Origin of the sequence: Spirillospora sp. NPDC048824 (assembly GCF_043198455.1) — a bacterium.
GTDB lineage: Bacteria > Actinomycetota > Actinomycetes > Streptosporangiales > Streptosporangiaceae > Spirillospora.
This window is the reverse complement of sequence record NZ_JBICUS010000026.1, coordinates 1-57671: the sequence shown is the minus strand read 5'-3', so window position 1 is coordinate 57671 and position 57671 is coordinate 1. Positions and strand designations below refer to the sequence as shown.

Sequence of the window (57671 nt, the reverse complement as noted above, 5' to 3'; positions counted from 1 at the left end):
CACCCCGCCGTCGATGACGCGATCATCGAACCGGGCGAGGGCCTTGGCCAGCGCGAACACCGGCCGGGCGACGAGCAGCTCGGCGAGCCGTTCGAGGTAGAACCAGTGCAGGGCGGGGGCGGCCCATGCCGCGCCGACCCGACGACCATGGCGCATAAGGGTCCAGGTCACGGCAAGGACCACAAGCGCCAGAGCGCCGGAGGTCGCCAGTTCGGCCAGTCCCGGGCTCGGTTCCGGGCCGGTGGCGAGGAGGTCGTTCCAGGCCTCGTACACCGGCATCAGGGCGAAGACCCCGAGCGCCGCGGAGCCCAGGGCGAGTGCGGGCAACGGCAGCCGTTCCAGCAGGCTGATATGCCGTGTCCCGGTCTGCTCGGTGTCCACTCGCGTCGCCGCGTCCGCCGGACGGGTCACCGCGATGAGTGCTCGCGCCGCATAACCCGCGGACAGCAGAGCTGCCGCGAGCCCCACGGCGTACAACGCGGGGGACTCCTCTAGAGCGGCGCTGAGGACGTGGTCCTTGGTGGCCCAGAGCGAGAGCGGCGGCACCCCGGCAAGGGCGAGCATCCCTACGCCGAAGGTGACTCCGACCAGCCGGTACCTGCGGGCCGCACCGTGCAGTTCGGTGAGGTCCTTGGTTCCGAGGGCCGCCAGCCAGGCACCCGCTCCGAGGAACAGCAGGCTCTTCACCGCGGCGTGGGCGACGAGCTGTGCGGTCCCTCCGGCCACCGCGCCCGCTCCGGCGCCCAGCACCATGAACCCGATCTGCGCGCACGTCGACGCGGCCAGGAGCTGCTTCACGTCGCGCTGGGCCAGTGCGACGGCTCCCAGCAGCAGTGCGGTCAGCGCGCCGAGCCACGCCACCAGCACCGCCGCCCACCCCGTCGAGGCCAGCAGCGGTTCCAAGCGCAGCAGCAGGTACGCCCCCGCGGCCACCATGGTCGCCGAGTGCAGCAGGGCGGAGACCGGGCTCGGACCGTCCATCGCCCGGGACAGCCAGAACGAGAACGGCAACTGCGCCGACTTGCCCAGCGCGGCCAGGACGACACCGGCCGCGATGAGGTCCTTCCAGGGCCCCTCCGCGGCTGCCAGCCCGTCGAGGTCGAGCGAGCCCGTCCCGGCCAGGGCCGCACCGGCTGCGAAGTACAGCCCCAGGTCACCGGTGCGGGTGGTGATGAAGGAGACGTCCGCGGAGCCGATCCGCCTGGGGTCGCGCCACCAGAAGCCGATGAGCGCGTACGACATCGCGCCCATGACCTCCCAGCCCATCAGCAGGACGGCCAGGTCGGTCGCGGTGACCGTCACCAGCATCGCCCCGGTGAACACCAGCATCAGCCCGAAAAAGCGCGTCCGCGACTCGTCCGCTGCGAACTCTCCGGCGGAGAACACCAGGACGGCGAGGCTCACCGACGTGACCGTCAGGGCGAGCGCGGCCGACAGGCCGTCCACCGCCAAGCCGGCGGGCAGCCGATCGAAGAGCGGGAAGCTCACCGCCGGGCGAGCCGCAGCGGCCGCCATCGCGAGGCACAGCGCGGCGAACGCGGCCGCCACCGCTATGGCGGGCGCGGCCCGGTCCGCGCGGCGGCCGAGTGTGAAGCGTCCGGTGAGCAGCAGCACGCCGGTCGCGATCGGGACCGCAGGCAGAAGCCAGGCGAGGGCGCTCATCCTTTGAGATCTCCGGCGTCGTCGGTCAGATCCACGTCCCGTGTCCGGAACAGGGCTGTGATGACGGCGAATCCCACCGCCATTTCCAGAGCCATCACGGTCACGGCGACGAGCACCAGCACCTGCCCGTCCGGCATCCCGGGCGAGACGTAGAACCAGAACGCGGCGCCCGCGACGAGCAGCGCGTTGACCATGAGCTCAAGGCCCATCATCAGCATCACGATCGACTGCTGGGACAGCGCGCCGTACAGGCCCACCGAGAACAGCGCCGCGGCGAGAAGGAGGAACACCTCGAGGTTCACTTCGCACCGCCCTCGCGGTGGGACGGCCGGTCGTAGCGGCCCCGGTCGGTGGCCAGCACCACCGAGGCGATCATCGTGGCGAGGATGGCGATGCCGATCACCATCATCACCAGCATCTTCGGTCCCATGATCGCCTGGCCCACCGAGAAGGTGGGATCGGCCGGCACGGTCCCACGCCGCGGCGGCCATGGAGTGAGGAAGATCCCGGCCGTCAGCGCCGCGAAGACCCCGATGGAGATGGCCAGCGCACCCCGGTTGTTGTGCACCATCGTCATCGGCATCAGCCCGCCGGGATTCATCATGTACATGATCATGAAGACGGCCATGATGAGCATCTCCATGATCATCATCAGGATCACCAGGACGCCGAGGTAGTCGAGGTCGAGCAGCAGCAGCTCGACTCCGACGCACAGGAACGAGGCCAGCAGGGCGAACGTCGCCCGCGCCATCGAGTCCACGACGAACACGGCGACACCGAAACCCACGGCGGCCACTGCCAGGACCCAGAACGCGACGGTCTCCATCACACCTCCTCAGCTCACGACCACGATCCCGACGACCAGGGCCTGCAGCAGCGTGGCCGGGATCAGGACCATCCAGGCCACGTCCATGAAGCGATCCATCCTGATCACCGGAAACCGTCCCCGGACCCAGACCAGCAGGGCCAGCACCGCGTACGTCTTGACCAGCGACCACGCCCATCCCGGCAGCCACGGTCCCGCGCCGCCTCCGAGGAACAGCGGCACGGCGGCCGCCGCGGCCACGGTCAGCAGGGCGAACCGCCCGGCGAAGAACAGCAGCCGGTCCGGACCGGACAGTTCCGCCGCGACTCCGCCCGCGAGGTCGCCCGCCACCGGGTGCTCCAGCGGGCCCCAGAAGGTCATCCCCAGCGCCGACAGCAGGTAGACGGCGAACGCGACCGGCATCCAGACCACGAACCACAGCCCGTCCTGCGCGGCCGCCACCTCACCGAAGTCGAGGGAACCGGCCGCGAGACCCGCGGTGATGAGCGCGAACATGTGCGGCAACTCGTACGCCAGCCCCTGCGCCAGGAACCGGTAGCCGCCGGCCAGCGGGAAGGCCGAATTGACGCCCCAGCCCGTCAGCCAGAGCGAAGCCCAGGCCACGACCTCCATCGCGTTGAACCAGACCACGCCCACCGACAGATCCCACACCCCTCTGCCATCGAGGGGGATCACCATCGCCGCCAGCAGAGCCGCGGCGGGAAGGCTGATCACGCCGATCCGGACGAGCAGCAAATCGGGCGTATACGTCCGCCGCCGCTGCTGGACGATGAGCCGGGCGCACTTCCGGAGCGGAGCGACGAGACCGTCGCCGGTGCGGAACGCCGCGTCCATCGCCGCGGCGGAGTAGGTCAGCGCGGCCAGTACGAGGGGAAGCGCCACAACGGCCCAGACGGGCGTCGCCTCACTCACCGGCCACCCCCGCGGGCACGGCCAACTGCTCCAGATCCGGGTCCAGGCTGGCGACGGTCAGCCTCGCCTCCGACAGTTCCGCTCCCTCCAGGAGCTCAGGCAGGAGCGCTAGGACGGTCGCGCTCGGCCACCGGCCCATCGTTTCGCGCGGGCCGTCGGCTCCGTCGAGCGGCGCCGGATCGTCCACCCGTGCGAGGGCCCGGCCGATCTCGTCCAGCCAGCCCGTCAGGCGTGCGGAGGCGTCGCCGAGATCACGGGCCGCCGGTCCGCTCAGGCCATGTCGGTCCGCCATCGCCCGGTCGATGACGCCCACGCGGCCGAGCATCCAGCGCAGCGTTCTCGACCTTCCCGTCCGCCGAGCGAACCTGGCGAACCGGGGCGCCAGCTCGTCCTCGGCCACGCCGGCGAGGACCTGATCGCGCAGGGCACGCGCCTGGTCGGCGGCGCTCTCCCAGCCCGCGACGGCCAGCAACCGGCCCACGCTGTCGAGATGGCACGCCGCCCGGCGACGTTCCGCCTCCCCGGTCGATACCTGCTCGCCCGAGGCGGCCCGCAGCCACGGCTCATCCCAGAAGGACGATCCGCCCGCCGTTTCCTCCACCGCGGCGACGTCCGCGCCCTGGACGACATCGCCCTGCAGCGTCAGATGAATGACGAGACCAGCGGGCCAGTCTTGAAGAGCCGGGCCGAGCGGGACGTGCAGCACATCGAGCTTCAAGCCGTCCCGGTCCTCTCCCCGCTCGGCCATGGGCAGATCCATCGGGGCTCCCCTGTGGTGTTCATGGCCGCCGCCTCCATGGCCCGAATGCCCGCTGTGCTCGTCCTCGCCGTCAGGGGAGTCCTCACGGTGGTCGCCGTGATCAGCGTGGTCGGCATGCCCGTTGTCCTGCTCGTGGCCGTGGTGTCCTTCCTCTTCGGCGTCTTCATCCTGCTCGTCTCCGTGTTCGTGCAGCATCGAGCCGTGGTCGTCGCTGCCGTCCGATTCTGACGACGCGGTGTCATCGTCCTCATGACCGGCCGGGTGATCGCCGTGCCGCTCGGCCGCCTCAGCGTTCTCGTGACCGCCGGGAGCCCAAGGTCCGCTCTCCTGCCGGGCCGTTGCATCCGCCCGTTGCGCCGCCACATCGGCCAGTGCCCGATCCGCGTGCTCCAGCGCGGCCGCGACCTCGTCGCCTGACGCCGCCTCGCCGAGCCGGACGAGTGACCTGGGCCCCGGCATGTCGTCCCAGATCGTGTTCACGGCCGCCGCCAGTTCGGCACCGGGATGTCCGCAGACGATGAGGATCATCGCCACCGCGGGCGCCGTCGCCGGACGCCCGCCCCGGCGACGCAACTCGGCTTCAACAAGCAGCCGTGTCCGGGTCCCGCCTGGCGCCGTGATGACGAAGGGACGCGGACGCGCGGCGGCGAAACGAAAGAGCCGTGCTCTCAAGTCCATCGGAACGCCCCCTCCCGCCACGCATAGATGACGCCGACCATGAGGAGGGCCAAGAACGCGAACATTTCGACGACGGCCTTGGTCCCGATCGAGGCGACCACCACCGCCCACGGGTACATGAAGATCATTTCCATGTCGAAGGCCAGGAAGACCATCGTCACGACGTACCAGCGCACGTGGTAACGCGACAGGGCGTGCTCGGAAGGCCGCGAACCCGACAGGTACGGGCCGGTGCCGAGGGTGCCCGGTGGCGCGACTGCGAAGGAAAGGGCGTAGACGGCCGCGATCACCGCCGCCAGCAACCCCAGAAGAGCGAGTACCGCCACGTACGGCTGCATTCAAGTGTCCCCGGTCGAGTTCCTCCTACGCCTGGTAGGAGATCATGCCTCACCGTGGTGCTCATTGCTAACACCCACTTGCCCGGTGGCCGCATCCCCTGCTTACTATTGTGGGTAGTAGATGGCCCGACGTGTGGTACCGGCCTTCGGCCGGGAGCCAGGGGATCGCTGATGCGCCGATGGAGACCGCTCCAGATCACCGTGGGCAGGCAGGACGGTCACAGGGCGCTTGCCCCGTCTTCTTCGGGCTCGTCCCTGCGGCCGTCTACCTGGTCCTGCGGCGGCATCCGGGCGCAAGGGCATCGCGTCAACGCCACGGGTGAGCCGTCTCGCCGGGCTAGAACATGCAGCCCGGCGTCGACTGGCCGACGGCCTGCGCCGACCACACGCATGCGGCCACCAAGGCCGTCACCCATATGGCGGCTCCCGCGCGGGCCAGGCGGCCGGGACGTCGCAGCGACGGCTCGGTGCCGGTCTCAAGCTGGGTGATGCGCGCCGCGAGCAGTTCATCACTGGCCAACGCCGTGGCCGGGACCGCCTTGGTCCACGCGGGCCCCTCGGACACTTGGAGCAGTGAGCCGGCAAGGGCCGTGGTGCCGTGCAGAGCAGCGGCGCGCCGGTCCGCGGCCAGTTCGCGTCCCATGGTGAAGCGGCGCCGCAACCGAGCCACCCCCGGCAGGTAGAAATGCCGGGCCAGGATCACCCGGGTGCAGAGGTTCTTCAGCGGGTCGCGGCTTCGCAGGTGAGCGCGCTCATGCACGAGGACGGCGGCCAGTTCCTCCTCGTTGAGGACGTCCAGCAGCCCGGTGCTCACCAGGACATGTGGCCGGCGAGGCCCATACGTGAGGGCGAAAGGGCAGGACGTGGCGATCACGCGGATTCGTGCTCCGAGTCCCAGCCGATCGGCGAGCGCCCGTAGTGCCGGTGGGACAGGCCTGTGGTACCGCCGGACCGTGTACGCGAACGAACGGAGGTGCCAGAACGACTGTCCCAGTGCCCAGGTCCCTTTCAGTGTGCCCGCGCTGGTCAGGGCAAGAATCAACACGCCGGGGATCAGGTCTGGACGGGACGTCCACAACGCATTGGCACCGCCGTCCTCCATGACCCTCCAGGCCATCATCGCCAGGCAGCAAACTCCGTAGGCGAGCAGAATGCGTAGAGCTGCTGACGCCCCGACAAGCGTCCAAAACGCCCGATTACCGGTGTCCATGCGCGGGGCGTCACGAGTCCTTCTCGAGCAGTGCTTGCAGCCGCTCTCGAAGCGCCGGGTCGGTGGCCGCCTGATCGAGGAAGCGACTGACCGCCGCATCGCCGTAGGTACGCAAAACCCCCTGAACGGCCAGCGCCGCTTCGTCGGCGGCGGCCGGTGCGTAGGCATGGCCGCGTCCCCGGGTGGTCCGCGTCAAGGCGCCTTTCTCAGCCAGCCGGCTCATCACGGTGAGCACCGTCGTGTAGGCGAGCGGCGGAATACGGTCGACGTTGAGCCCCTCCAGCGTCTCCCGGACGGTCAGCGGTTCTCGCGCGGCCCAGAGGACGTCCATGATCTCGGACTCGAGACTGCCGAGCGCCATCGGACTCCCTTTTCAGACCTACTACGCACCTGTCGTATTCGACGATAACGCCGCAGCTCGGCAAGCTTCTACTACCTCCGGTAGTCTCCGCTGCCACGGCTGCACGGGTGCGTGTGATCATCACCGCGGAACGGTGTGGCCCTGGACCCACCCCTGCATCAGGGTGATGAGACGTGCCCAGGCATGGTGGCCGGGATCGGGCGTCGTAGTATCCCGAGCGGGAGACGCCCAGATGCCTTGCGACGAAACTCGGTCACGCCCAACGTGACCATGGCCGTTCCCACCCGCTCGGCTAGGACGTCGCGATCGTCGACGACCACCCAGGCATTCGTTCCGACCTGCCAGAGGTGCTCCTCGCCGATCACCTCATCCGCCGCCCGCCCGAAGAACACCCCGAACCACCCCAGCGCCTCGGCGCTGTCGCTCACCGGCATGGCGCTGTACAAGTCCACTCAGACCACTCCCTTCGTTCGCTTCAGACGTTCTGACCACACTCGCGCCCGGAACGCACCGGAAGCACGCCGCCCGGCCTTCTGAGGGGTAAGAGCCGGCTGTCACACAGGCCACGGATACACGCCCATGCCGCAGACCGGTCGGGCGCCCCATGAAGATCCTGTTTCGCCGTTCGGATATATCGGTCAGTGTTCCGTCCACGGTCGACGACGTGGTGCAACGGAACGGTTCTCCGTTTCGACCGCGCAAGCCTGCGCGCTTTCTCGACACCGCGCTTCTCGATGCGTTCCTAGCCGTAGCCCCATTTTTGGGGGGCGAAGCCAGATAGGTGCTCCTGGACCCGCGCTTCCCGCACCACCAGCACGAGTCCGGAGATCACCACCATCCCAAGCCCTGATGCCGTCCAGGGTCTCGGGCCGTCAGTGACTCTGCCAGTCGAATCTAGCCCGGTCGAAACGGTGTGCCTTGAGGTCTTCGTACCTGATCATCCAGTAGAGCAGGCCGCCGTCGCCCCACTCCATGCCCGCTTCCTTGTCGCCCGCGATCTGCGCCAGCAGGATCCAGCGGTCCGCCTCGCTCCACAACCGGTCCTCGCTGCGGGTCCTGAGGATGGTCTCGGCGATGCCCAGGGCGACGGGATGCTGGATGTGCTGGGGCTCGCCGCCCACCTGATGGCCCTTCTCCTCCGCCTCGAAGAGCACGTACTCGAAGTGCGCGATGCGGTCGAGGTCGTCCTCGGTCAGCCCCAGGGGCTCCCACACCTCCTCGTCCGTGATGCGGACCGAGTCCATCGCCGCCTCGGCGCGCAACGGCACCGGGCCGTACGGCGATAGCGGTTCCGGCGTGCGGCGCGGTTCAGCCTCCGTGCCGTCCGGAACGTACAGGACCCGCGCGCCCGCAAAGGTCTCCGGATCGCTCGCGTTCACGTACGAGGCGAAGTCGTCGGCCCGCCCGTCGAAATAGAAGAAGAGCAGCTTCCCGTCCTGGGGGAACCCGACACCGGGCAATGCGGCGCACTCCAGCGAAGCGATGAAGGAGAGCGGGCCATGCCCTTCCCAGTAGGGCCACTCGACACCGTCCGGCAGCGAAGGCTCACCGCCGAGCACACCGACGGCCACCTCGCCCGCGCTCGCCGCGAACAGGCGATACCCGTCAGGCTCGGCACGACCGATCCAGCGCTCGGCGACATTCTTCGGAAGCCCGGCACGAACGAGTTCGGCGAAACGCGCCATCGTCAACATGGCGGACATGCTGCCAGAACCCGGAGACAAACCCCGAACATCGACATGCGGCAGGAGGGCTGTCGGGCCTGGCGAAAGGGGGATACTCAGCCTCGATCCACCGATGGTGAATCGAGGTCGATCTCTCGGTCTTTTCGGGAGGACGGTCGAGTTGTCGGCCGCCCGGGGGCAGGGGGGATCGGCTGGTTTGCCCAGCTTTTCCACGTGTTCGGTTCCGGTCGGGCCCGCTCGGGCGGTGGATAACGGCAGGTCAGCGGCTGTCGGGTGGGGCGTGGACGGTGTCGAACAGGTGCGTCCACGCCTGGGACCAAGGCCAGTCGCGGGGCAGATGAAGGATTAGGCGGCGGGCCGAGCGCGCCAGCCGGGCCGGGACGTTGACCAGGTGGGCGCGGATGGTGGCGGTGGTCGCACGGGCGTGGAAGGCCAAGGCCAGCGCGCCGGCATGAGGAGCATCGCGATCCGCATGTGGTGGCGGGCTTCCGGAGCGCGCCGGAGTTGGAACCGGGTGTGCGGGCGGATGGGAGCCGGGATTTTCGGCGTTTGGACGCGCTGCTCACGCAGCCGTTGGCGCTGCTGGGGGAGCGGAACTATCGGCAGCCGGTGTGGCATCTTCCGTTGCGGGCGGCGCCCGAGGACCCGGTCATGCCCGATCAGCAGGGCGAACGTTGCCTGATGCGGAACTAGGAAGGCAGCACGCGCGATCAACAACGACGCCGCAGCCTCAAGTCACGGATGCGAACCCGTAGGCCGTCCGGACATCCTCTTCTGCCGCAGGTCGAGTTGCACTTGATTTCGACTCTGCCTGTTGCGGTTGGGGCGCGAGCCCGCCGCCGGTCCGTCCGATGGGTCGTAGGCGATACAGCTACGCTGCGGCCATGTCGACAAGCGAGGAGCAGGTGTTCGATGCGGTGGTCCGGCGGATCGCTGCAGGCGGCTATATCGACGAGGTACCGGCTGACCAGTTGGCGCCGCTGCGACCGGCGCTGCCCGTGGCCGTCGCGGAGGCTGAGGAACTGGCCGGCCGGTCACTGCCAGCGCTTCTGCGCCGGTTCTACCTGGAGGTCGGCAACGGCGGTTTCGGTCCAGGTTACGGTCTCCTCGGTCTCAGGGACGGGCACCGAGCCGGCGGACTGGACGCGCTGACGGGGCTTAAGGGCGGTGTCCTCACCCTGTGCGACTGGGGTTGCGGAATCAGCAGCACGCTCGACCTCACCGACAACCAGGTATGGGGCTGCGACCCGAACCCGGCGCCGGACAGCGTGTCCTGCACGTTCCCGCAGCATATGACCATCGTTGACTGGTTCTCCAAGTGGGTGGAGGGCACGCTCTATCAGCCGTGGCTGGTCCAGGACCCGACGACCGGCGAGTGGCGCGGCGCGACCGACGCCGAGCACGCAGAGGCGTTCGAGGAAGCGTTCGGTCCCAGCGGTTCTCCGGACTGACATCCGCTGAGCCTGAGAGCTGCGGGTGGCGGCGTTCCGCCATTTTCCTGGCTCCGCGAATCCGTCGGCCGGTTGCCCCAATGCACCCGCACATGCTCCGTCACACCTTCGTGACCATCATGCTCGACGCCGGTGTCGATCTCTGCGATGTGCAGATCGCTGCACGCCATGCAGAACGCGGACCACCCTGCGCTACGACCGAGCCTGCAACGATCTCGCCCGCTACGTTACGCCTCGTCACTTCACCATCGCCGGCCGCGGAGCCCATTCCAACCTGAGTGTGCAGGTCACGGGTTCGTCGCGGGCGACGGATGTGGGCTGTGTATGAGTGAACGTGCTCCAGCGCGACCGGGGCAGCAGCCGCGACAACGCGGCCAGCAGGACCCGATCGGCCGGTTGGAGAGCGGGACGGTTCACCTGCCGCCGCAGCACCGCAAGCTGGTGACGTAACACCAGGATCTCGATGTCCTTGGGCGTATCCCCGCGGAGCCGAAGCAGCATCACGCCCAGCGAGTTGCGCGTCAGGTCGTACAACAGCGACCACGCCATGGCGACCCAGCCTGCCCGGCCACAGCATGATCCCGCTCGGGAAACCAGCAGGTCAGGCCCCGAACCGGGATAATGAAGCCCCACAGGCGGAACACGGCTTCGACTTCTGAGACAGTACCTCGGTGCTGAACGCGTCAGAGAGCGCTTGGGCGAGGGCCGCGACGAGTGACCATCCGGTACTTCGACCTCCGCCGACCAGTCGGTGCTCGCGGACCTCACCGCGTTCACGACGTGGGCCGAGGCGGGCTCAGGGCCAGGTGCCGCGCGGGCCTTGAAATGGCCATGCCCAATCGTCGGGGTCGCCGAGTCCGCTGTGGGTTAGGCCCAGACCGTTACCGGTGAGTTCTCCCACCAGGAGTTCGGTAAGGGCCGGGGAGGTTCCCTTGTCGCCGACGACCGGCCAGCGGTCGGGGTCGGGGCTGCGGGTGTCCCAGCAGAGGGTGGCCCGGCCTTCGGTATCGCCGCAGAACACCAGGCCGCCGGGCTCAGGGTGGACCGTGTACACGTGCTCCGGATCGGTGCCGTCAGGCGTGTCCCAATCCTCCGACCAGTCCGGAAGGTACTCGGCGAAGGTCTGGTGCATCGAGGTGAGCTCGTGCGGGCCCGCGACGAATATGCCGTTGAGCGCCACCTTCGAGCCGTACTCCTCATGCAGGCGCTTGTAGTCGGAGGGAAGTCCCGGCACACCCAGTTCTTCGGCGATCGCGTCCCAGTCGAATTCCTGCGGTCCGGTGCCCGAACCGATGAGCGTCCGTAGTTGAGCTAATGAGTCGCGGGGCGCGGTCGGCAGGTCGAGGGCCGGGACGGGAGTGCCTGCCGGCGTCAGCGTCCGCTCCAGTGGGACCGGTGGCAGCGACAACACGGGGAGATCGAGCCGTCCGTCCAGCCATGCGTCCAGGAACTCGGTCGTCGTGATGTTGAGCTGCTGCACCCCGTTTCCGCAGAGCACGACGAACCACTCGGCGGGATCATCGGCCAAGGGCAGCCACCAGCAGGTCTCTCCGCTGGAAAACACCCCCCATAGCAGAGGGTCCGGGAGGTCCTCTTCCTCCAGCGACTTCGGGTCCGGGACGTCGTGGCGCTTCTGCTCGTCCTTTATGTCGAAGCCGTCGCCGCCCTTGGGCGCAAGCAACCGGAGCGTGCCCGCGAGCGTCCCGGGGCCGACGCGCGCGATCAGAGCCGCCCAGTCCCCGGGGCAGGGCCCGTCGGGAAGTCGCGCCTCCCACCGCACGTCGCCACCGACCATGGGGAGGGACGCCGCGAAGTCCTCGCCCGCTCGTTGTAGGTCGGACGGCCGAGAGCCGAAACCGGTCACGTTCACACCTTCCCGCCCAGACTCCGAGCCGGGTCCTCCACGCCAGCCTGGCACTGAGGGCTCACCATATAACGGCGTAGTACGGCAGTCCGAGATCGTGATCTGAGCCGGTAGCGGCCGGTTCGTAACGCAGGACAGCCGCCCGATGATCTTCGAGTTGTGACGCAAGAAGAATCGTGGGCGGCTGCCGCTGTCATGGGTAGAGGCCGAGGCCGTCCGCGGCCATCTCGACGAGTTGATGAGCTTGATGGCCGGATGTTTCCGCAGGTGGGAGCCTCGCCTTCAGGTCGGCAAGTACGTGCGCGCGTTGATGAGCGACCTGCCGCGCAAGAACTGCTGGAGCATCGCCGAGCATGCCCGGTGATGCCACGCCCGGCAGGATGCAGCACCTGCTGAACGCGGCCAAGTGGGACATCATGGGCGCAATGACCGCCGTCCGGACGCTGGTGTGTGAGCGGCTGGACGACGGCGACGCGGTCGCGATCCTGGACGAGTCCGGGCAGGAGGAGAAGGGCACCTGCACCGTCGGCGTCAAACGCCAGTACGTCGGCTGCGCCGACCGGGTCTCCAACGCCATCAACGTCGTGTACTGCAGTTTCGCCACTGCCGCCGGACACGCCTTGGTCGGCGCCCGCCCCTATCTGCCCCGCGAGCAGGCCGCCGACCCCGACCGCCGCGAACGCGACCGGGTGCCCGAACACGTGGTGTTCGCGACCCCCTGGATTTTCTGGGCGCCGAACTGGCGTTGGCCCGGGGGCTCGTCCAGGATGATGTTCAGTGTTTTTAGGCGTCTGTTCGCCGCATCAACGTTTTCGATTGTCAGGACGGGGCGGAGCGCCAGCAGGCCTATTACTTGCTCCGCCACGGCGGAGCAAGTAATAGGCAACGTTCATTTGTGGGGCTGGACCGGGCGTGGTCCAGCCACGGGCAGAGGGGATCGGGCGCGATCCCGGAGGGGGTGAGGCATACGGTCGAGAGCGGCGGGTCGGTGTCGGGTTCGGGGGTGCCGCGGAGGCGGCGTTCGGTTCGGTCGCAGCAGCGGAGTCGGTCGGTGAGGATCGCGCTGTCAGCTGCGCCACCTTCAGGGACGTCACGCCCAGGCCGACGCCGCTCGAACGGCCGCCGCCCATACGCGACAAGCACGACCAGCAGGCCATGCCCCCGCACCCCCGCCGCCCGGCCCGAACGCACAAGCGCGCCTGGCCATGGCCGCCTTCCCGAATGCGTGGGCTCCGCTGCCGCAGGATGCACTGAGCAGAACAGCGCCGTCGGCGCCTACGGGCCCAGTCCGCCCCGGTCGACGACGGCCGTGATCGAACGGGTCTACATCGCGACGCCTGCCAGCCTCACCTCAGGGAGGGGATGCTTCTCGCCGGTCGCTCATCCGGGCTCTCGGAGCTGGAGGATGGCGCGCTCGCAGGCTTCTGGGTCGGCGGTGTGGAGCAGGTCCAGAAATCCGTCCAGGTCGGACGCCGAGATCAGGATGCGCCCCGTCGCCCTCCAGATCCCTTCTCGATCCAGCGTGATCGACCATTCCGGGATGAGGTACTGCAGTAGCAGCAACGTGACTCGCATCGTCTCCTCACCGGAGCGTGGTCCCAGCGCTTTGTGCCTTCTATCTCGCATGGTCAGGGCAGCTTGGCCCAGACGACCTTGCGGCCTCCGGCGAGATGTTTGACTCCCCACTCGTGCACGAGCTCCGCCATGAGCTGCAGGCCACGGCCGGAGGTGGCGGCGTCGTTCTGGGGCTGGACGGTGGGATGGCCCGTGCCGGTGTCCGATACCTCGATCACTGGTTGCTCATCGTTCGGGTCGAGGAAGAGCCGGACGACGATCGGGCCTGCGCCGTGTTTGTAGGCGTTCGTGGTCAGCTCGCAGACCACGAGGCGGCCTGTGTAGTCGTCGGTGATGCCCCAGCCGGCGAACTGTTCGGCGAGGAACCGGCGCGCGAGGCGTGGTGCCTGATCGGTGGAATCGAGGACGAGCGTCGGGACTTCAGGAGTTTGCGGTGCTGCGGACATCGGCACGACCTTCGCTGCCAGGACGGTTTTCGGTAACTCACCGCACAGACTGAACTCCGCCGCGTAGCGTTACCACCGAAGCGCCCCAGCACACACGTGGCGCTGACGATCGCTGGTAGGTGGGTTCCCCTCGCTCACGTGGAGGCGAAGCAGTGGCCGCACGCAAACCGACATCGAAGACCGTCTCCTTCGGCGCAGAGGTCACGCGCCTCCGAGAAGAAGCAGGGCTCAATCGGACGGAACTCGCAGCACGGGCAGCAGTCACCCGGAGCTACATCTCGCAGGTCGAGTCCGGGCGCACCAAGTGCCGCAAGGACTTCGCCGAACGACTGGACAAGGCGCTGGACTCGGGCACCGCCCTGGTCGATGCATGGGACGAAGTCCTGCGTTCCAGCAGCTACCCGAAGTTCTTTGCAGAATTCCCCGAGCCGAGGCGTCCGCTGACTCGCTGCGCGCGTTCGAGACCAGGATTGTCTACGGGCTCCTCCAGACCGAGCCGTACGCGAGAGTGATCCTCGGCAACGATGAAGCCGTCCTCGACCGGCTGCGGCGTCAAAGCATCCTCACCAAGCCGAATGCCCCCACCGTGTTCGTCGTGCTGGATGAGTCCGTCCTTCTCCGCGAGGTCGGGTCGCCAGAGATCATGCGCGAGCAGTTGGAGCATCTGATCGAGATGTCGGAGCGTGAGAACGTCACGATTCAGATCGCTCCGATTGGCTACCAGCGGGATGCCCGGGCCGCCTTCACCATCGCCACGCAACCCGACCGCAGCGAGGTGGCGTACATCGAGAGCAGTATCGGCGGCGAGACGACTGTGGAGCCGAAAGACCTCACGATCGTCAGCGAGATCTTCAGTGCCCAAAAAGCATTCATCTCGCCTCCTTCGTGATCAGTCGAATCCATGAGAACATGCAGGTCAGAGGCCTAAAGTGCGTGACGTGCAGTCATCCTGGATCCCGGCCCGTGGGGCAGAGTCCACTAACGAGCGACTAACAAACGATCATTCGGGGGAGTGACGTTGGGGTACGCGTTCAAGCGGCTCGACCGCCACGGCAAGCCGCGCTACACCGCCTGCTACGAAGACCTCAAAGGCAAGATCACATCGGCGGGGACGTTCTCCTCCAAGAAGGAGGCCGACAGGGCCTGGCAGCGCGCCGAGGCCGAGGTCGGCAAGGGCAGGGACCTCAACCTCAAGCGGGGACGGCAGACCTTCAAGAAGTACGTCGAGGAGACCTGGCTGCCCAACCACGAGGTCGAGCCGACCACCATGCAGAGCTACCACTACTCGATCTACAAGCACGTCATGCCCGAGTTCGGCGCGATGCGGATGATGGACATCCTGCCCGAGCACGTCCGCGCCTGGATCAGGCAGATGAAGAAGAACGGCGTCTCTGCCGCCACCATCCGCTACAACAAGGTCGTCCTCAGCGCCATCTTCACCACCGCCCTGAACGACCAGGTCACCTACATCCACCCCTGCAAAGGAGTCCGCACCCCCACCGTCCCCGAGAAACCGCTGGAAATCATCAGCCCCGAGCAGTTCGACGACCTCTACCACGCCCTCCCGGACGCCGACTCAAAACTCCTGGTCGAAACCGCCATCGAAACCGGCCTCCGCTGGGGCGAACTCACCGAACTCCGCGGCCGCGACCTGAAAACCCGCTCCCGCCTCCTGACGGTCAGCCGCGTCGTAGTGGAGCTCAACCCGAAGTTCCACCCCGAGGGCAGACGCTTCCTGGTCAAGGACTACCCCAAAGACAAAGAGTGGCGACGCTTCAAGCTCAGCGACCAGATCGTCGCCAAACTCGAAGACCACATCATCGAAGAGAAACTCGGCACCGACGGCCTCTTGTTCGTCTACCAGCCGGAAACCACGGCCGAGGAACGACTCGCCCCTCTCGACCCCGAGACACTCGGCTGGACCGAAGAGAACGCCAAAGGACGCCGCTACCGCCACGGCACGCTGAGCGCCTACAACGCCGCCAAATGCCGCTGCGACCACTGCAGACGAGCCTTCGCCGAATACCGGGCCCGCCGCCGCGCCGACGGCAAGGACACCCCCCGCGAACCCCGCCGCCGCGAGACCGACGGCCACGTCCCCGCCAACTGGTTCCGCAACCAGATCTGGAAGCCCGCCCTCAAGAAGGCCGACCTGGACCTCAAGGTCCGCATCCACGACCTCCGCCACGCCCACGCATCCTGGCTCCTGGCCGGCGGCGCCGACCTCCAAGTCGTCAAGGAACGCCTCGGGCATGGATCGATCTCCACCACCGAGCGCTACCTGCACACCCTCGACGACGCCGACGACACCGCCCTCGCCGCCTTCGACAAGATCCGCAGCCGCCGCCGCACCGAGTGACCAACTGGCTCTGCTATCCGAAGTGGGCCGGACAGAACTCGACGGAGGCATCTTCAGGCCCGTTCGGGTACGTCCGGCACCTCTGGGGGCGATGGTTCACCGGGGCGCCGGACAGCCGGTGCCTGGGCCGGTCTGACACCGGTTGCGCGCGGCCTGGCTGGATCTCGTCCAGTAACGGGCCTGCCGCCGTGCCCGTCCTGACCGTCCAGCTGGCCGGGCCTACGAACCCGACAGTCAGCACCTCACCGACGGCCGGCCCTCTACCCGGCGCTCGGCGAGGCGGTGAACGGGCGTGGCGTCTATTTCGGTGCCGGGTGTTCATGGTGTGAGGCCGAGTTGGTGGGCGTGGTGGGTGAGTTTGCGGAGTCCGCGGTGGGCGGCGGTGCGGATGGCGCCGGGTTGTTTGCCGAGTATGTGGGCGGCTTCGGTGGCGGTGTATCCCATGACGCTGCGCAGCAGGACGGCTTCGGCTTCGCTCCTCGGGAGGCTTGTGATGAGCAGGAGTGCGGTTTGCCAGGCGAGGCGGCTGAGGACGTCGGTTTCGGTGTCGTTGCGGTTGGAGCGTTCCTGTAGTTGTTCGAGTGGGATGTGGGTGTGGGGGCGTCGTTGTTGGTGGCGGATGTGGTCGAGGGCGCGGTTGCGGGCGATGGTGATGGCCCAGGAGCGCCATTTGTGCCAGGAGCCGTGGAAGGTGGGCAGGTCGCGTCCGATTTGCAGCCAGGTTTCGGAGGCGACGTCTTCGGCGTCGGTTCGGACGAGTGCGCGCAGGTAGTGCAGGAGCCGGGGGTGCAGGTCGTTGTAGAGCACTGTGAAGGCGTGCTGGTCTCCTTGCCGGGCGGATGCGAGCGCCCAGGTGAGATCCGGTCGGTCTGGTGACTCGTCTGCTTCGTCCTGGGCGGTGTGGTCGTCCATGGCGTATGGGTGGGCGGTGGTGCGTGTCGTTGCTGAGAAGCCGGGGCTGAGGTAGGGCGGATTGTGGCTGTCAACAGGCATGGGGAGCTGTGGCCTTGCTGCGGGGGGAGGGGCGGGCGCTCGGATCTCGTGATGGAGCGGTGCGTGGTTCAGGGGGCGAGTGTTCGACCGGCGTGGGATGTGGTGCCGAGGCCGAGGGCGCTGCCGAGGTAGGCGGTGCCTGCCGTGGCGGGTGGCATGGCGGAGGCGCCGAGAAGGTGGCTGAAGCCGCCGTCTGCGGCGTTTTCTCCTTCGACGCCGGTGGCGGGGTCGGCGTGGCCGTCGTTGTTGGTGTCGGTGAGCGCGACGGCGGACCCGAACTGGTCGCCGGTTTCGGCGGCTCCGGGAACCTGTCCGAGGTCTTGGTGGATTAGTACGGAGCCGACCCCGGTCAGTCCGCCCGCCTCGCCGTAGAACAGGACGGTGGTTCCGGCGTCGGTTTGGGCGGCGGTGTTGGTGATGTCCTTGTGCGGGATTCCGGTGTAGACGTCGTCGTATCCGTCGCCGTTGACGTCTGCGGAGGCGACGTCCGCGCCCATGTCGTCTCCGCTGGCGCCGGTGCCGGGGACGTTGGGGGTGTCCTGGGTGATGGTGGTGCGGCGGCTGGTGGTGGTGATGCCGGACGGGCCGCCGTAGTAGGCGGTGATGGCGCCGCCGACGATGCCGGTGGCGTTGTCGGAGGCGACGGGTTGGCCGGCGATGATGTCGGTGTAGCCGTCGTTGTCGAGGTCCCCGGCGGTCAGGGCGCGGCCTCCGCCGGGGATGGCGGTGAGTGCGCCGTAGTCGAGTCCTGCGGTGGATCCGGGGATGGTGACCAGGTGGGTGCGGCCGCTTGTGTCGAGATAGGTGATGGCCAGGTCGGTGTAACCGTCGCCGTTGATGTCGGCGGCGGCCGAGCGGGTGACGGCGCCGCTGGTAGAGCGGGCTGTCGGTGATGGTGGGGAGGGCGTGCGGTAGCGGCCCCGGGTGCCTGGGGCCAGCGTTGTGCCGCTTCGGGTGCGGGCTGCGGAGGTGACGGTGGTGTCGCCGTCGTAGTAGGGCTGGACGATGCCGCTGGCGGTAAGGGCGGCCAGGTCGTTGGTGCCGTTGCCGTTGAAGTCGCCGATGGACATCGCTTCGCTGAACCGGTCTCCGGGGCCGCGTACGTCGGCGGGTAGGCCGAGCCAGGCGGTGGTGGTGAAGCCGGTGGCGTCGCCGTAGAACAGGATGGCGGCGCCTGCGTCGGGGGTGGTGTCGAGGTCTTCGCCGGGTTCGCCGATCACCAGGTCGTCGTGGCCGTCGCCGTTGAGGTCACCGGTGGTCATGGCGGCGCCGAAGGCGTCGCCGGGTTCGGAGGCCCCGGCCACGTTCGGGCTTTCCTGGTTCAGGACGAGGGCGCCGGTGGTGGTGATGCCGCCTGCGGCGCCGCGGACGACGGTGACCGCACCGGCTTCGGCCTGCCCGCCTGCGGTGCCGGCCGGGGCGCCGATGACGAGGTCTTGGTAGCCGTCGTTGTCGAAGTCGCTGGTGGGTGCGGGGGCCGCCTGGGCGTGTGCGGCTGGAGCGGTAATCGCCGCGGTGATGGTCAGTGTGGCTGTGAATGCGGCGGTCATGGCCGCGATCAGCGGACGAGCCCTCACCTTTTCTCCTTCTCGAGAAAACGGGTAACGGGCTGTCGCTGGATGTTGCACTTTCTGTGTATCGAAAGTGTTGGCCGTTTTCTGCCCGTTAGAATCTCGTTTTAACACGGAGTCCATCGGATGGTCATGTGCAGATTGGAACGATTGTCCGACCGGATTTCCCCTCAAAAGATGGACCAAGTGATACGGGTCACATTACGTTTGCGGGCTGGTGTCGACGGCTGACTCTGTTTGGCCACGTCAGGGCGATCTTCAAAAAAATTCGCGGGTTCGATGTGACGTTCGCGTACGAGGTGGCGCTTACCTGTGTTGACGACCGCACGATCGTGGTGGCCGATGTCGGCAGCTGCTGGTGGCAGGGGTTGACGGAGATCATCTGGTCGTGCACTGTCCAAGTCGGAACGGCGCCTCCCTCTGCGGGGGGCGTTGTTGCGGCGCCATTTCGATGTGCCCGGGGGAGCGCATCTCGCGTTGCTTGATTGGAGGTTCGATGCGTCCCCCGGCGGTCACTGAGCCTGGTTAGCCACAGCCCGCTGTCCTCTGCTCGTAAACGCGCTGTTGTCCGCGCAGCGGCGTCACCGTGTCTGACTCAAGGTCTTTGCGTGCGTATTTGTGCTGCCCGGAGATCTGCCTTGGTGTGCGTTTATCCGTGTGCCGGCCGTCGAACATATTGGGTTTGGGTGGCCGGGCGAGAAGGGACCTCGTGGTGAGCAGGTTTCGCAGGCTCCTGGCAGGAATGCTGGTCGTGGTTCTGGCGCTGGCGCTCGCGCCGCCGGCCAGGGCGCAGCAGCCCCGCGCCGGCGCGGAGGCGTCCGATCCTGGTGACGGGTGGAAGCCGGAGAGCAAACGCAACGCCTGGGACCGTTTCAAGGGCCTGTTCGGTGATGACGACCCCGAGCCGCGCAAGCTCGCGGCGGGCGGGGTGCCGCGCAACGACCCCAAGCCGCGAGGGAAGAAAGCGGCCCCGGCCAAGCGCGTGAAGGAGCTGGCGGGCCGCCGGTCGGCGAACGCCAAGGTGTACCAGTTGGCGGACGGGCGGCTGCAGAAGGAACTGTCGGCCGTTCCGCTGCACTACCGCGGCAAGGACGGCGACTGGCACGACATCGACCCGCGCATCAAGCCGACCGACCGTAAGGGTTTCGCCTACGGCAACCAGACCAACGCCTTTGAGAGCTTCTTCGGCACCCGCCCCGGTGAGCTGGTCACCTTCAAGGCCGATGGGGCGAGCCTGACACTCGGGGTTCCGCAGGCCAAGCCCGGCAAGCCGAAGACCGAGGGCAACGCCGTCACCTACCACAACCTGCTCGGCGACGGCGCGGATGTCTCCTATGAGGTCGCCCGGGACGCGCTGAAGGAGAAGATCGTCCTGGATGCGCCGCCCAAGGACGGCGTCTGGCGTTTCACGGTGAAGGCCGACGGGGTGCGGGCCTGGCAGCGCCCCGACGGATCGATCGCGTTCTACAGGGGCGACTTCGACGGCCGCCCGGTGTTCGTGATGCCCAAGCCGTTCATGTACGACTCCAAAACCGACGCCTCGTCCCCGTTCGGAAAGGCATGGTCGCCGAAGGTCACCCAGTCGATGCGCTGGGACGCCAAGGCCGGGCTGCTGCACATCACCGTCCAGGCCGACAAGACCTGGCTGAACGACGCCGAGCGCGCCTACCCGGTGGTGATCGACCCGACCATCAAGATCGCGCCGACGCCGACCCAGTCGCAGGACACCATGATCTCCTCCGACGGCCCGGCGACCAACTACGACGACAGCTGGCGGCTGTCGGTCGGCACCACCAACTCCGGCAAGTCTCGCGCGCTGCTGAAGTTCCCCTTGGACGAGATCCCGTCCGGGACCCGGATCGACTCGGCGCAGCTGCAGCTGTTCTACGACCAGAACCACACCAGCAGCGCCAACCCGGTCACCCTGGAAGCCCGCCGCGCCACCGCGGAGTGGGACGAGACCACCGCAACGTGGAACAACGCCTCGGGCATCGCGGGTGAGCTGTCCGGCAACACCGAACAGGTCGACGACGGCGACCCCGGCAAGACCTCCGTCAACGGCACTTGGTCCCGGCTGCACACCTTCGACGGCAGCGCCGTCGGCAACGACCTGTACACCTCCAAGAACACCACCACCGGGGACTCCTACACCTGGGTACCGCGCGTCACCGAGTCCGGCACCTACCAGGTGCAGGCGCACTACAAGCAGTACGACGACGCCGCCGCCGACGCCCCCTACACCGTCACGTACAACGGCGGGTCCAAGGTCTACTCCGTCGACCAGTCCGCCGGCACCGCGCACGCGGGCGTGTGGAAGACCCTCGGCTCACACCCCTTCGCCGCCGGGACGCAAGGCTCGGTGAAGCTCGGCGACGTCTCCGACTCCTCCAAGCGCGTCGTCGCCGACGCCGTCCGGCTGTTCAAGCCGGGCACCGCTGTGCGCCCGGCCGGTGACGGCGCGTCCCGGTGGCATTCGTTCTCGGTCCGCGACACCGTGCAGCACTGGCTGGATGGCTCCCACCCCAACCACGGGTTCGTGGTCAAGGCGGCTGACGAGAATACCCTCGGCCAGGGCGGGCCACGGTATGAGGGCAGCCTGTTCTTCTACAACGGCGAGACCGCGACCTACCCCAAACTGACGGTCACCTACGGCCGCCCCGGCGTCCAGGTCGACCCGCCGACCACCATCCACGCCACCGGCGCCGAGGTGACCTGGCCCGCCTACACCGACCCGTCCGGCTCGGACGACGACGACATCGTCGAGTACCAGGTGCACCGGTCGGTGTGGCAGTCCTTCACCCCGTCTGCGGCCACCCTGATCGCGCCTGTCGCCAAGGACGTCCGCTCCTATACCGACACCACCGCTCAGCCGACCCCGGCCGACAGCACCGACCCGTTCGGCAACTCCTACTACTACATGGTCGCCGTCAAAACCCGCGACGGAACCGTCACGCCCGGGCCGACCCAGCTCGCCCGCCTCCCCAAGGCCGGACGCGTCACCCGGATCTACCAGACCGGCGTCACCGACACCACCCTCACCGCCTCCCGCCCGGACGAGAACCAGGACGTACTGGCCGGAGAACCGTGGCTGATGGCCGGCAACAACAGCGGCACCTACGGCACCTCCCGCGCAGCGCTGCGCTTCCCCGACCTGACCGACATTCCCGCCTCGGCACGCGTGCTGGACGCCCAGGTCAAACTCTGGACCGCTGGCGTCGATCCCGGCGGCGCCGGCACCTACGAGCTACGCGGCCTGACCCGCGACTTCGACGAAACGACCGCGACCTGGAACAACGCCACCACCGGCACGGCCTGGACCACACCGGGCGGCGACATGACCGCCACCGCCTCCGGCACCGGCGGGAACTGGAGCAACGACCCGCAGCAACGCAACCTCACCGCGACGTCCCTGGTCCAGCAGTGGGTCGCCGACCCCGCCGCCAACCACGGCGCCATCGTCAAACTCGCCGACGAGACCACCCCCACCGAGCGCGCCATCTTCGTCTCCAGCGAAGGCCGCGAGCCCCAGCTGCGGCCCCAACTGGTCGTCACCTACCTGGAGACCACGCCGGAGAACACCTACTACGTCCCGGCCACCCCCGCCAGCGTCACCTCCGACTCCACCCAGACCCTGGACGTCACCCTCACCAACACCACCACCTCGACCTGGATGAAGGCCGACTACGTCCTGTCCTACCGGTGGAGCCGCCCCGACGGCACCCCCGTCACCGTCCAGCAACTGCACACCGCGCTGCCCCGCGACCTGGTCCCCGGCGACACCGTAACCGTCCAAGCCCAAGTCAAAGCCCCACCGCCCTCCACCGAAGGCAACAAACGCGTCGACCACGCCCTCGAGTGGGACATGTGGAACACCACCACCAGCACCTGGCTGTCCCAGGAACCCGCAGGCGTCCGCGCCACCGCGGTCAACCGCGTCGGCGCGCTGAAGCAGAGCCTGGCCGTGGAGGAGTCCACCTCCGACCAGGTCGGCCTGGAGAAGTTCTACGCCTACGCCGGCAAGAACACCGGCGCCGGCTCGACGGTGATGAACAACCTGCACGCCGGCAACGCGGCCTGGCAGTACAACGCCTTCACCAACCCCTCCCGCGGATTGGCCACCTTCCTGCGGCTGGCCTACAACTCCAAGGACACCTCCGACACCGTCGCCGGCTACGGCTGGTCCATCCAGGCGTCCTCCCTGATGCGGCTCGGCACCCCCATCGACCCCCACCCCAACACTCACGGGCGTACCGTCTCCCTCACCGACGGCGACGGCACCACCCACACCTTCACCCTCGACGACAAAGACACCCAAGACCCCGCCGACGACGAATACACCGCACCCGCTGGCGTGCACTACTACCTGCAGCGCCTGGCCGAATGCCGGCCCAAGGACGAGATAGCGCGCGCCTGGCAGATGACCCGCCCTGACCGTACGCAGTTCTTCTTCGACTGCGACGGCTACCTGTCGGCCATCGAGGACAACAACGGCAACCGGATGGACTTCACCTACGAAGTCCGCAAATCCCAGAACAAGCCGACCAAGTTCCTGCGCTACATCACCGACCCCGCCGGGCGGCAGACCCTCACCATCGACTACTGGGCCAAGGGTGACGACTACTCCTACATCGATGACGACACCTGGGAGAAGGAGACCGGCACCGGCCTGACCAACCCGCACATCATCGACCACATCAAGTCGATCAGCGACATCTCCGGCCGGACGCTGACCTTCACCTACTCGGCCAAGGGCCTGCTCGGAGAACTCGTCGACGGCGCCGGGTCGTCCCAGCCCAAGACGTTCGCCTTCCAGTACGACGCCACCCAGGGCAACAAGAACGTCAAACTCGTCAAGGTCACCGACCCCCGCGGCCACGCCACAGACCTGGCCTACTACGACACCCCCCAAGACGACCCCAAATTCAAGTGGTCGCTCAAGACCATCACCGACCGCCTCGGCCACCCCACCACCTTCGCCTACACCGACCCCGACGGCACGGCCGGCCAGCAGATCCGGACCGTCGTCACCGACGCCGAGAACCACGCCACGACCTACTTGATGGACGGCAAGGGCCGCCCCATCGAGACGACCAACGCCAAACAGCAGACCACCAAGCTCGGCTGGGACGACGACAACAACGTCACCCGCCTCGAAGAACCACCCGCCACCACCGGTGCCACCCCGGCCATCTCCACCTGGGCTTACGACCCCAAAACCGGCTACCCCACCGAGATCAAGGACGCCGAAGCGGTCAAGAACGGCTGGGACGGCACCCGTCTGACCTACCAGACCGGCCTGAACGGCCACATCGCCGACCTGATCTCCAAACAGAGCCCCGAAGGCCGCACCCACACCTTCACCTATACGCCCGAGGGCGACCTGTCCTCGGTCACCGACCCCCTCGGCACCGCCACGTCTACCGAGGGCGACTACACCACCCGCTACACCTATGACACGTGGGGCCAGCTCAAGACCGCCACTGACGCCAACGGCAACACCACGACCAACAGCGAATTCGGGCCACACGGCTACCCGAAAACCATCACCGACCCGCTGCAGAAGTCGACCACATTCGTCTATGACGAACGCGGCCAGGTCACCAAGGTCACCAACGCCCTCAGCCACGACACCACCCAGGCCTACGACACCTACGGCCGCCCTCTGGAAAGCAGCGTCCCCAAGGACCAGTCCGCCGGCGACATCATCACAACGCCTGCGCCCGAGTACGACGCGAACGACAACGCTGTGAAGGTGTACGCCCCGAACGGGGCGGTCGCCACCGCCGTCTACGACGATGCCGATCAGATCGTCGCCTCGTATGCGCCCCGGGACGAGCCGGGCGACCCCGAGCGCAAGACGACTTTCACCTATGACAAGGTCGGCAACCTCACCTCGCAGACCGACCCCAAGGGAAATCTGACGGCCACCGCGGGTGACTTCACGGTGACCAGTGTCTTTGACGAGCTCAATCGGGTAACCGAGGTCGTCAATTCCAGAGGCGAGAAGATCACCAGCACCTACGACAACGTGGGAAACCTGGTCAAGGTCGTCGATCCGCGCAAGAACGCCACCGCCGACACCGGTGACTACACCACCAAGTACACCTACGACCTGAACCATAGGCCCAAGTCGGTCATCGACGCGACCGGCGAGTCCACCTCGACGAACTACGACCGGGACGGTCTGCCGATCGAGACGATCGACCAGGAGAACAACAAGACCATCGTCTCCTTCGACGCCCGCGGCAAGCCCTACCAGGTGAAAGTGCCGCACAAGGACGACGGCGGAATCGTCCACAACACCACCCGGTACGAGTACGACCAGGTCGGCAACCAGACCAAGACGATCACCCCCCGCGGGGTGGCGACGGCCGCGGCCGACGACTTCACTTACCAGACCGTCTATGACGAGCTGAACCGGGTCAAGGAGCAGCTGACCGCCTACGACCCGGCCGATGCCCGCTACAACCAACCCGATCGCACGCTGTTCGATTACGACCCGGTGGGTCGGATGTCCAAGGTGTCGGCGCCTCCGTCGCAGGGGCAGATGGTCCGCAATGAGACTCGCTACACTTACTTCGACAACGGCTGGACCCGCACCTCCAGCGACCCTTGGGACATCTCGACCGAGTACGACTACAACCTGCTCGGTCAGCAGACCTCCAGCACCCTCACCTCCGCCGGCGGGTCGTCGTCGCGGACGCTGGGATGGGAGTTCTACCCCTCGGGCAACCTCAAGGCCCGCACCGACAGCGGCATCCCGGTCGGCAGCCAGGTCGTGCTGGTCGACAACTCCGACTACAACAACACCGCCGAGAACCCGTCCGGCGCCTGGACGGCCGGCACCGCCGACCGGCAGCACGGCTACAACGTCCACACCCGCCCAGCCGGCGACGGCACCGGCCTGTTCGTGTGGCAGCTCACCGTCCCCCAGGACGGCACCTACGAGGTCTTCGCCCGTCACTCCGACACCACCGGGGCGGCTCCCGACGCCCGGATGACCGTCACCCACGCCGCCGGTGAAACGACCAAGACCGTCGACCAGACCAGCGGGGCGGGCGAGTGGCAGAGTCTCGGATCCTACGGGTTCACCGAGAACAGCCCACACAAGATCACCCTGACGGACCAGGCCACCGCCGGCACCACCGTGGTCGCCGACGCGGTGATGCTGGTGCGCGACAATTCCGGCGACACCGACAACGAGAACAAGGCCTTCACCTACCGCTACGACCCCAACGGCAACCTGATCGAGGTCGGCGACAACTCACCCGGCGCGGCAATCGACGCCTACGCCACCACCTACGACGACCTCAACCGCGTCGCCAAGGTGGAGGAGAAGACCGGCACCGGCGTCGTCAACACCACCGCCTACACCTACGACGCCAACGGCAACCCCCTCACCCGCGCCCACGACTCGACCTGGTCGAAGTTCGACTACAACACCCGCGACCTGATCGAGAAGATCACCAACGCCCCAACCGCGACCTCCACCGACAAGCGGGTCTCCACCTTCACCTACACCCCCCGCGGGCAGTTGGACACCCAGACCAAACCCAACGGCAACACCGTCACCTTCACCTACACCCTCGACGGCCTCATCACTCACCAGGCCGAGAAGAAGTCCGGCGGTGGCCTGGTCGCCGAACACAACCTCGACTACACGCCCAACGGCCACATCGCCACCGACGCCGCCCGGCTGATGAACGCCGACAACCCCGGCGCCCTGCTGGACACCACCTACGCCTTCACCTACGACCCCCAAGACCGGATCGCCAAGGTCACCAAGACCGGGAACGCCGCCGGCACCGAAACCTACGCCTACGACGGCAACAACAACGTCGTCACCCAAACCGTCGCCGGCACCACCACCACACACAACTACGACCGCAACCGGCTGCTGACCTCCACGGCCAACGGAATCACCTCCACCTACAACTACGACCCCCTCGGCCGCCTCGACACCGTCTCCACCGGCGGACAGATCAACCAGAAGTACCGCTACGACGGCTTCGACCGCATCGCCTCCCAAACCGCCGGCACCGGCTCTGCGGCGAAGACCACCACCTATACCTACGACCCCTTCGACCGCACCACCTCCAAAACCGAGGGCTCCAAGCGCACCGACTTCACCTACCTCGCAACGGGCAGCGAAGTCCTCACCGAAGAGGTCGCGGGCAAGGTCACCAAGTCCTATGAGTACTCGGCCTGGGGAAGCAAGCTCACCCAGCTCAAACACACCGACCCCGGTCAGGAGATCTCCCAGTACATCTACCATCCCCGGGGTGACGTGGAGGCGATCACCAAGCCCAACGGCGACACCCGCGCCACCTACGGGTACACCGCCTACGGCGAAAACGACGCCCCCTCCTTCACTGGCGTCGACAAGCCCGACCCCCAAAACCCCGGCGCCGAGCCCTACAACGCCTACCGCTTCAACGCCCACCGCTGGGACCAGGGCTCAGGCACCTACGACATGGGGTTCCGCAACTACGACCCAGGACTGAACCGCTTCCTCACCCGCGACATGTACGGCGGTGCCCTGTCCGACATGGCCCTGGCCACCGACCCGTTCACCATGAACCGCTACGCCTTCGGCGGCGGCAACCCCATCAGCAACATCGAGTACAACGGCCACTTCGGCTGGAAAGACCTCGGAAACGGCCTCGCCGGCGCCGCCACCTCCGCAATCGGCACCCTCGCCCTCGCCAACCCCTTCACCGCGCCGATCGAAATGGCCGGCTGGGCAGGAATCGGCCCCGGCGTCTCCGGCGACTTCCAAAACCACCTAGAACAGGCCGGCGTCGACCCCGGCTCCGGCTCATTCAAAACCGGGTTCTGGGCCACCGAGATCGCCTCGATCGCCCTCGACGGCGCCGGCGCCTACAAAACCGGAGGAAAGGCCGCTGTCCGCGGCGGCGCACGCCTCATCCGTCACCTACTGGCGCAGGGCGGAGACAAAGCGGCCACCGCCATCAGCCGTCTCGGTGGCGACGCAGCCGCAGCCGCCAAGGCCTCATCCTCCGCCGCCGACTCCATCCCCGCCAAGGGCGGAACCACCGCCAAAGCAGCACGCCCCAGAACCGGTCCGGCCCCTGCCGCCCAAGCACCCAAGTGCAGCTTCCTGGCAGGAACCAGCATCCTGATGGCCGACGGGTCGCAGAAGAACATCGAACAGATCCAGGCCGGTGACCAGGTCACCGCCACCGACCCCGAAACCAGTGAGACCCGCCCCCGCGCGGTGGTCGAGCCCTTGACAGAGAAGGGCAAGAAGACCCTCGTCACCATCACCATCGACCTCGACGGAAATCAGGGCTCCCAGACTGCCGAAATCGCCGCGACCGACAACCATCCCTTCTGGCTTCCCGACTACGGCCGCTGGGCCAACGCCGGTGATCTCAAAGCTGGAATGTGGCTGCGCACCAGCGCCGGCACTTGGGTCCAGATCAAGGCCATCGCGCGGGAGAGCGTCCGCGACCAGCGGGTCCATAACCTCCTCGTAGCCGGAACGCATTCCTACTACGTGCTGGTGGACGGCACTCCAGTATTGGTCCACAACTGCGGCGGAAAGATCAAATATGGAACCGGCATCAGTCGGCTTGCAGTCGACGCCAGGAAAGCGAACAATTGGCTTACGGGCGGCCGAAATGTAGCGGCGATCGTATTCAGTGACCGGAGTGGCGGCACGCGCACCGCTGTCGCGCGCAGCTGGGGCAGGCATGCGGAGAAACGGGCCTGGGACAAGGCTCAGAAAATGGGTGCGACCGTTGACGACGTCGACCACATCTACACTGAACTCGCTCCCTGCGATTACGCAGGTTGTGACGTGTGGCTCGCCACCACCTTCAGGGAGGCGAACGTGTGGTGGAGCTTCAACTACACCCACGGTCGGGGCCTTGCGGGCTACTACGGTCGGCGGGCTGGCATGAATGCTCTTAAGAAGGCGATAGCAGGCATCCGCCGGGGAGATTTTGGGTGATGAGTTGAGGAGAGTAATAGTGGCTGATAGTATCCCCGAAGTCACCTGATGCCGGGAGAAGTCAACATGTCCTACACGCCGAAATGGCTCTCAATAGAATCATGGCAAGAGGTCGGAAAGGTGGACCTTTCGCCCGCGGCGATCGAATCCGCAGGCGTGCCGACCGACGCGGCTCTCGCCCTCAAGGAATTCGGGCTCCCCCGGGAGATCGAGGGTATGTTCTATCCGTGCGAGAATCACCATCCGTTGGAGCCGCTCAACCTGCCCGATGGAAGGCAGGCCTTCGTGCTCGGGCAGAATGAAACCGGTGTTCCGGGTCTGTACTGCGTAGATGTCGCAGGGACGGTCGTGCATTGCCTCGAGGGGGACGTTCGAATCGTCAATACCTCGCTGCCGGCATTTCTCGATGCGTTGGCGGCGTGGAAGGCCTTCCTCGAAGCATTCCCGGAAGAAGACGAAGGTGAGGACGAAGACTACGAGAAGAGCAGGACCTCGTACGGTAAGAAGTTGGCCAAAAGCGTAAAAAAGGCTGACAGCGAAGCTTATCGTCAGCGTGGCTCTTGGTGGTCGAGAGTCTACGAAGACGTCAAGCGAGGCATTCTCTAAGCCTCGATCCACCGATGGTGCATCGAGGTCGATCTCTCGTCCTTTCGGGAGGACGGCTGAGTTATGGGCCGCCCGCGGGTAGGGGTGATCGGCTGGTTTACCCAGCTTCTCCACGTCTTGGGGTTCCGGTCGGGCCCGGTCGGGCGGTGGATAACGGCAGGTCAGATGCTGTCGGGTGGGGCATGGACAGTGTCGAACAACTGCTGCCAGGCGCCGGCCCAGGGCCAGTTGCGGGGCAGGTGCAGGATCAGCCGGTGTGCTGAGCGGGCCAGCCGAGCTGGGACGCCGATCAGGTGAGCGCGGAATGGTGGCGGTGGTCGCGCGGGCGTGGAAGGCGCGCGGGAGTGTCAAGTTAACGGTGTAACTCGATCTTGTGGGTTCTAGTGGTGGTTGGCTGACAGGCGGCCTTCGAAGGCGATGTCGAAGGCGTTGAGTGCGGGCTTCCAGCGGCTGATCCAGCGTTTCTGGCCTTTGCCGGTGGGGTCCAGGCTCATGACGGCGAGGTAGACGCACTTGAGGGCGGCGTGCTCGTTGGGGAAGTGCCCGCGGGCTTTGACCGCGCGGCGGATCCGGGCGTTGACGCTCTCGATGGCGTTGGTGGACCGACACCATCACCAGCCAAGGCGACAAGCACCTGGTGACCCTCACCATCGACATCGACGGCAACCATGGTGCCAAGACCGCCAAGATCGTCGCCACCGACGAGCACCCGTTCTGGCTCCCCGACTACGGCCGCTGGGCCAAGGCCGAAGACCTCAAGCCCGGCATGTGGCTACGAGCCAGTACCGGCACTTGGACCCAGATCACCGCCATCACACACAGGACGATCCAGAATCAACGCGTCCACAACCTCACCGTCCTCGGCGACCACACCTACTATGCTGCTGCGGGCGGAACGCCGATTCTGGTTCACAACTGTGGAAATGCGTTTGACGGTGTCGCAGACGACCTTGCTGGCCAGAAACTAACAACGGGCCAGGTTGTTGATGGCGCTGGCAGAAGGATCGGCAATCCCGTGTCGAGCGGTGAGCACGGATCCTTCCCTGCCGTTAGCGACGCCATAAAGGCGTCTGGCCTTCCTCACGATCCAACCGGCAAATTTGATGCTGCCAGTCACGTGGAGACCAAGATTGCTCTAGCAATGCGCAACAAGGGTGTTACGAGTGCGACGGCGATTATAAACAACCCGAAGGGAGTCTGCGCTGGTCCCTATTCTTGCTCGACGGCAGTGCCGTCAATTCTTCCTAGCGGGTCTAACCTGACCATCTGGTGGAGAAACAGTGATGGATGGAATGGGTTGACCCTTCTCGGAAGAGGTTGATCGTTAGATCGCTTCGACCGGCCTCTCGCTGGGGTAGTATCTCTGGCGGGAGGCCAGTCCGTCTGTTCGGCGAGTTGAAAGGGAGTATCATGCTGGTACTGCACGCATTCTTTCGGGGGCAAGTACTGTATTCCTTGACAGGCACCAGACTGGACCGCCTGATAGGCGATATACTCGGCACGGCTAGCCGAAGCGACTTTCTTTCAGGTGTTGAAAGTGATATTTTCGCAACTTTTGTTCTTGCCGCTCCACATCGAAACCCGGCCAAGGTCGACCGGGAGTTCGATAGCTATCTCCAGGTCATGGTAAATCGTCATAAAACGCATGGAGCGCTAAAGTGGCTTCTTCCTGTTGGTTCTGTAGTTTCCGTGGAAGAATATTTGGCAAATAACATTTGGCTTTCCGACAACCCAGAGCCGCCCAGTGCTGATCCTCTAATTGTTGCGGATATGGATAACGGTCGGACTCTGGATCCTCGTTGTGCCTTGCCAATATCCACGGTGCGTATAGTTGTGGAAGAATTTTGTAGGCTGAGGACGGGAAAGCGTCCTGAATCTATTAGCTGGGTTCCAGGTGAATTTAGCGGGCGCCGACTCGACGGCGAGCAAGCCATAACTGGCCCAAGGTACTGTGAAGATCCTTGGTGTCAAGTTTCTGACTTGCCGCATATTTTCCATTAGTGATCTGACTGGCGGGGGGGGGACGTGTGGCCCCCGCCCGCCCTGTTGAAGCCCCAGAAATAGGGCAGGGCAGCAGCCACTCGGGGTAGTACGACCCCGACCGCAGCCTGGGCACCGCGAGTCGATCGTCCCGGCCTGAGTGTCCCTGGACCGCCCCGGCGATGTTGGAGGCTCAGATCGTTGGTTCTCAGCCGGCCTGGGTCGCTGAGCCGCGTGACCGGTGGAACGCTTCCTCGTACTCGCGCGGGGGAATGTTCCCGCAGTAGGAATGTATCCTTTCGGTGTTGTACCATGCCACCCATTCCATCGTGGCAGGCGTCACGTCCATGACATTCTCCCAGCCGCCATGGAAGTCGATGAGTTCCTTCTTGTAGAGGCTGTTGAGCGACTCGGCGGCGGCGTTGTCGAAGGAGTCGCCCTTGCTGCCGACCGAACGGGCCGCGCCGATCTGGTCCAGCCGTTCGGCGTACCGGATCGCCGTATATTGCACGCCCCTGTCGCTGTGATGGACCAGGCCGTCGTCGATGCCGCCACGTGACCAGATCGCCATTTCCAGCGCGTCCAAGGCCAGTTCGGCGCCCAGGTGATCGGCGACCTGCCACTCCACGATGGCCCGGGAGAACAGGTCCTGCACGAACGCGGCGTACACCCACCCGGCGGCGGTGTCGACATAGGTGATGTCCGCTACCCACCGCCTGTTGGGGGCATCCGCGGTGAAGTCGCGTTCCAGCAGGTCACCCGGCCGCTCCACGCCCGCCATCGTGGTGCGGGGCCGCTCGCGGGACGCGCACACTCCGGCGATGCCCACCTCGCGCATCAGCCGCTCCACCGTGCACCGGGCGACCTTGATACCTTCACGATTCAGGTGCGTCCACACCTTCCGCGCCCCGTACACCCGCCGGCCCGGACCTTCCCACACCCGCACGATCTCCTTCTTCAACTGTTCGTCACGCACCGCACGAGCCGACGGTTCGGCCTCGCGTTTCTTCGCCGCCCAATACGTCGACGGCGCACACTCCAGCACAGCGCAGATCGGGTCAACTCCGAACTGCTCCCGGTGGGAATCGATGAACTCGACTAGCGCGGCAGTTTCGGGTCGAGTTCCCGGGCGAAATACGCGGACGCGGCCTTCAGGATCTCGTTCGCCCGCCGCAGCTCCCGGTTCTCGCGCTCCAGCTCGGCGATCCTTTGCGCGTCGCTGGTCGTGGTCCCCCGACGCTGCCCGCCATCGACCTCGGCCTGCCGGATCCAGGTCCGCAACGCCTCCCGATGCACCCCGAGCTGGTCGGCGACCCGGGCGATCGTCCCGGTCCTCTCACCTGTCTGCTCACGTAGTTCAAAGACCATCCGGACCGCGCGTTCACGCAGCTCAGCGGAGTACTTCCTCGGGGGTGCCATAGCCCCTCACCCTTCCAGGTATCAGGGCCTCCACCCAACTCGGGGCGCTCCAGTAAGCGACACCATGTCGTCCGGATCATCACCGTCATCCCGCTCACGCTGCGATTGTCCCTGCCGCTGAGGCCACCTGTGTGGCGAGTTCATCGCGTTCCTCGCCGTGGTCGTGGTGGTGGCCGTGCAGTTCGAGCGGCGCGCTGGGTGTCGGGTCGGCGGCCAGGAACGCCAGATAGGCGTGGACGACCACGGCCAGGGTGATGTGCCAGTACCAGGCTATGTGCCCGCGGACCTGGTAATGGTCCAGCCCGAACTCGTTCTTGGTTGCCTGGAACACCTCCTCGACGCTCCAGCGGGACCCGGCCACCCGCACCAGTTCGGGCACCCCCGACCGGGCGGGTCGCCCAGCAGCGGTAGTAGGCCACCTTGGACGGGGCGCAGATCGAGCGGCGGGCCAGCAGCCATTCACCGTCCAGGCCGATCTATGCCCAGTCGTAGTACCGCCCGCTCTTGGCGCCGGGCCCGGCCGAGTACCTGCCACGCCCCGGCGTCCAGCGCGGCGAACGCGTGATCGACCCGAGTCCTGGTCACGCTCAGCACCAACGGATGGTCGCAGGACACGGCGAACACGTGGTTCAGGCCCCGGGCCCGGCAGCGGGCGCGCAGGGCGATGTCGTCACCGTAGGCCTGTCGCCGGTGACCCACCCGAACACCATCGGCGGGTCGTCGGTGGCGCGTTCGATCATCCGCCACGCCAGTTCGGGCTTGGTGGCGAACACCGTGGCGTCTGAGACGCCGGCGGCCAGCCGCTCCGGGTCGGTGAACCAGGAGCCAGGCACATACAGCTCACGGTCGATCGGCACCCGCGCACGGTCGGGGTTCACATAGGAGCAGAACACCCCATCGGGGGACCCCGCAGGGTTCTGCGGTCTCGCCTGTGCTGGCCAACCTGTTCACGAGTTTGGACAGAACGTCAGCTCCGATGCAAGCGTGAGAGCTGATTCCGCGGTCGATCAGCACAACAATTCGGTCGCGCGAAAATGGACCAGTGATCATCCGAGCCGATTCAACCGTCCGGATCCGCGGGCTTATCTGCGAGCAGTCGGCTTCGGGTTGCTCGGCAGAGGCGAACTGCAGGTCACCGAGTGACCGTGAAAGAAGGGGGCGTCGATGGTTGTCAGACCTGACTGCGGACGTGGTGATGTGTGGCATGATGGCCGAGGTCGCGGGCACGTTTCGAACGGTCGAGAGGAAGTCCCGTGAATCGTTTGATGGTGAGTGTGGTGGTGGGGGTTGCCGTCGTCCTGGCCGTACCGATTGCCGCAGTGATCGGGTTTTCCTCCTGGGAGGAGGGCAAGTGCAAGGAGGGGGTGAGGGAGTTGAGACGCATTCGGGGAGCGGTCGCGGCCGAACTGGCGGTGCTGAACAGCCCCCCTCTTAGGACTGTGGCCGTTTGTGATTCGGGTGATTCTCCTTACCTGGCCACTCGGCTCGATCCCTCGATCCCGCCCCAGCAAGTGACGCGACATCTGGAAAGTAGAGGATGGCGTATCGCCGATACGTATCGTCGGCCAGATGGCGAAATCTGGTCCTGGGAGATGCAGAAAATGTATCAGACCAAGTCCGCGCATCTTTCGATTATTCACCAGAGCGTTACCGGTCCGGTGAGCATCAGCGTCTCTCTCCTCTAAAGGTCGAGGCGGCGCCCAGGGGTGAACGCTTTTCGTGCGCCCAGCAGAACGGGAGGTGATGCCGCATGAGCGGCTGATCTTGTTCGTAAGCTCGTCGTCGCTTGCCGGTGTAAGTGGTCCGGTAGCTGCCAGGAGGCCCCGTAGCAGGCTGGCGGTTTCGTCTGGAAACGGGCGGGGTCGAAGCCCAGCGTCGAAGGCCCTGAGAGGGGGAGCGACGATGCGGTGCGCGATCTGCTGCGGTAACCGCTTAGCCTCGATCCACCGATGGTGGTTCGAGGTTGCTCTCTCGGTCGTTTCGGTGAGGTTTGTCGAGTTGGCGGCGGATTGCGGGCAGGGCTGATCGGCTGGTCTGCCTTGTTTTTTTTACGTGTTGGGGTTCCGGTCGGGCCCGTCGGGCGGTGGATAATGGCAGGTCAGACGCTCTCGGGTGGGGCGTGGACGGTGCTGAACAGGTGCATCCACGCCGGTGAAGGCGGTGTAGGCGGGTATCTCGGCGACCTGGGCGTCATAGATCAGTTCGCCGGTGTCGGGATCGAGTACACCGGTCGGGGAGCGGATCTGCGTCCACGCGTCCTCGCCGATGGCGGAGATGGCCCGCTTGATGGACGGGTTCATGCCGCAGGTGATCGAAAAGCGGGCGTCGGCGCGGCGGCAGGCGGCCACCACATCGGCGTTGTAGAACTGCGAATCGGCACGCAGTACGCGGATGCCGGTGGCTCCGACCTGCGGTGCGGTGGCCAGCGCCTCGGTGACCAGGCGCATCGCTCCCCGGCTGTCGGCCGAGCGGCCTTGGCGCAGCCGCGCCGCGGCCACGATCGGGCCGGCGGTCGGGGTGCTGATCGTGGCCAGCAGTGGATGCAGGGTGCGTACGCCTTTGATCCGTCCGATCTGCGCGCCCTGCTTGGCGCGGCCGAACACCCGCTTATGGGTGGAGTCGACGTCGATGAAGGCGACCTGGTCGGCGCCGGGCAGCAGCGGCGCCGGCCTGACCAGCTCGCCCAGGAACCGGCGGTGCACCGCGTGCAGATGCAGGGCATGCCCGTGGGTGAACGACCGCAGGAGCGTGCCCAGTGTGGAGAGCGCCCGAACCCCGGTGAAGGCCACCGCACCGCGCCGTGCCGCAGCCGGTCGGCGTCATCGATGCTGTCGGCGCCGGCGCACATCGCCGCCACCAGCGACATCACCTTCGCCGCCGGGTTCGCACCACCGTCGTTACCCGAACCGTTGATTCGTACCGCGGTTTCGACCATCCCGGCCAGACCGGCCCGCTCCGCAAGCCGGACCACCGGCACCAGGCCCGCATCGGCGATCAGGTTGTCCTCGTCGAACACCGAAGAGACCGCCTCGGCGGCATAAGAGGATTGCACTTACGGGATGCCTCGCTGATCCTGCGTGATGAAGCCTTCGACAAGCCCATCATCCCAGGCCACGGGGCATCCCTTTTGCCGTTCCCGACACCTGGACGATCATTCACCGGTGGATCGGGCTAAGCTCTACCTATGGCCTACATGCTCGAATTGGACGTAGATGAGTACGGGATGCTTGATGGGGGAGAAGAAATCTTCCCTGTCAAGGTAAGTGATCACGATCGGCGGAGGGCTTACCCACCACTAGGCCAACCCGTAGAATTCACATGGGAACAGGGCGACTCGGAGGTTCGTCCAAATGTATTCTATTATCCATACATAGATAATTTCGTGTGCGATGTGTCGGCCTATGAGATATTGTCGACGTCGCCTGGATGCATCCACACCATAGCCACGGGTGAGCTGGAAAGGAAGAATCTATTTCTGGTTCAGGTGACCACAATTATCGACTGCATCGTTGATTTGCAAGGGTCCGTGATCCAAAGCTATCCCAGCTACGAAATTCTTGCTTTCCCTGCGTTTCGTGCCAGCAAGAGGCATGCTATGGCACGGCGCATTTTTAGGGTTCCTGAGAACTTGTCGCTGATCTTCGTGGGCGTAGAGTTGAAGCGGAGTTTGGATGAAGCGGGGATCCGCGGTTTCCGATACCTTCCGGTCGATTGGGTGAATTGACGGCCAGCCCATGTCAAGGTTCTGGCCACAGAGGACCGATCTCTCCTATGCACCGGCTTGCTCAGAGTCGAAGACATTCCTCTCCTGAGCGGAACAGGTTCCAGGCTTGGATTCCCGACCTACCCGGTCGGTCGACCTTCCTGCTGTCCAGGCATCGACTGGTTTGCCGGAGACGACGTCATTATGCGGGTCACCCGTCACCCAGGCACAAGCGAGGCCAGTGGCTGGGCCACCCTGGAGGTTCGTGGCCGGACGGCCGAGGCGGCCGAAGCGGCGGCGACCGGGCTGCCGTCGAAGCGGTCCACTCCGTAGTGAGGCGATCTCAGCGACATCCGGCAGGGGAAGCCGTGGATGTGTATCGCTGAGGCTCGTGACGCTCTGGTCTTGTGCTCGCACTCGTCGGCGGCGATCTGGAGACCTCCCTTGGCCAGGTGCGCCACGCCGAGCGCCATGCTGGCGTTGGCTCGGGGGCTCGTCCAGGATGACGTTCAGTGTTTTTAGGCGTCTGTTCGCCGCATCAACGTTTTTGATTGTCGGGACGGGTCGGGGCGTCGGCAGGTATCGGGGGGCTTCACTGGCGCGGAGCAAGTAATAGGCAACGTTCATTTGTGTGGCTGGGCCGGGCGCGGTCCAGCCAGGGCAGAGGGATCGGGCGCGATCCCCGAGGGGGTGAGGCATACGTTCGAGATCGGCGAGTCGGTGTCGGGGTCCGGGGTGCCGCGGAGGCGTCGTTCGGTTCGGGCGCAGCAGCGGAGTCGGTCGGTGAGGATCGCGCTGTCGGAGCAGGAGTATGCGGTTTTGGCGGCTGCGGCGGCGAACGAGGGGTTGGCGCTGGGGGCGTTCGCCGCGCAGGCGAGTCTGGCGGCGGCGCAGGGACGAGTGGTTGCGGAGTACGCCGTGCTGCGAGAGGCGTTGGCGGCGGTGTTGTTCGCCGCCGGGCAGGTGCAGCGGGTCGGCGTGAATCTCAATCAGGCCGTTGCGGCGTTGAACTCCGGGGAACTGGTCGAGCAGCTTCGCTGGTACGCGCAGGCGGCGGCGCGCAGCATTGACCGACTCGATGAGCTGGCTCAGGAGTTGCGGCATCGGCTCCCGTGACCGGTCGGCCGGGGGCCGTGGTTGATCGGGAAGATCCGTCGTGGAGAGCGTGTCCAGGGGCTGCTGCGCTACCTGTACGGTCCTGGCCGGCATGAGGAGCATCGCGATCCGCATGTGGTGGCGGGTTTCCGGAGCGCGCCGGAGTTGGAGCCTGGGGTGGGGGCGGATGGGAGCCGGGATTTTCGGCGTTTGGACGCGCTGCTCACGCAGCCGTTGGCGCTGCTGGGGGAGCGGAACTATCGGCAGCCGGTGTGGCATCTTCCGTTGCGGGCGGCGCCCGAGGACCCGGTCATGTCCGATCGGCAATGGGAGCGGATCGCTCATGAGGTGATGGACCGGGTCGGGCTCGCTCCGGACGGGGACTTCGGCGCAGTCCGGTGGGTGGCCGTCCGGCATGCCGCCGACCATGTCCACATCGTGGCGACCTTGGCGCGCCAGGACGGCGGTCGGCCCGATGTGTGGAACGACGGCTACCGCGTCCGGGACGCTTGCCGCGCGGTCGAGCAGCGGTACGGGTTGCGGCGGACGGCTCCGGCGGACCGGACGGCGGCGCGGCGCCCGAGCCGGGGCGAGATCGAGAAAGCCGCCCGCCACGGTCGGCCGCTACCGTCCCGCACGCTTCTGCGACGCACAGTCCAGACGGCGGCGGCCGGAGCGAGCAGCGAAGCGGAGTTCTTCCGGCGGCTGCGTGACGAGGGGGTCCTGATCCGCCGGCGTTTCAGCGAGCGGGCGGCCGACGAGGTGACCGGCTACACCGTCGCCCTCCCCGACGATCTGAACGGCGATGGACGTCCCGTTTGGTACGGCGGCGGGAAGCTCGCTGCCGATCTCACTCTGCCCAAGCTTCGCCGCCGGTGGACGGGCGCGGACGGGTCCGTCCGCGCGTCGTCCCCGTTCCGCCCGCTGGACGGACGACATCTGTCCGAGCGGACAAGACGGGCCGTGCTGCGGACGGCCGTCCGCCGCGCGGCAGACGAGTCGGCGACGACCAGCGAGTTCCTCGACCGGCTCCGGGGCGAGGAACTTCTGGTCAAGCTGCGCTACAGCCAGATCGTTCACGGGCAGATCACCGGCTACGCCATCGCTTTCGCCCCTGACCACGATGGCGAAGAGCCCACGTGGTATCCCGGCAGCCGTCTCGCCGATGACCTATCACTATTCCGTCTCCGCCAGCGCTGGGCCACGCCTGCCGCGCACCGCGAGCCGGCCGCCGACCACGATGAGCTGACGCCGGAGGAGCGCCAGGCGTTCTACGACGACGCATCCCGCGCCGCCGCCTTCGCCACCGCCGAGATCCGACGGCACCTTGTCACCAACCCGCATGCCGCACAGGACGCCTGCTGGGCGGCCTCTGACGCCCTCCACGTCGCAGCCCGAGCCACCGGCAACCGTCACCTCCACCGCGCCGCCGATGCCTACGACCGCGCGGCCCGCGCCCCCCACGGCCGCATTCCCATGCCGACTCCGGCGGGCAACGCGCTGCGCACCACAGCCCGCCTGCTCGCGCTCACCGGCACAGCGAAGGACCGAACGGTGGTGTCGATGATGCTGCTCATCGCCAACTTCATCACCCTGCTCGACACCATCGCTCAGCTGCGACACCTTCAGGGGCGTCACGCCCAGGCCGACGCCGCTCGAAGGGCCGCCGCGCACACGCGACAAGCACGACCAGCAGGCCATGCCCCCGCACCCCCGCCGGCCGGCCCGAACGCACAAGCGCGCCTGGCCATGGCCGCCTTCCCGAATGCGTGGGCTCCGCTGCCGCAGAATGCACAGAGCAGAACAACGCCGTCGGCGCCCACGGGCCTAGTCCGCCCCAGTCGACGACGGCCGTGATCGAACGGCTCTCCATCGCGACGCTCGCCAGCCTCACCTCAAGGAGGGGCTGCTTCTCGCCGGTCGCTCATCCGGCCTCTCGGAGCTGGAGGATTGCGCGCTCGCAGGCTTCCGGGTCGGCGGTGTGGAGCAGGTCCAGAAATCCGTCCAGGTCGGACGCAGAGATCAGGACGCGCCCCGTCGCCCTCCACATCCCGTCTCGATCCAGCGTGATCGACCATTCCGGGAAGAGGTACTGCAGTAGCAGCAACGTGACTCGCATCGTCTCCTCACCGGAGCGTGGTCCCAGCGCTCTTTGCCTTCCATCTCGCATGGTCAGGGCAGCTTGGCCCAGACGACCTTGCGGCCACCGGCGAGGCGTTTGACTCCCCACTCGTGCACGAGCTCCGCCATGAGCTGCAGGCCACGGCCGGAGGTGGCGGCGTAGTTCTGGGGCTGGACGGTGGGATGTCCCGTGCCGGTATCCGATACCTCGATCACCGGTTGCCCATCGTCCGGGTCGAGGAAGAGCCGGATGACGATCGGGCCTTCGCCGTGCTTGCAGGCGTTCGTGGTCAGCTCGCAGACCACGAGGCGGCCTGTGTAGTCGTCGGTGATGCTCCAGCCGGCGAACTGTTCGGCGAGGAACCGGCGCGCGAGGCGCGGTGCCTGATCGGTGGAATCGAGGACGAGCGTCGGGACTTCAGGAGCTTGCGGTGCTGCGGACATCGGCACGACCTTCGCTGCCAGAACGGTTTTTGGTAACTCACCGCACAGACTGAACTCCTCCGCGTAGCGTTACCACCGAAGCGCCCCAGCACACACGTGGCGCTGACGATCGCTGGTAGGTGGGTTCCCCTCACTCACGTGGAGGCGAAGCAGTGGCCGCACGCAAACCGACATCGAAGACCGTCTCCTTCGGCGCAGAGGTCACGCGCCTCCGAGAAGAAGCAGGGCTCAACCGGACGGAACTCGCAGCACGGGCGGCAGTCACCCGCAGCTACATCTCGCAGGTCGAGTCCGGGCGCACCAAGTGCCGCAAAGACTTCGCCGAACGACTGGACAAGGTGCTGGACTCGGGTCCCGCACTGGTCGATGCATGGGACGAACTCCTGCGTTCCAGCAGCTACCCGAGGTTCTTTGCAGACTTCCCCCGGGCCGAGGCGTCCGCTGATGCGCTGCGTGCGTTCGAGATCAGGTTGGTCTATGGGCTTCTGCAGACTGAGGCGTACGCACGTGTGCTCCTGTGCGACGACGAAGCCGTCCGCGAGCGGATGCAGCGACAGAAGATCCTCACCAAACCGAACGCTCCGACCGTGTTCGTTGTGCTGGACGAGTCCGTCCTCCTCCGTGAAGTCGGCTCCCGGGAGATCATGCGCGAACAGTTGGAGCATCTGATCGAGATGTCGGAGCGTGACAACATCACGATCCAGATCGCCCCGATCGGCTACTACCGCGACGCCCGAGCACCGTTCGTGATCGCGACTCAACCCGATCGCAGCGAGATCGTGTACCTGGAGCACAACATCGGGGGCGAGACGAGCGCTGAGCCGAAGGACCTCGCGCTCGTCAGCGAGGCTTTCAGTAGGCTCCAGGCGGCGGCGCTTTCACCCAAGGCGTCGGTCGAACTGATGCGGAAGGTTGTGGAAGAGCGATGGACGTGACCTGGCGCAAGTCGTCGCGTAGCAGCGAGGCCGGAGACAACTGCGTCGAACTGGCCGACCTCGGCGAGGCCGTGGGTATCCGCGATAGCAAAGACCCGGCCGGCGCCAAGTTCACCCTGCGCCGCGACGAGTTCGCGAGCCTCCTGGCGATTCTGAAGCGCTAAACGCCCGGACATGACACCGAAGAAGCCCCGGCCCGCGAGGGACCGGGGCTTCTGTTGTCGCCTCTGTCGGTACACGCCGTAAGCAGGCCGCGGAGACAGGGCGCCGCGAGGCTTCATTGTTGATCAACGCGTAATCGGGCGGATCGGCGCGAGGGCAGGGCCGGAAGTAGCCCAGGGGAGGCGGCCGGGTTCCATGAAGGACCCGACCGCCGTGAGATGACCTCGCGGTGCCGACCCGCGGGGCCGCCCGTGCGGGTGATCGAGAGGACTCGGGATCGATCGCGGGTCGTCGAGGGACAGACGGACAGGCGGCGGGACGTGTGAACATCCGGTGGGGCGGAGCGGGCGGATGCCGGTCTTCCTGGTCCCGTGTGAACCGGGCGAGTGCCGCGAGGGGCGGCCGAGTTCACTAACGAATGGCTAACAAACGATCAAGAGGCCGGTCCTCCGAGTGGAGGAAACGGCCTCTGAGCTGGTGTTTCTGTGTCGGGACGGCGGGATTTGAACCCACGACCCCTTGACCCCCAGTCAAGTGCGCTGCCAAACTGCGCCACGTCCCGGTGCCCGCTGCAGCGGGCTTGATTACTGTAGCGCAGTCTGCCGGGTCGTGCGTACCGGGATATGGGACCGCGGATCTCTGGTAGGCGGGCCTGATGGTGTCTGTGCGGGCAGGGCCGGCGGGGCTTGTCTGCCTGGGGCTGGTGTGCGGGTGCGGGGCCGGGGGAGGGGCTCGGACGGTGAGCGGGAGTCCGGGGGCCGGAAGGTCGGCGCCGAAGTCTTCTCGGGGCGTTGTGCGGGTGCCCGAGGGGGTTCGGGCGTCGTTTGTGGTGTTCGATCTGGTGGCCGGGCGCGTGGTGGTGGAGCGGCGGCCGCGGCAGACGTTCCGGTCGGCCTCGCTGGTGAAGATCCTTGTGGCGCTGGACTACATGCGGGAGCACCGGGTCTCGGCGGATGACCGGGCGTTGATGCGGGACATGCTGAGGTCGAGCGACGACCGGGCGGCGACCGAGTTGTGGCGGCGGGGCGGGCAGAAGGAGATCATCGAGCGGATGGTGCCGCGGGTGGGGTTGCGGGAGACGGCGCCGCCGCCCGCGGACAGGCCCGGGTTCTGGGGGTACACGGCGCTCAGTGCGCGGGACGTGGTCCGGACGTACCGGTATCTGCTGGAGGAGGCGCCGGAGGCGCACCGGGAGTTCGTGCTGGAGCAGTTGCGGGAGTCGACGCCCTGCGGGACGGACGGGTTCGACCAGACGTTCGGGATTCCGCGGGCGGTGGGGAGGCCGTGGGCCGTGAAGCAGGGGTGGTCGGGGTTCGGGGACGCTCCTGCGGGGAGGTTCCGTGGTGCGCAGCCGGCGGCGTGGCAGCCGGATCTCGGGCTGGGGCGGCCGGTGCTGCACACGACCGGGCTGGTGGGGGAGCGGAAGATCGTGGTGGTCCTGACGCTGCATCCGGCGGGGACGTCGTTCCGGCGGGCGGCGGAGCGGATCACGGCGTTGACGGAGCAGGTTCACCGGGCGGGGTGACCTGAGTCACAGGGTGGGGAACGGTTGCCTCCGTGAAGGGTCACCGGAAGTCGTGCGGGACCTGGGTCAACGGAAAACCCAGGCAAAGATGTGGACTGTTTAGTCGGTTCTGGGCGAATAGTCCTTCGCTGACGTATGTAGCTTTTTTCTCCCAGGGCATGTGACGCCGAACGGGGGTCAGGGTTGGCGGAAGCAGAGGGCGCCTTCGGGCAGTCCGGGGTACACGTTGCGGACGTGGACGATCTGCGGGGCGCCGCGCACGACCGCGCGGTGCTGTCCGAGGCGCGGGTCGTGCTGGCCCGGCGGCTCGGTGTTCCGACGGGGGAGGCCCTGCAGCATCTGATCTGGCTGGCCCGGGACCTGGACATGGAGCTGTCCGAGGCGGCGTCCCTGCTGGTGAAGGACGGCGGTGCCGGGCCGGTGGGGGCCGTGATCGCCGGGCGCCGCGCGCCCCGCGCCGAGGGCGGCGCGGTGGAGCGTCAGGCGGTGGTGTCGGAGGCGGACGACGTCCTGCGACGGGTGACGGCCGAGGACACCGCGGGAGACGCGCAGATCCTCGGCGCGGTGCCGGACGATCCGGTGGCGCGGGCGGTGCTGGACGCGGCGCTCGACCCGTCGGCCCATTTGATCCCGGTCAGGGGGGCGGACGGGAACGTGGTGGACTTCCTGTTCGCGGATCTCAACGGTGTCGCGCGGGACATGTTCGGGCGCGGCCGGGAGGAGTTGATGGGCCGGCGGCTGCTGCAGATGGAGCCGGGTGCGGTGATGAGCGGGCTCTTCGACGACTACGTGGAGGTTCTGGAGTCCGGCAATAGTTTGGAACGTTCCTCGTTCCTGTACTCCACCGCTCAGGGCGGCCTGACCCGCTCGTCCCGGGTGAGCGTGCGGTGTGTCCCGGTGCCGACGGGCGTCTGCTCGACGTGGCGGTACCACGCCGCCGAGGATCGGACGGTGCGGCGGCTGGAGCGGGTCGAGCGGCTCGCGCTCATGGGGTTCGGCGAGTGGGATCTGGCGACCGGGGAGGCGGAGTGGACGCCGCAGATGCTCGCCAACTACGGGCTCCGCCCCGACGAGGTGCCGCCGATGCCGCACGATCTTCCGAAGGTCGTGGCGGAGGACGATCTCCCCCTGGTCGAGGAGGCCGTGCAGACGATGTTCTCGCGGCGGGAGCCGGTGGAGGCCGAGCACCGCGTGATCGGCCAGGACGGGGCGCCGCGGCATCTGTGGATCTTCGCCGAGCCGGTGCTGGACGAGTCGGGTCTGCCGGTCTCGATCAACATCGTCTCGCAGGACATCACGCGGCGGCGCGGGGTGGAGCGGGCGCTGGCCGAGACCCGGCGGCAGATGCTGAAGCAGCAGGAGCGGATGGCGCAGGAGCGGCGGGTGGCGGTGACGCTGCGCCGCGCGATCCTGCCGGACGACGACGAGGCGGAGCGGCTGCCCGGCCTGGTCACCTCGATCCGGAGCCTGGCTGCGGAGAGCACCGCCCGCATCGGCGGGGACTGGTACGCGACCCGCGTGCTGCCGGACGGGCGGGCGTTGTACGCCATCGGAGACGCGGCCGGGCACGGGCTGCCCGCGGCAGCGGCGATGGCGCGCAGCCGCAACGGGCTGCTGGGCCTCGCGTGCACGGGGGAGCCGGCGGGACGGCTGGTGGGGTGGCTGAACGAGCTGGTCGGCACCATGGATCCGCCGGCGACGGGGACGGCCGTCGTCGGCCATTTCGACCCGGCGCGCCGCGTCGTGGAGTGGACGTGCGCGGGACATCCGCCGCCGATCCTGATCCGGGACGGGTGGGCGGCGCCGCTGGAGGTCGTCCGTGACCCGATGCTCGGCGCGATGCCAGGCTGGGAGTACACGACGATGACCACCCGCCTCGAGCGCGGCGACATGCTCTTCCTCTACACCGACGGCCTCGTGGAGCGCAGGGACGCGGATCTGGACGAGCGGATCGCCCGCCTCACCGCCATTCTGCGGGACACCTCGACGCGGCCGGGGCTGGTGCTGGACGAGGTCCTGGCGCGGATGGAGCATGACCGGGCGGCGGACGACACCACGCTCTTCGCGTTGCGCGTGGAGTGACGAGAACCATGTTTGACCTGCGAAGAGCTCACCGTGTGACTTAGAACTCACCTGAGCGGGGGGCAGACGGCCGGCACAGGGCGGAACGCCGTGTGCCGGCCGTCGCCGTACGCGGGTTCTTTACCTTGTGCCCGGTGGGCCGGAGCCCCGTGGGGAAAGGGCCTGAGGGCCGGTCGCCGAGTGATCGGGAAGACATCCGGCGCTGACGCTGTTGGTGGTGTCTTGGAAGGCCTTTGAGCAGGCAAGACGGAGTTTTGTCGGTGATTTGCTTTCCTTGAGAAGGTTGATACCTTCTATCCGAATCCCGCAGCGCGTCCCATGCGTTGCCACCGGCCGCCCCATGCGCGGCCGAGGATCGCGGAGCGGAACCCGCACGCGATGCGCGCCACAGATGCGCGCCACCTCATCGAGATCCAATCGCTGAGATCAATCCGAAAATCCAGCACCGCATCCCGCTGTGCGAGGCCGAGTCCGTCCCGGTCCACTCGACCGGAACGGAGCCGGGGACCCAGGTTCCAGGGGTGAATCGGCGCGCCGCAGAGTCGCGCCGTAGGGCTACTTCCATGCCCGAATCCGTCAGCTAACCCGGTAGGCGTCATGGGAGACAAGGAGATTCCCCGCATGACCGGTCGCTTCGATCGACTTTCCCTGAACAACATCACCGCCACCCTGAACAGCTTCACGGCCGAGGACAAGGCCGTCAGCGTCGCCGTCAGCGCGGTGCTCGCGGGAGCCGTCGGGCTCGCGATGTTCAACCCCCTCACCGGCGACGCCGTCGCCGAGACTCCGGCCCAGGCGGCCGCCGAGAAGGGCACGGTCTCGTCGAGCGAGTCCGCTGAGCGCTCCGCCGCCGACTACCTCGAGGCGGGCTACAAGGTGCCGCCGCGCGCGGTCAAGGCCTCCGAGGTGCTCGAGCTGGCCGAGGAGCAGGTCGGCATCAGCGAAGGCCAGGGCGGCCAGACCAAGTTCCACGACTGGTACGTGTCGACCCCGCACGCCAAGGCCACCGCCCAGCGCGACGGCGGCTTCTCCGTCGACGCCTACAACGGCGCGCAGTGGTGCAACATGTTCGTCTCGTGGCTCGGAGCCCAGACCGGCGTCAAGAACATGGGCTGGGACGCCTACACCGTCCAGCACGCCTCCTGGTTCGAGGACACCGGCCGCTGGGGCAAGAAGGCCAAGCCCGGCTCGGTCGTGTTCTTCGACTGGGACAAGAGCTCCAGCATCGGTGCCATCGACCACGTCGGCATCGTCGTCAAGGACAACGGCGACGGCACCGTCAGCACCATCGAGGGCAACACCGAGAACGCGGTGCAGAAGAAGGTCCGCGACAAGTCCACGGTCGTCGGGTACGGCTACCCCGACTACGCGGCCTGATCCATCCCGCGATCCACGATCGGCGCGCTCGCGCCTCCGTGATCAGAAGGCGCCCGGCATCCCCGCCGGGCGCCTTCTGGCGTTCCCGGGTGATCTGCCCTCATGTCTGCGTCGAAGGCGGGTAATACCAACCGTTGACAGGCTTTGATCGCCCTTGGACCTTGGCGCGGTGTTCTTGGAAAGGAACCCTGCACGCGTCCGATCGGCGCATGGAAGGGAGCACCTGAGCAGAAGGCCGGATCGGACGCCACTGCCGGAGGCCTGGGGGGCGTCTCCCGGAACTCCAAGCCGTGGAGGGGGAAGCCCATGCGCCCGGATGTGAGTGTAGTGGTGATCGCCTACAACGACGCGCGGAGGCTGCCGCGTGCGGCCGCCTCGTCGCTGGGGCAGTCGCTGGGGTCGGTCGAGACGGTCATCGTCGACGACGCGAGCACCGACGGCACCGCGGAGGTCGCCGACCGGTTCGCCGCCGCGCAGCCGGGGCGGGTCAGGTCCGTCCACCTGCCGTCGAACTCCGGGGGGTGCGGCCGCCCGCGCAACGCCGGCATCGAGGCCTCCACAGGCCGGTACGTGATGTTCCTCGACAGCGACGACCTCCTGGACCGGCACGCCTGCCTCAACCTGCTGGGCGCGGCCGAGGACACCGGCGCCGACATCGTGTCCGGCCGGTGCGACCGGGTCTTCCTGGACCGGCCGCAGGACGCGAAGGCACGCGTCCGCCCCTGGTACCCCTGGCTTTACGAGCGACGCGCGGTGTACGGGTCGCTGAGCGAGAACCCCGATCTCCTCTACGACACGCTGTCGACCAACAAGGCGTACCGCCGGGGCTTCCTGGACGAGCAGGGACTGCGGTTCGTCGAGGAGCTGTACTACGAGGACCTGCTGTTCACCGCCGAGGCGTACCTGGCCGCCGGCCGTACCGCGCTGATCCCGCACCGGGTCTACAACTGGCTGGTCCGGGAGCCGGCGGCGGCGCCGTCCATCTCCAACAGGCGCGCCGAGCTGGCCAACTTCGCCGACCGGCTGGAGATCCACCGGCGCATCGACATGCTGTTCGCGCTGCGCGGCGCCCACGACCTGCGGCGTGCCAAGGACGTCAAGTTCATCAACCACGACCTGCTGCTCTACATGCGGGAGCTGCGCGGTCGTGACCCGGACCACCAGGCGCGGTTCCTGGACCTGGCGGCCGGCTATGTGGCCGAGCTGGACCCCCGGGCGTTCGAGGAGGCCAATCCGCTGCCCGCGATCGCCGCGTACCTGGCGCGTGAGGGAGACCACGCGGGGGCGCTCGCCGCCGCCGAGTACGTCCCCGGCAGCCGGCCGGAGCTGCGCGCGCGGCTCGTCGAGCGGGACGGGCGGGTCTTCTGGGCCGCCGGCCGCCCGGACAGGACCCTCGGCCGCCGCATCCTGGACGTCACCGGCCTCGGCTTCCATCAGCGGCCGCTGAAGGAGCTGTGCCCGGGCAACACGGTGACGCGGCTGGAGACGCGCGCCGGCCGCGTCCGTATGGCCGGGGACGTGCTCAACCCGCTGAACCGGATCCCCGCGGACGCCGAACTGTCCGGCACGCTGGAGTTCGGCGACCGGCGCCGCCCGGCCCGCAAGGCGCGGGTCCGGGCCTCCGTGCGACACGAGGGCGACCGGCTCGCCTGGTGGGCCGAGTTCGACCCGGCGGCCCGGATCCGGCCGATCGGGTTCATCGACCCGGTGTGGGACGTGCGGCTGCGCCTGCGGGTGGACGGCGAGGACGTGGTCACCCGGCCCGGCGCGGGCCGGGGGTCGCCTCCGCTGGACGGCGTCGTCCTGCCCGTCCGGCCGCGGCTGACGCGGCTCGCCGCCGACCGGCTCCGTTCGCGCGTCACCGCGCGCGGGCAGCTGGCGTTCGTCCTGGAGGCGGGCAGCCCTTGGGCGCGGCTCGCCGGCGGGGTCGTGCGCCGCGCCGCCGCGACCCCGGCCGGGCGTGCGGGCCGGCGGCGTGCGGGGGGCCTGGCCCGGCGTGTCCGCCGGACGCTGACCTCGCAACGGACCAAGATCGCCGTGTTCAACCGGGTGCTGACCCGGCTGCCGGTCCGGACGGGGCTGGTGGTCTTCGAAAGCCACATGGGCAAGCAGTACTCGGACAACCCGAAGTACATCCACCGGGAGCTGCGGAGGTCGGGCCGGCCGGTGCGGGCGGTGTGGTCGTACGCCTCGTCCCCGAAGGGGTTCCCCGACGACGCCGGGCTGGTCCGGCGCGGCTCGTGGGCCTATTTCCTGGCGCTCGCGCGCGCCGAGTTCTGGGTGGACAACCAGGGCTATCCGGACGGTCTTCGCAAGCGGCGCGAGACCACCTACATCCAGACCTGGCACGGGTCGGCGTTCAAGCTGATGGGTCTCGACCAGCCGCGGCTCAAGAGCGGCCCGGCGGCCGAGCAGGCCCGGCTGCGGCGGATGGTGGAGCGTTTCGACTGCTTCCTCGTCCGGTCCGGGCATGACGTGGAGACCCTGTGCGGGGGTCTCGGCGTCCGCTCCGAGCTGCTCCCGGCCGGCTATCCCCGCAACGACCCCTTGGTCAACGGCGTGGACGGCGATCCCGAGCTGGCCGCCGAGGTCGCCGCCCTGCGGGACGCGCTCGGGCTGCACGACGGGCGCCGGGCCGTCCTTTACGCGCCCACCTTCGCCACCGGCCCGGACGGGCGTCCGGCCGGCGTGCTGGAGCCGCCGATCGACCCGGAGGTGTTCGCGCGGGAGCTGGGGAAGGACTTCGTGCTGCTCGTCCGGCCGCACTACCTGTGCCGGGCCGACCTCCCGCCCGGCGCCCGCACGGTCATGCGGGACGCCGGCGCCGCGCCCGACGTCACCCTGCTGCTGCTGCTCGCGGACGCGCTGATCACCGATCACTCCTCGATCATGTTCGACTTCGCGCTGCTCGACCGGCCGATCGTCCTGCACCTCCCGGACGGCAAGGACCTCACCACCGGCTACTTCGACCTGGAGCGCCACGCACCCGGTCCGGTCACCCGCACCGGGGAAGAACTCGTCGCCGCGCTCGCGGGCCTGGACGAGGCGGAACCCCTGCACGCCCCCCGGCGCCGCGCGTTCGCCGCGCGTTTCGGCGAATACGACCGAGGCACCGCCGCCCGGACGGTGGCGGACCGCTACTTCCCGCCCGCACGACCGCAACGCCAAGAGGGGAACAGGAATGGCCGCACCGCGTGACGTCTTCATCGTGTGCAACAACACCGACGGCATGGGCGGCCTGCAACGCTGGGCGCACCACATGGCGCGGCTGATGGCGGGACGCGGCGACCGCGTCACGCTCGTCGGGATCACCCGCGGGCCGGAGTCGTACCACCACGGCCGCGACGGCTCCTACGCCGTCGAGGTCCTGCACGAGGACTGGCGTCCGCCCGCGATGGCGTGGCGCCCGAAGAGGCTCCGCCAGCGGATGGACGTGCGGGCACGCGGGCGGGACCTGAGGCGGACGAGGGCCCAGCGGCGCGGCGCCGCCCGCCTGTCGGAGCTCTTCGCCGCGGCCAGGCCGGGCTCGGTCGTCATCGTGGGGCAGGTGTGGGCGATGGAGTGGGTGAGGCTGGCGGACACGTCCGGGCTGCGCGTGGTGGGCATGAGCCACGAGTCGTTCGCGGCCACCCGTGCGTCCTCGCGGTACCGGCGGGTCAAGGAGTGCTACGCGGACGTGGACCGGATGCTGGTGCTCACCGAGGAGGACGCCGACGCCTGGGCCAGGGACGGGATGACCAACGTGGACTACATCCCGAACGCGCTGCACGTCACCCCGGGCGTCCATCCCACGCTCGAACTCCCCGTCGTCGCCTGCGTCGGCCGCCTATCGTACGAAAAGGGCGTGGACATGATGCTGGAGGCGTGGGAGCGGGTCGCCGCGCGCCGTCCCGGCTGGCGGCTGCACGTCTACGGAGGCGGGCCGGACGAGGGCGGACTGCGCGAACGGGTGGACGCCGCGGGGCTGTCCGGCTCGGTGGAGTTCCGCGGCGTGGTCGCCGATGTCGAGGAGGCGCTCGTCGAGGCGTCGGTCTTCGCGCTGCCGTCGCGGGCCGAGGGCTTCCCGATGTCGGTGCTGGAGGCGATGGCGTACGGGCTGCCCACGGTCGCGTTCGACTGCGCGCCGGGCGTCCGTGCCCTGATCGGGGACGGCCGCGGCGGCGTGCTCGTCGAGCCGGGCGACATCGCCGCGTTCGCCCGGGAGCTGGAGCGCCTGATGGGGGACCCGGAGCTGCGCCGCGCCGTGGGCGCCGAGGCCCGGGCGTCGGTGCTGCGGTTCCGGCCGGACGAGGTGCTCGCCCGCTGGGACAGGCTCTTCGATCTCCTTCACCGCCCCGTGCCGCACGCCGCCGGGGAACCGGCGAGGGACATCGACAGCCCGAAGAAGTCCGCGGAGGCGACCTCGGAGGCCACCGCGGATGGCGGGACCGGGCCGACGACGGCGCGGATCCCAGGGCCGGCGGAGGGGCCCGCGGCGGAGCGGGCGGCGGAGCCCGCACCCCGCGGGTGATTCTTTCTAACAACTGTTTGGTAGAGTTCGCGGCGTGAACGAGAACGAGTCCCCGGCGGACCGGGCGTTCCGCGCCGAGGTCCGCGACTGGCTCGAGGCCAACCTGTCCGGCGGTTTCGCGCACGCCCGCGGGCTCGGCGGGCCCGGACGCGAGCACGAGGCGTTCGAGGAGCGGCTGGCCTGGGAGCGGCACATGGCCGCCGCCGGCTGGACGTGCGTCGGCTGGCCCGAGGAGTACGGCGGACGCGGCGCGACCGTCGAGCAGCAGGTGATCTTCCACGAGGAGTACGCGCTGGCCGACGGGCCCGCCCGGGTCAACCACATCGGCGAGAACCTCCTCGGCCCCACGATCATCGCGTTCGGCACCGACGAGCAGCGCGCCCGCTTCCTCCCGCCGATCGTGGCCGTCGAGGAACTGTGGTGCCAGGGGTACTCCGAGCCCAACGCCGGCTCCGACCTCGCCAACGTGCAGACCCGCGCCGAACCGGCCGGCGACCACTGGCTGATCAACGGCCAGAAGGTCTGGACGTCCCTGGCCCTCGAATCGGACTGGTGCTTCCTCGTCTGCCGGACCGAGCCGGGATCGTCCCGCCACCGCGGCCTGTCGTACCTGCTCGTCCCGATGAAGCAGGACGGCGTGGACATCCGCCCGATCGTCCAGCTGACCGGGACCTCCGAGTTCAACGAGGTCTTCTTCGACGCCGCCCGCACCGAGGCGGGCAACATCGTGGGCGCGCCGGGCGAGGGCTGGAAGATCGCGATGGCCACGCTCGGGTTCGAGCGGGGCGTCGCGACGCTCGGCCAGCAGGTCGGGTTCCGCCGCGAGTTCGAGGGCGTCGCCGAGCTGGCCCGCCGCACCGGCGCCATCGGCGACCCGCTGCTGCGCGACCGTCTGACCAGGTCGTACATGGGCCTGGAGATCATGCGGCTGAACGCCGTGCGGACCATGGCGGGCGTCGCCGCCGGGGCGCCCGGGCCGGAGTCGTCCATCTCCAAGCTCGTCTGGGGCACCTGGCACCGCGAACTCGGCGAGCTGGCCATGGACGTCCTCGGCGCCGCCGGGATGGTCGCCGACGGGAGGCGGGGGCGGGCCTCCGGCGGGGGGACGGAGGAAACACAGCCGTACGATCTGAACGACTGGCAGCGGCTGTTCCTGTTCTCCCGCTCCGACACGATCTACGCCGGGTCCAACGAGATCCAGCGCAACATCATCGCCGAACGGGTGCTCGGGCTCCCCCGGGAACCGGCCGCAAGCAGGGAGACACGCGGATGACCCCGCCCTACGTACCCGGACACGGGCTCCTCAAGGACCGCGCCGTCGTGATCACCGCGGCGGCCGGGGCCGGGATCGGCGGCGCCACCGCCCGCCGCTGCCTGGAGGAGGGCGCCCGCGTGCTGATCTCCGACGCCCACGAGCGGCGCCTCACCGCGTCCGCGCAGGAGCTGGAGAAGGAGTTCGGCGCCGGCCGGGTCGCCTCACTGGCCTGCGACGTGACCTCGGAGGAGCAGGTCCAGGCCCTGTACGACCTGGCCGTGGAGCGCTTCGGGCACATCGACGTCGCCGTCAACAACGCGGGCCTCGGCGGGACGGCCGACCTGGTCGACATGACCGACGACCAGTGGGGCCGCGTCCTCGACATCACCCTCAACGGCACGATGCGCTGCACCCGCGCCGCCCTGCGGATCATGCGCGACCGGGGCTCGGGCGTCATCGTCAACAACGCGTCGGTGATCGGCTGGCGGGCGCAGAAGGGGCAGTCCCACTACGCCGCCGCCAAGGCCGGCGTCATGGCCCTCACCCGCTGCAGCGCGCTGGAGGCCGCCGACTTCGGCGTCCGCGTCAACGCGGTCTCGCCGTCCCTCGCGATGCATCCGCACCTGGTGAAGGTGACCTCGGAGGAGCTGCTGGACGAGCTGACGCGCCGCGAGGCGTTCGGCCGCTACGCGGAACCGTGGGAGGTGGCCAACGTCATCGTCTTCCTGGCCAGCGACTACTCGTCGTACATGACGGGCGAGGTCGTCTCCGTCTCCTCACAGCACGCATAAGGAGAACGATGAGTCCACGAAGGCGCGACGCCGAGGGCACCGCCGCCGCCCGCGCGGGACGGCGGGCCGAGCTGCTCGCCACGGCGGCGGAGGTGTTCGCCTCCCAGGGGTACTCCGCCACCACCGTCCGGAAGGTGGCCGACGCGGCAGGCATCCTCGGCGGCAGCCTCTACTACCACTTCGACTCCAAGGAGGCGATGGCCGACGAGATCCTGTCGACCTTCCTGGACGAGATGTGGGCCTCCTACGACCGCGTCCTGGGGGCCGGGCTCAGCGCGCGCGACACCCTGGAGGGGATCGTCGTCGAGTCGTTCCGGTCGATCGACCTGCACCGGCCCGCCGTCGTCCTCTACCAGAACGAGTCCAAGCACCTCGCGACCAGCGAGCGGTTCCACTACCTGCACGAGTCGCGGCGCAGGTTCGAGGAGATGTGGCTCTCCCTGCTGGAGAGGGGCGTCGCCGAGGGCGCGTTCCGCGACGACCTCGACCCGAGCCTCGTCTACCGGTTCATCCGCGACACCGTCTGGGTCGCCGCCAACTGGTACCAGCCCGGCGGGCGGCTGTCCGCCGACGACATCGCCAAGCAGTACCTCGCCATGTTCCTCGAAGGGATCCAGGCGAGCTAGGCCCCACTGAGCTAACCCCCGCTAAGGAGAACCCCATGGCCGAGGCATACATCGTCGACGCGGTCCGCGCTCCTGTCGGGCGGCGCGGCGGCGGCCTGTCCGGCGCGCACCCCGCCGACCTCGGTGCGCACGTGCTGACGGCGCTGATGGACCGCACGAAGGCCGACCCGGCCGCGGTCGAGGACGTCGTGTTCGGCTGCGTCGACACCCTCGGGCCGCAGGCCGGCGACATCGCCCGCACCTGCTGGCTCGCCGCCGGGCTGCCCGAGGAGGTCCCCGGCGTCACCGTCGACCGGCAGTGCGGCTCGTCCCAGCAGGCCGTGCACTTCGCCGCGCAGGCCGTCCTGTCGGGGACGTCCGACCTGGTCGTGGCGGGCGGCGTGCAGAACATGTCGCAGATCCCGATCGGTTCCGCGATGACCGCCGCCGCGGCGCTCGGCTTCACCGAGGGGCCGTTCGCCGGATCCAAGGGCTGGACGCGCCGCTACGGCGACACCGAGGTGTCGCAGTTCCACGGCGCCGAGATGATCGCCCGCGACTGGGACCTCTCCCGCGAGGAGATGGAGGCGTTCGCCTACGAGTCGCACCAGCGCGCCATCCGCGCCATCGACGGGGGACGCTTCGAGCGCGAGATCGCCCCCTACGAGGGCGTCACCACCGACGAGGGGCCGCGCCGCGACACCACCAGGGAGAAGATGGCGGGCCTGAAGACCCTCGTGGACGGCGGGCGCCTCACCGCGGCCGTCTCGTCCCAGATCTCCGACGGCGCCGCCGCGCTCCTCATCGCGTCCGAGCAGGCCGTCAAGGACCACGGCCTCACCCCGCGCGCCCGGATCCACCACATCTCCGCCCGCGGCGAGGACCCGATCCGGATGCTGTCCGCGCCGATCCCCGCCACCGCGTACGCGCTGAAGAAGACCGGGATGACGATCGGCGACATCGACGCCGTCGAGATCAACGAGGCGTTCGCGTCCGTCGTGCTCGCCTGGCTGAAGGAGACCGGCGCCGACCCGGCGACGACCAACCCCAACGGCGGCGCCATCGCCCTCGGCCACCCGCTCGGCGCCACCGGCGCCCGCCTGATGACCACCCTCCTGCACGAGCTGGAGCGCACCGGCGGCCGCTACGGCCTCCAGACCATGTGCGAGGGCGGCGGCCAGGCCAACGTCACCATCATCGAGCGTCTCTGACCATGGACGTCTTCGAACCGGCCCGGCTGGGGCCGCTCACCCTGCGCAACCGCGTGATCAAGGCCGCCACGTTCGAGGGGATGACGCCCGACGCGCTGGTGACCGACGACCTGATCGAGTACCACCGCCGCCCCGCCGCCGGGGGAGTGGGCATGACGACCGTCGCCTACTGCGCGGTCGCCCCGGAGGGACGCACGGAGCGGCGGCAGATCTGGATGCGGCCCGACGCCGTCCCCGGCCTGCGGCGGCTCACCGACGCCGTCCACGCCGAGGGCGCCGCCGCGTCCGCGCAGATCGGCCACGCCGGGCCGGTCGCCGACGCGAGCTCCAACAGGCTGCCCGCCGTCTCGGCCGGGCGGTTCTTCAACCCGCTCGGCATGCGCTTCACCAAGGTGGCCACCGCCGGGGACATCGAGCGGATCACCCGCGCGCACGCCGAGGCCGCCCGCCTGGCGATCGAGTCGGGGTTCGACGCCGTCGAGATCCACTTCGGGCACAACTATCTGGCCAGCTCGTTCCTCAGCCCCCGCCTCAACCGGCGCAAGGACGCCTACGGCGGGCCGATCGAGAACCGCGCCAAGGTCGCGCTCGGTATCGCCCGCGCCGTCCGCGACGAGGTCGGCGACCGCATCGCCGTCACCGCCAAGCTCAACATGCGCGACGGCGTCCGCGGCGGCCTGGAGATCGACGACAGCGTGTACGTCGCCCGCCGCCTCCAGGAGGAGGGCACGGTCGACGCGCTGGAGTTGACCGCCGGCAGCTCACTGCTCAACCCGATGTACCTGTTCCGCGGCGAGATGCCGATCCCGGAGTTCGCCGCGAGCTACAAGCCGGCGATGCGCGTCGGCATCCGGATGTTCGGCAAGAGGTTCCTGCGGGCCTATCCCTACCAGGACGCCTACCTGCTCGAACACGCACGCAGGTTCCGCGCCGAACTCGACCTGCCGCTGATCCTGCTGGGCGGCATCACCGACCGCGCGACCATGGACACGGCCATGGGGGAGGGCTTCCAGTTCGTCGCCATGGCCCGGGCCCTGCTCCGCGAACCCGACCTGGTGAACCGCATCGCCGCCGACCCGTCCACCCCGTCCCTGTGCATCCACTGCAACCGCTGCGTCCCCACCGTCTACAAGGGCACGCACTGTCCCGTCATCCCGGCTTGAGCCGGCTCGAATCCCACGATGACCGCCGCGTCAGGCGGCGGGGACGGGTGTTTCCGGGACGGCGGGCCCGCCGCGGCGTTCCGCCGCGATCTGCAGCACGTACCGTTTGATCTCGTCGGCGATCTCCTCGCGGCCCCAGCCGAGCCGGGGCGCGAGGAGTTCGGCGACATGGGACGCCGCCGCGACGCCGCCGTCCCACTCCTCGATCGATATGCGCAGGCGCCGGGCCAGGACGTCCTCCAGGTGCAGCGCGCCCTCGTGCGTCACCGCGTAGACCGCCTCGGCGCACAGGTAGTCCTCGGCGCCGGGGACGGGCAGTCCCAGCATCGGGTCGTCCGCGACCAGGTCCAGGACCTCGCGGGCGCACGACCCGTACCGGTGCAGCAGGTGCTCGATCCGCGCGACGTGCAGGCCGGACCCGGCGGCGAGGCGGCGCCGCTCGTTCCACAGCACCTCGAACCCGACCGCGCCGAGGATCGGCAGCCGGCCGGTGACCGACGGGGGGACGGCGTCGTCCAGGCCCTCGGCGACCACGTCGACCGCGTCCCGCGCCATCACCCGGTAGGTGGTGAACTTGCCGCCGGTGACCACGACCATGCCCGGAACCGGTTCGGCGACGGCGTGCTCGCGCGACAGCCGGGTCGTGTCGTCCATGTCCCCGGACAGCAGCGGCCGCAGGCCCGCGTACACGCCCTCGATGTCGTCGTGCGTCAGCGGAGTGCGCAGCACGGCGTTCGCCTGGTCGAGCAGGTAGCCGATGTCGGTGTGGGCGGCGACGGGCTCCTTCAGGCAGTTCCGGGGGGTGTGGGGGGTCGTCCCCCCACAATGATCCGGGCCGTCCTCGTGGGGGGTGTCGGTGGTGCCGACGAGCCAGTGCCGCCCCCACGGGATGATGAACAGCACGCTCTTGGACGTGCGCGTGATCAGGCCGGTGCCCATCGGGATCCGGTCGCGCGGCACCATCAAATGGACGCCCTTGGACGCCTGCACGGCGAACGAGGCCCGTGACCCGGTCATCGCCTGCGCGCCGTCCGTCCACACCCCGGTCGCGCACACCACGCGCCGGGCCCGCACGGCGATCTCCCGCCCGCCCTCCAGATCCAGGACGTGGGCGCCGGTCACCCGCTCGCCTTCGCGCAGGAACCCGGTCATCTCGGCACGGGTGGCGACCTTCGCGCCGTACTGCGCGGCGGTCCGGGCGACCATCATCGTGTAGCGGGCGTCGTCGACCTGCGCGTCGTAGTACTGGATCGCGCCGACCAGCGCGTCCGGCCGGAGCGCCGGCGCCTCCCGCAGGGCGCCGCGCCGTGTCAGCTGCCGGTGGCGGGGGAGCGCGCGGGCACCGCCCATCGTGTCGTACAGGGTGACGCCCGCGCTCACGTAGGCCCGCTCCCACACCCGGTTGCGCAGCGGGTAGAGGAAACGGACGGGACGCACCAGATGCGGGGCGAGGCGGTGCAGGAGAAGGGTCCGCTCCCGCAGCGCCTCCCGGACGAGCCCGAAGTCGCGCTGTTCGAGATAGCGGAGCCCGCCGTGGATCAGCTTGCTGGAGCGGCTGGACGTCCCGGCCGCCCAGTCCCGCGCCTCCACGAGGGCGACGGACAGGCCCCGCGAGATCGCGTCGAGGGCCGCGCCGGAGCCGACGATGCCGCCGCCGACGACCAGGACGTCGAACTCGGTCTCGGCGAGATCGCGCAGGATGTCCTGGCGGTACTGCGGTCCAAGGGCTACGGATGTCACTGCTTGCTCCCGGAGAGAGGTTGGTCGAGTGTCCCGCCGCCGGGTTACGGCGAGCCGTCGTCCAGGGGTCGCGCAGGACGACGGCTCGCCGCGGCCCGGTTGACCGGGCGTCAGTCGAGCTCCACCCAGTCGAGGGTGCGTTCGACGGCCTTCTTCCAGCCGGCGTAGCCGGTTCGGCGTTGCTGGTCGGTCCAGGTGGGGTTCCAGCGGCGGTCTTCGTTCCAGTTCTGGCGGAGTTCGTCGGTGGTGTTCCAGAAGCCGGTGGCCAGGCCGGCGGCGT

52 protein-coding genes, 1 tRNA gene, 3 pseudogenes, 1 riboswitch and 1 other annotated feature (1 of these 58 running past the window's edge) are annotated in these 57671 nt (G+C 68.1%); of the genes and pseudogenes, 29 read left to right on the top strand and 27 right to left on the bottom strand.

Annotated features, from left to right (window positions below; all coding sequences use genetic code 11):
• The 11 genes and pseudogenes from ACGFIS_RS34135 to ACGFIS_RS34085 all read right to left on the bottom strand — a co-directional run.
• A protein-coding gene (locus ACGFIS_RS34135) for an NADH-quinone oxidoreductase subunit L (RefSeq protein WP_392973717.1) crosses the window boundary here: on the bottom strand, positions 1 to 1662 show its 5' portion. The gene continues 213 nt to the left of window position 1, outside the view; 1662 of the gene's 1875 nt are visible here — the first part of the coding sequence; its start codon is at positions 1660 to 1662; its stop codon lies off the left edge, out of view.
• Positions 1659 to 1964, bottom strand: coding sequence for an NADH-quinone oxidoreductase subunit NuoK (nuoK, locus tag ACGFIS_RS34130; protein WP_392973715.1), 306 nt, complete (start codon positions 1962 to 1964; stop codon positions 1659 to 1661). The genes ACGFIS_RS34135 and nuoK overlap by 4 nt, the downstream gene beginning before the upstream one ends.
• Positions 1961 to 2488, bottom strand: coding sequence for an NADH-quinone oxidoreductase subunit J (locus tag ACGFIS_RS34125; RefSeq protein WP_392913322.1), 528 nt, complete (start codon positions 2486 to 2488; stop codon positions 1961 to 1963). The genes nuoK and ACGFIS_RS34125 overlap by 4 nt, the downstream gene beginning before the upstream one ends.
• Positions 2489 to 2497: 9 nt before the next feature.
• Positions 2498 to 3400, bottom strand: coding sequence for an NADH-quinone oxidoreductase subunit H (locus tag ACGFIS_RS34120; RefSeq protein ID WP_392913325.1), 903 nt, complete (start codon positions 3398 to 3400; stop codon positions 2498 to 2500).
• Positions 3393 to 4838: a hypothetical protein gene (locus ACGFIS_RS34115; protein WP_392973713.1), complete on the bottom strand. Its 1446-nt coding sequence runs from the start codon at positions 4836 to 4838 to the stop codon at positions 3393 to 3395. Before ACGFIS_RS34115 ends, ACGFIS_RS34120 begins: the two co-directional genes overlap by 8 nt.
• Complete coding sequence (locus tag ACGFIS_RS34110) at positions 4829 to 5176, bottom strand: NADH-quinone oxidoreductase subunit A (RefSeq protein WP_392913329.1); 348 nt, start codon at positions 5174 to 5176, stop codon at positions 4829 to 4831. The genes ACGFIS_RS34115 and ACGFIS_RS34110 overlap by 10 nt, the downstream gene beginning before the upstream one ends.
• A 337-nt stretch (positions 5177 to 5513) precedes the next feature.
• Complete coding sequence (locus ACGFIS_RS34105) at positions 5514 to 6278, bottom strand: M56 family metallopeptidase (RefSeq protein WP_392973711.1); 765 nt, start codon at positions 6276 to 6278, stop codon at positions 5514 to 5516.
• Positions 6279 to 6396: 118 nt separating this feature from the next.
• Complete coding sequence (locus ACGFIS_RS34100) at positions 6397 to 6747, bottom strand: BlaI/MecI/CopY family transcriptional regulator (protein ID WP_392973709.1); 351 nt, start codon at positions 6745 to 6747, stop codon at positions 6397 to 6399.
• A gap of 158 nt (positions 6748 to 6905) precedes the next feature.
• On the bottom strand, positions 6906 to 7199 hold the full coding sequence (locus tag ACGFIS_RS34095; RefSeq protein ID WP_392973707.1) for a hypothetical protein: 294 nt from the start codon (positions 7197 to 7199) through the stop codon (positions 6906 to 6908).
• A 420-nt stretch (positions 7200 to 7619) separates the two neighbouring features.
• Positions 7620 to 8441 (bottom strand): YwqG family protein, encoded by an 822-nt coding sequence (locus ACGFIS_RS34090; RefSeq protein WP_392973705.1) that lies wholly within the window; start codon positions 8439 to 8441, stop codon positions 7620 to 7622.
• A gap of 250 nt (positions 8442 to 8691) precedes the next feature.
• A pseudogene (locus tag ACGFIS_RS34085) lies at positions 8692 to 8883 on the bottom strand (IS1380 family transposase); the annotation flags it as partial.
• Positions 8884 to 8981: 98 nt separating this feature from the next.
• On the opposite strand from ACGFIS_RS34085, the gene ACGFIS_RS34080 reads away from it, so the two are divergent.
• The 3 genes from ACGFIS_RS34080 (at position 8982) to ACGFIS_RS34070 (ending at position 10161) form a co-directional block, all read left to right on the top strand.
• Positions 8982 to 9125, top strand: coding sequence for a hypothetical protein (locus ACGFIS_RS34080; RefSeq protein ID WP_392973703.1), 144 nt, complete (start codon positions 8982 to 8984; stop codon positions 9123 to 9125).
• 191 nt (positions 9126 to 9316) lie between these two features.
• A complete protein-coding gene (locus tag ACGFIS_RS34075; protein WP_392973701.1) occupies positions 9317 to 9883 on the top strand; it encodes a hypothetical protein in 567 nt (188 codons plus the stop codon).
• An 80-nt stretch (positions 9884 to 9963) separates the two neighbouring features.
• Complete coding sequence (locus ACGFIS_RS34070; protein WP_392973699.1) at positions 9964 to 10161, top strand: tyrosine-type recombinase/integrase; 198 nt, start codon at positions 9964 to 9966, stop codon at positions 10159 to 10161.
• Here the strand turns inward: ACGFIS_RS34070 and ACGFIS_RS34065 are convergent.
• Complete coding sequence (locus ACGFIS_RS34065; protein ID WP_392973697.1) at positions 10121 to 10432, bottom strand: hypothetical protein; 312 nt, start codon at positions 10430 to 10432, stop codon at positions 10121 to 10123. The genes ACGFIS_RS34070 and ACGFIS_RS34065 overlap by 41 nt on opposite strands.
• Positions 10433 to 10679: 247 nt before the next feature.
• Positions 10680 to 11747 (bottom strand): hypothetical protein, encoded by a 1068-nt coding sequence (locus tag ACGFIS_RS34060; protein ID WP_392973695.1) that lies wholly within the window; start codon positions 11745 to 11747, stop codon positions 10680 to 10682.
• Positions 11748 to 11985: 238 nt separating this feature from the next.
• Here ACGFIS_RS34060 and ACGFIS_RS34055 point away from each other — a divergent pair, with 238 nt between their 5' ends.
• Positions 11986 to 12111: a hypothetical protein gene (locus tag ACGFIS_RS34055; protein ID WP_392973693.1), complete on the top strand. Its 126-nt coding sequence runs from the start codon at positions 11986 to 11988 to the stop codon at positions 12109 to 12111.
• Positions 12101 to 12709, top strand: a complete 609-nt coding sequence (locus tag ACGFIS_RS34050; protein ID WP_392973691.1) for a transposase — start codon at positions 12101 to 12103, stop codon at positions 12707 to 12709. Before ACGFIS_RS34055 ends, ACGFIS_RS34050 begins: the two co-directional genes overlap by 11 nt.
• A gap of 418 nt (positions 12710 to 13127) precedes the next feature.
• Here the strand turns inward: ACGFIS_RS34050 and ACGFIS_RS34045 are convergent, their stop codons facing one another.
• Both ACGFIS_RS34045 and ACGFIS_RS34040 read right to left on the bottom strand, forming a co-directional pair.
• Complete coding sequence (locus tag ACGFIS_RS34045) at positions 13128 to 13322, bottom strand: hypothetical protein (protein ID WP_392973689.1); 195 nt, start codon at positions 13320 to 13322, stop codon at positions 13128 to 13130.
• A gap of 53 nt (positions 13323 to 13375) precedes the next feature.
• Positions 13376 to 13768 carry an ATP-binding protein gene (locus tag ACGFIS_RS34040; protein WP_392973687.1) on the bottom strand — a complete coding sequence of 131 codons (393 nt, stop codon included), beginning with the start codon at positions 13766 to 13768 and terminating at the stop codon, positions 13376 to 13378.
• Positions 13769 to 13887: 119 nt separating this feature from the next.
• On the opposite strand from ACGFIS_RS34040, the gene ACGFIS_RS34035 reads away from it, so the two are divergent.
• From ACGFIS_RS34035 to ACGFIS_RS34025, 3 genes are all read left to right on the top strand, one after another.
• Positions 13888 to 14280 (top strand): multiprotein-bridging factor 1 family protein, encoded by a 393-nt coding sequence (locus ACGFIS_RS34035; RefSeq protein WP_392973685.1) that lies wholly within the window; start codon positions 13888 to 13890, stop codon positions 14278 to 14280.
• A complete protein-coding gene (locus ACGFIS_RS34030; protein ID WP_392973741.1) occupies positions 14187 to 14657 on the top strand; it encodes a DUF5753 domain-containing protein in 471 nt (156 codons plus the stop codon). Before ACGFIS_RS34035 ends, ACGFIS_RS34030 begins: the two co-directional genes overlap by 94 nt.
• 123 nt (positions 14658 to 14780) lie before the next feature.
• Entirely contained in the window at positions 14781 to 16127 is a 1347-nt protein-coding gene (locus tag ACGFIS_RS34025) for a tyrosine-type recombinase/integrase (RefSeq protein ID WP_392913389.1), read from the top strand.
• Between the two features lie 318 nt (positions 16128 to 16445).
• Here ACGFIS_RS34025 and ACGFIS_RS34020 read toward each other — a convergent pair whose 3' ends face one another.
• Both ACGFIS_RS34020 and ACGFIS_RS34015 read right to left on the bottom strand, forming a co-directional pair.
• On the bottom strand, positions 16446 to 17039 hold the full coding sequence (locus ACGFIS_RS34020; protein ID WP_392913387.1) for an RNA polymerase sigma factor: 594 nt from the start codon (positions 17037 to 17039) through the stop codon (positions 16446 to 16448).
• 149 nt (positions 17040 to 17188) lie between these two features.
• Positions 17189 to 18697, bottom strand: coding sequence for an FG-GAP-like repeat-containing protein (locus tag ACGFIS_RS34015; RefSeq protein ID WP_392913385.1), 1509 nt, complete (start codon positions 18695 to 18697; stop codon positions 17189 to 17191).
• 706 nt (positions 18698 to 19403) lie between these two features.
• Between ACGFIS_RS34015 and ACGFIS_RS34010 the strand changes: the two genes are divergently transcribed.
• Both ACGFIS_RS34010 and ACGFIS_RS34005 read left to right on the top strand, forming a co-directional pair.
• Positions 19404 to 28667 (top strand): DNRLRE domain-containing protein, encoded by a 9264-nt coding sequence (locus ACGFIS_RS34010; RefSeq protein ID WP_392973683.1) that lies wholly within the window; start codon positions 19404 to 19406, stop codon positions 28665 to 28667.
• A gap of 66 nt (positions 28668 to 28733) precedes the next feature.
• A complete protein-coding gene (locus ACGFIS_RS34005; protein ID WP_392913381.1) occupies positions 28734 to 29273 on the top strand; it encodes an SUKH-4 family immunity protein in 540 nt (179 codons plus the stop codon).
• Between the two features lie 161 nt (positions 29274 to 29434).
• Here ACGFIS_RS34005 and ACGFIS_RS34000 read toward each other — a convergent pair.
• Both ACGFIS_RS34000 and ACGFIS_RS33995 read right to left on the bottom strand, forming a co-directional pair.
• Positions 29435 to 29600: pseudogene (locus ACGFIS_RS34000) on the bottom strand (IS1380 family transposase); the annotation flags it as partial.
• Between the two features lie 53 nt (positions 29601 to 29653).
• Positions 29654 to 29875: pseudogene (locus ACGFIS_RS33995) on the bottom strand (transposase); the annotation flags it as partial.
• A gap of 35 nt (positions 29876 to 29910) precedes the next feature.
• On the opposite strand from ACGFIS_RS33995, the gene ACGFIS_RS33990 reads away from it, so the two are divergent.
• Both ACGFIS_RS33990 and ACGFIS_RS33985 read left to right on the top strand, forming a co-directional pair.
• The gene (locus ACGFIS_RS33990) at positions 29911 to 30594 is read left to right on the top strand and encodes a DddA-like double-stranded DNA deaminase toxin (RefSeq protein ID WP_392913379.1); all 684 of its coding nucleotides are present in this window, start codon (positions 29911 to 29913) and stop codon (positions 30592 to 30594) included.
• 89 nt (positions 30595 to 30683) lie between these two features.
• Complete coding sequence (locus tag ACGFIS_RS33985) at positions 30684 to 31274, top strand: Imm1 family immunity protein (protein ID WP_392913377.1); 591 nt, start codon at positions 30684 to 30686, stop codon at positions 31272 to 31274.
• Between the two features lie 187 nt (positions 31275 to 31461).
• On the opposite strand, the gene ACGFIS_RS33980 is transcribed toward ACGFIS_RS33985, so the two are convergent.
• The 3 genes from ACGFIS_RS33980 to ACGFIS_RS33970 form a co-directional block, all read right to left on the bottom strand.
• Positions 31462 to 32672 (bottom strand): IS3 family transposase gene (locus ACGFIS_RS33980; protein WP_392913375.1). Its coding sequence is split into 2 segments (ribosomal slippage): positions 31462 to 32387 and positions 32387 to 32672, totalling 1212 coding nucleotides; the frame shifts between segments, so codons are not numbered across the junction.
• Positions 32281 to 32394 (bottom strand) — a sequence feature (AL1L pseudoknot). It overlaps the preceding gene by 114 nt.
• 94 nt (positions 32673 to 32766) lie before the next feature.
• On the bottom strand, positions 32767 to 33051 hold the full coding sequence (locus ACGFIS_RS33975) for a hypothetical protein (RefSeq protein WP_392913373.1): 285 nt from the start codon (positions 33049 to 33051) through the stop codon (positions 32767 to 32769).
• 250 nt (positions 33052 to 33301) lie between these two features.
• On the bottom strand, positions 33302 to 33550 hold the full coding sequence (locus ACGFIS_RS33970; RefSeq protein ID WP_392913371.1) for a transposase: 249 nt from the start codon (positions 33548 to 33550) through the stop codon (positions 33302 to 33304).
• A 375-nt stretch (positions 33551 to 33925) separates the two neighbouring features.
• On the opposite strand from ACGFIS_RS33970, the gene ACGFIS_RS33965 reads away from it, so the two are divergent.
• Positions 33926 to 34357: a hypothetical protein gene (locus ACGFIS_RS33965; RefSeq protein WP_392913555.1), complete on the top strand. Its 432-nt coding sequence runs from the start codon at positions 33926 to 33928 to the stop codon at positions 34355 to 34357.
• 363 nt (positions 34358 to 34720) lie between these two features.
• Here the strand turns inward: ACGFIS_RS33965 and ACGFIS_RS33960 are convergent, their stop codons facing one another.
• A complete protein-coding gene (locus ACGFIS_RS33960; protein ID WP_392913553.1) occupies positions 34721 to 35461 on the bottom strand; it encodes a transposase in 741 nt (246 codons plus the stop codon).
• A gap of 11 nt (positions 35462 to 35472) precedes the next feature.
• On the opposite strand from ACGFIS_RS33960, the gene ACGFIS_RS33955 reads away from it, so the two are divergent.
• The 4 genes from ACGFIS_RS33955 (at position 35473) to ACGFIS_RS33940 (ending at position 39327) form a co-directional block, all read left to right on the top strand.
• Positions 35473 to 35847, top strand: a complete 375-nt coding sequence (locus tag ACGFIS_RS33955; RefSeq protein ID WP_392973681.1) for a hypothetical protein — start codon at positions 35473 to 35475, stop codon at positions 35845 to 35847.
• A 9-nt stretch (positions 35848 to 35856) separates the two neighbouring features.
• Complete coding sequence (locus ACGFIS_RS33950; protein ID WP_392973679.1) at positions 35857 to 36396, top strand: hypothetical protein; 540 nt, start codon at positions 35857 to 35859, stop codon at positions 36394 to 36396.
• A 762-nt stretch (positions 36397 to 37158) separates the two neighbouring features.
• Positions 37159 to 37491 (top strand): hypothetical protein, encoded by a 333-nt coding sequence (locus ACGFIS_RS33945; RefSeq protein WP_191334482.1) that lies wholly within the window; start codon positions 37159 to 37161, stop codon positions 37489 to 37491.
• A 189-nt stretch (positions 37492 to 37680) separates the two neighbouring features.
• Positions 37681 to 39327, top strand: a complete 1647-nt coding sequence (locus ACGFIS_RS33940) for a relaxase/mobilization nuclease domain-containing protein (protein WP_392912774.1) — start codon at positions 37681 to 37683, stop codon at positions 39325 to 39327.
• 67 nt (positions 39328 to 39394) lie between these two features.
• Here the strand turns inward: ACGFIS_RS33940 and ACGFIS_RS33935 are convergent, their stop codons facing one another.
• Both ACGFIS_RS33935 and ACGFIS_RS33930 read right to left on the bottom strand, forming a co-directional pair.
• Positions 39395 to 39589, bottom strand: coding sequence for a hypothetical protein (locus tag ACGFIS_RS33935; protein ID WP_392912773.1), 195 nt, complete (start codon positions 39587 to 39589; stop codon positions 39395 to 39397).
• A 53-nt stretch (positions 39590 to 39642) separates the two neighbouring features.
• The gene (locus ACGFIS_RS33930; RefSeq protein ID WP_392912772.1) at positions 39643 to 40035 is read right to left on the bottom strand and encodes an ATP-binding protein; all 393 of its coding nucleotides are present in this window, start codon (positions 40033 to 40035) and stop codon (positions 39643 to 39645) included.
• A gap of 152 nt (positions 40036 to 40187) precedes the next feature.
• Here ACGFIS_RS33930 and ACGFIS_RS33925 point away from each other — a divergent pair, with 152 nt between their 5' ends.
• Positions 40188 to 40970: a Scr1 family TA system antitoxin-like transcriptional regulator gene (locus ACGFIS_RS33925; protein ID WP_392912771.1), complete on the top strand. Its 783-nt coding sequence runs from the start codon at positions 40188 to 40190 to the stop codon at positions 40968 to 40970.
• Positions 40961 to 41134: a DUF397 domain-containing protein gene (locus tag ACGFIS_RS33920; RefSeq protein WP_392912770.1), complete on the top strand. Its 174-nt coding sequence runs from the start codon at positions 40961 to 40963 to the stop codon at positions 41132 to 41134. Before ACGFIS_RS33925 ends, ACGFIS_RS33920 begins: the two co-directional genes overlap by 10 nt.
• 486 nt (positions 41135 to 41620) lie before the next feature.
• On the opposite strand, the gene ACGFIS_RS33915 is transcribed toward ACGFIS_RS33920, so the two are convergent.
• Positions 41621 to 41694: transfer RNA gene (locus ACGFIS_RS33915), tRNA-Pro, on the bottom strand.
• Between the two features lie 267 nt (positions 41695 to 41961).
• On the opposite strand from ACGFIS_RS33915, the gene ACGFIS_RS33910 reads away from it, so the two are divergent.
• The 10 genes from ACGFIS_RS33910 (at position 41962) to ACGFIS_RS33865 (ending at position 55651) form a co-directional block, all read left to right on the top strand.
• Complete coding sequence (locus ACGFIS_RS33910) at positions 41962 to 42657, top strand: hypothetical protein (RefSeq protein WP_392912768.1); 696 nt, start codon at positions 41962 to 41964, stop codon at positions 42655 to 42657.
• Positions 42658 to 42891: 234 nt separating this feature from the next.
• Positions 42892 to 44739: a SpoIIE family protein phosphatase gene (locus tag ACGFIS_RS33905; protein ID WP_392912767.1), complete on the top strand. Its 1848-nt coding sequence runs from the start codon at positions 42892 to 42894 to the stop codon at positions 44737 to 44739.
• Positions 44740 to 45192: 453 nt separating this feature from the next.
• Positions 45193 to 45350, top strand: a riboswitch (cyclic di-AMP (ydaO/yuaA leader).
• Positions 45351 to 45360: 10 nt separating this feature from the next.
• Entirely contained in the window at positions 45361 to 46116 is a 756-nt protein-coding gene (locus ACGFIS_RS33900; RefSeq protein ID WP_392912766.1) for a CHAP domain-containing protein, read from the top strand.
• A 318-nt stretch (positions 46117 to 46434) separates the two neighbouring features.
• Complete coding sequence (locus ACGFIS_RS33895) at positions 46435 to 49314, top strand: CDP-glycerol glycerophosphotransferase family protein (protein ID WP_392912765.1); 2880 nt, start codon at positions 46435 to 46437, stop codon at positions 49312 to 49314.
• The gene (locus ACGFIS_RS33890; protein WP_392912764.1) at positions 49298 to 50626 is read left to right on the top strand and encodes a glycosyltransferase; all 1329 of its coding nucleotides are present in this window, start codon (positions 49298 to 49300) and stop codon (positions 50624 to 50626) included. The genes ACGFIS_RS33895 and ACGFIS_RS33890 overlap by 17 nt, the downstream gene beginning before the upstream one ends.
• Positions 50627 to 50660: 34 nt before the next feature.
• On the top strand, positions 50661 to 51899 hold the full coding sequence (locus ACGFIS_RS33885) for an acyl-CoA dehydrogenase family protein (protein WP_392912763.1): 1239 nt from the start codon (positions 50661 to 50663) through the stop codon (positions 51897 to 51899).
• Complete coding sequence (locus ACGFIS_RS33880; protein WP_392912762.1) at positions 51896 to 52672, top strand: SDR family oxidoreductase; 777 nt, start codon at positions 51896 to 51898, stop codon at positions 52670 to 52672. Before ACGFIS_RS33885 ends, ACGFIS_RS33880 begins: the two co-directional genes overlap by 4 nt.
• Positions 52673 to 52680: 8 nt before the next feature.
• Positions 52681 to 53298 carry a TetR/AcrR family transcriptional regulator gene (locus ACGFIS_RS33875; RefSeq protein WP_392912761.1) on the top strand — a complete coding sequence of 206 codons (618 nt, stop codon included), beginning with the start codon at positions 52681 to 52683 and terminating at the stop codon, positions 53296 to 53298.
• A gap of 35 nt (positions 53299 to 53333) precedes the next feature.
• Positions 53334 to 54488, top strand: a complete 1155-nt coding sequence (locus tag ACGFIS_RS33870; RefSeq protein WP_392912760.1) for an acetyl-CoA C-acetyltransferase — start codon at positions 53334 to 53336, stop codon at positions 54486 to 54488.
• 2 nt (positions 54489 to 54490) lie between these two features.
• A complete protein-coding gene (locus ACGFIS_RS33865) occupies positions 54491 to 55651 on the top strand; it encodes an NADH:flavin oxidoreductase (RefSeq protein WP_392912759.1) in 1161 nt (386 codons plus the stop codon).
• Between the two features lie 30 nt (positions 55652 to 55681).
• On the opposite strand, the gene ACGFIS_RS33860 is transcribed toward ACGFIS_RS33865, so the two are convergent.
• The gene (locus ACGFIS_RS33860) at positions 55682 to 57391 is read right to left on the bottom strand and encodes a glycerol-3-phosphate dehydrogenase/oxidase (protein WP_392912758.1); all 1710 of its coding nucleotides are present in this window, start codon (positions 57389 to 57391) and stop codon (positions 55682 to 55684) included.
• Between the last annotated feature and the right edge of the window lie 280 nt (positions 57392 to 57671).

Coding starts and splice junctions, on each gene's coding strand:
- ACGFIS_RS34020 (WP_392913387.1), bottom strand. CDS start 17,039: ATGGACGACCACACCGCCCAGGACGAAGCAGACGAGTCACCAGACCGA.
- ACGFIS_RS34105 (WP_392973711.1), bottom strand. CDS start 6,278: ATGGAGGACGGCGGTGCCAATGCGTTGTGGACGTCCCGTCCAGACCTG.
- ACGFIS_RS33950 (WP_392973679.1), top strand. CDS start 35,857: ATGGCCTACATGCTCGAATTGGACGTAGATGAGTACGGGATGCTTGAT.
- ACGFIS_RS34065 (WP_392973697.1), bottom strand. CDS start 10,432: ATGGCGTGGTCGCTGTTGTACGACCTGACGCGCAACTCGCTGGGCGTG.
- ACGFIS_RS33865 (WP_392912759.1), top strand. CDS start 54,491: ATGGACGTCTTCGAACCGGCCCGGCTGGGGCCGCTCACCCTGCGCAAC.
- ACGFIS_RS34070 (WP_392973699.1), top strand. CDS start 9,964: ATGCACCCGCACATGCTCCGTCACACCTTCGTGACCATCATGCTCGAC.
- ACGFIS_RS33920 (WP_392912770.1), top strand. CDS start 40,961: ATGGACGTGACCTGGCGCAAGTCGTCGCGTAGCAGCGAGGCCGGAGAC.
- ACGFIS_RS34075 (WP_392973701.1), top strand. CDS start 9,317: ATGTCGACAAGCGAGGAGCAGGTGTTCGATGCGGTGGTCCGGCGGATC.
- ACGFIS_RS34110 (WP_392913329.1), bottom strand. CDS start 5,176: ATGCAGCCGTACGTGGCGGTACTCGCTCTTCTGGGGTTGCTGGCGGCG.
- ACGFIS_RS33900 (WP_392912766.1), top strand. CDS start 45,361: ATGACCGGTCGCTTCGATCGACTTTCCCTGAACAACATCACCGCCACC.
- ACGFIS_RS33890 (WP_392912764.1), top strand. CDS start 49,298: ATGGCCGCACCGCGTGACGTCTTCATCGTGTGCAACAACACCGACGGC.
- ACGFIS_RS34005 (WP_392913381.1), top strand. CDS start 28,734: ATGTCCTACACGCCGAAATGGCTCTCAATAGAATCATGGCAAGAGGTC.
- ACGFIS_RS33880 (WP_392912762.1), top strand. CDS start 51,896: ATGACCCCGCCCTACGTACCCGGACACGGGCTCCTCAAGGACCGCGCC.
- ACGFIS_RS34055 (WP_392973693.1), top strand. CDS start 11,986: ATGAGCTTGATGGCCGGATGTTTCCGCAGGTGGGAGCCTCGCCTTCAG.
- ACGFIS_RS33930 (WP_392912772.1), bottom strand. CDS start 40,035: ATGTCCGCAGCACCGCAAGCTCCTGAAGTCCCGACGCTCGTCCTCGAT.
- ACGFIS_RS34100 (WP_392973709.1), bottom strand. CDS start 6,747: ATGGCGCTCGGCAGTCTCGAGTCCGAGATCATGGACGTCCTCTGGGCC.
- ACGFIS_RS34115 (WP_392973713.1), bottom strand. CDS start 4,838: ATGGACTTGAGAGCACGGCTCTTTCGTTTCGCCGCCGCGCGTCCGCGT.
- ACGFIS_RS33935 (WP_392912773.1), bottom strand. CDS start 39,589: ATGCGAGTCACGTTGCTGCTACTGCAGTACCTCTTCCCGGAATGGTCG.
- ACGFIS_RS33985 (WP_392913377.1), top strand. CDS start 30,684: ATGCTGGTACTGCACGCATTCTTTCGGGGGCAAGTACTGTATTCCTTG.
- ACGFIS_RS33870 (WP_392912760.1), top strand. CDS start 53,334: ATGGCCGAGGCATACATCGTCGACGCGGTCCGCGCTCCTGTCGGGCGG.
- ACGFIS_RS34090 (WP_392973705.1), bottom strand. CDS start 8,441: ATGTTGACGATGGCGCGTTTCGCCGAACTCGTTCGTGCCGGGCTTCCG.
- ACGFIS_RS34125 (WP_392913322.1), bottom strand. CDS start 2,488: ATGGAGACCGTCGCGTTCTGGGTCCTGGCAGTGGCCGCCGTGGGTTTC.
- ACGFIS_RS34045 (WP_392973689.1), bottom strand. CDS start 13,322: ATGCGAGTCACGTTGCTGCTACTGCAGTACCTCATCCCGGAATGGTCG.
- ACGFIS_RS34040 (WP_392973687.1), bottom strand. CDS start 13,768: ATGTCCGCAGCACCGCAAACTCCTGAAGTCCCGACGCTCGTCCTCGAT.
- ACGFIS_RS33875 (WP_392912761.1), top strand. CDS start 52,681: ATGAGTCCACGAAGGCGCGACGCCGAGGGCACCGCCGCCGCCCGCGCG.
- ACGFIS_RS34050 (WP_392973691.1), top strand. CDS start 12,101: ATGCCCGGTGATGCCACGCCCGGCAGGATGCAGCACCTGCTGAACGCG.